This window comes from Sinorhizobium meliloti (assembly GCF_017876815.1).
GTDB classification, from domain to species: Bacteria; Pseudomonadota; Alphaproteobacteria; order Rhizobiales; family Rhizobiaceae; genus Sinorhizobium; species Sinorhizobium meliloti.
Window position 1 is genome coordinate 54233 of sequence record NZ_JAGIOS010000003.1, and the last position, 56198, is coordinate 110430.

Below are 56198 nucleotides of genomic sequence, written 5' to 3' on the forward strand. Positions count from 1 at the left end.
AGCGACCTCCCGACGAGGCACCCCTATGGGCTGGGGCTGTGGCAGAACCACATCGAGCGCATACTTGCCAGCAGGGCCGACGAGCTGGACGTCACGATATATCGCGGAAGTGCGGTATCGGACTTTGAACAGGACGACATCGGCGTAGACATGAAGTTGTCCAACGGTCAATCGCTTCGGGCCAAATATCTCGTCGGGTGCGATGGCGGTCGCAGCCTTGTTCGGAAGAAAGTAGGGATTGAATTCTCTGGATGGGAATCGACGACAAGCAGCCTTATCGCGGAGGTCGAAATGACCGAACAGCCGCCGATGGGCACCCATCACACCCCTCTTGGGATCCACTCTTTCGGCAGACTGGAATATGAGATCCGTGATGGCGAGGTTGTCTATAAGGACGAAGGGCCGGTACGCGTTCTGGTACCCGAACAGCATGTCCGCGGAGCGGCTGGGGAGCCCACCCTGCGCGAACTTAGCGCCGCGCTGATCGCCGCGTGCGGAACCGACTACGGCGTGCACAGCCCCACGTGGATTTCTCGATTCACCGACATGGCCAGACAAGCAGCATCCTACCGCAAGGGGCGGGTGCTGCTGGCAGGCGATGCCGCACACGTTCATTCCCCGGTTGGTGGACAAGGGCTCAATACCGGTGTGCAAGATGCCGTAAATTTGGGGTGGAAGCTGGCCCAAGTGGTCAGGGGAACATCACCGGATACCCTACTGGATACCTACCATTCAGAGCGCCACCCCGTAGCAGCCCGGGTGCTGCGCAACACGTTGGCGCAAGTCGCGCTGCTGCGCCCTGACGATCGCACCGAGGCCGCGCGGAGCGTCGTGGCAGAACTGCTGCAAATGGACGAGCCGCGCAAGCGGTTTGGAGCCATGATGTCAGGCTTGGATATCCACTACGATCTCGGCGAGGGACACCCGCTGCTCGGCCGCCGGATGCCCGACCTGAACCTGGTGACCGCCACCGGACAAGTACGGTTTTACACCTTGCTGCACTCGGCGCGGCCGATACTCCTCAACTTGGGCAAGCCCGGCGCGTTCGATATCAAACCATGGATTGATCGGGTCCAGCTCGTCGATGCGCAGTATGCCGGCGCGTGGGAGCTTCCAGTGCTCGGAAAGGTCACTGCTCCCGGCGCTGTGCTGGTCCGACCCGATGGCTATGTCGCCTGGGTCGGAGATTCAACCCGGCGTGGGTTGGTTGACGCATTGTGGACATGGTTCGGAGCGCCAGCGGACTAAAGACCAGTAGCTGATAACGAGGGCAAGCCGCTATAGGTCTACTGGAACAGCGCTGTTCGATTTTCAGTACGCGTGCCGGATCAACGGCGCTGCGCCCCAAGCGCATCAGGGGAACGGAGGACATGCGTCGCCGTCGCATCTTTATTTTTGCTCCGCACTCACCCAGCCGGTGAAACTGGCGGGAAGCGTTTGAGGGCGCAACACCGGGGTTCAGAATCGACCTCCTGCGCGCGTAAGTGGGCTTTGGCCGGAAGCGGCTTCAGTCAATTGCCTCCTGTTGAAGGGCAGCACAAGCAGCGCTGCCACGAAGGCGATCCCAACAATAGCGACGGAGACCATCGGCCAGCCGAATGCGCCGGCAAGGCCGCTGGCGGCGGCAGGACCGATGATGAGGCCGAGGTTATTGCCTTGCATGGCGAAGCCGATGGTCACGCCGACGAGTTCAGCCCCCGGGGCTTGACGCGGCGCGCTATCAAAAATGACGACGGGGATCAGCCCGCCGGCGAAAGAGAAGACGACACAGAGCGCATAGGAGGCGATGGCCCACAGGGTATGGCTGAAGATCCCGATCCCGCAAAGGGCCATGATGCCGAAGCTGAAGTTCAACAGGCGCGCCGGCTGGAAGCCGCGGGCGAGTAACTGTCCGCACACGAGGTTGCCGACGCCGCTCGCCGCTATGGCCAGCGCGCTCAACATGCTCGCCGTCTCATTGCTTATCCCGAGGCGTTGAGAAAGCAGCGGTGGCAGAAGGCCGAATACGGCAAAGAAGATCGCCGAGAACGCCGTGAACAGACCTCCCAGCACCCAGGGTCCGGGCGAAACAAGCGCCTCACCGATGTCTTGATGGATCTTGCGGTACGGTCGCGGGTGGTTGGGTGGCGGGTGCAGGCCCCACCTGAGAAGCATCGCGTAGCTGACGAGGATCGAGGCATTCAAGAACCAAAACCCGCGCCAAGTGACGATGCTCAGCAGCGGTGCGGCGAGCATGATCACTGTTAAGCCCACTGGCATGAAGCTTGCCCACAGTGCCATCGCCCGGTCGCGGATCTGGATCGGGGCTAATCCGGAGATCAGGGCGGGGGCGGCAACAACAAGGCAGAGAAAGCCGAGACCTTCGATCACCCTTGTCGCGAGAAGGGCAGTAAAGCCAGGCGATAGCGCGCCTAAGGCCGAACCAGCAGCCTGAAGAAGCAGGCCAAGGGCAGCCATTGTTCTGGCCCCGATGCGGTCGACAGCCAGTCCGATTGGAGCACCGGCCAGAGCGCCGAGGATGGCGAAAGCTGAGATGAGCCACGACGCTGCGGCGAGACTGAGCGCCAGATCCCCCTGTACCGCGGCAAGTGCGGCCGGCGCCTTACCCACCTGGAAGGCAGACACCACGCCCGCGCCCACGACGAGCGAAATCCGGGGCCATGCCGATCCGCCCGATGTGAATTGGGAGACAATCAACGGACCAGCTCCGGCTGAAGGTGACTGCGACCGAGGGCCATGGCAGCTGCGACCTCGGCGACGTGCCTGCCCTGAAACCGTGCGCCGTCCAGTTCATTGGCGCTCGGGCTGCGGTCGCGGTGGTTTTCGTCCTCAGCCAGCGTCGAGGCGCCGTATGGCGAACCGCCGGTGATCTCGTCCATACGCATCTGGCCTTTGAAGCTGTATGGCAAGCCCACAATCACCATGCCGAGGTGCAGCATGACGACGTGCGTGGAGAGGATCGTCGACTCCTGTCCGCCGTGTTGACTGCCCGTCGAGGTGAAGACGCTGCCAACCTTCCCGACCAGCTTGTTTTCGGCCCACAGGCCGCCGGTCTGGTCGAGAAAATTCTTCATTTGGCTCGCCATGTTGCCGAAGCGAGTCGGCGTGCCGATGACGATTGCATCATAGTCGGCAAGCTCGGCAACGGTTGCGATGGGCGCTTCCTGGCCGAGCCGGTATCCTGAACTCCTAGCGACCGCCTCCGGCACGAGTTCCGGCACGCGCTTGAGCGCCACGGTGGCGCCCGCCTGCTTGGCCCCACTTGCGACCGCTTTCGCCATTGCCTCGATGTGACCATACGAGGAATAGTAGAGCACGAGCATCTTGGTCATCTCTTCGTCCTGTCTTGTTGCGGGTGACCGGACGCGGACGAGGTTGCCTCCGTGCCGGTCAGCACCGGTTGCCTTCTGCCAACCAATAGATGACATGGGCGAGTGATCAGGGTAATTGTGAAAAAATCGGCCAAGTCGATCTATGGAATAGATCATGTTGGATGCCCTTACGCTCGACCAGATGCGCATCTTCGTCGCCATAGCGGAGACGGGGAGCTTCCGCGCGGCCGCTGCGCGCCTCTCCCGAGTTCAATCCGCACTCAGCCATGCGGTTGCCAATCTGGAGGCGGAGCTCGGGGTCAGCCTCTTCGACCGCTCCGGGCACCGGCCGGTGCTAACGCCGGCGGGCCGCTCGTTACTGAGCGATGCGCGCGCCATCCTTCTCAAGACAGACACAATGCGCGCGCGTGCTCGCGGACTTGGCGGGGGAGTCGAACTTGGGCTGACGATCGCGCTCGATCCGCAATTTCCGCCCGGTCTCGCCGGTGCTGCACTGGAGGAAATGCACCGGGACTATCCCTCGGTCGCCATACGGCTACTCACGGCATCTCTCGGAGAAGCAGTTCATGCGCTACGGGAGCGCCGCTGCGCTGTGGCCATCAGTGGCATCGATCTTCCCGATCCACATATTGAACGGCGGGCGCTCGCCCTTGTGCCGCGCGCCGCCGTCGTCGCTGCGAGCCACCCACTCGCTGTCTTGGCTGCAGCGGGAAATCCGGTCACAGCCGCGGATCTGGCGGACCATGTGCAGGTCGTTGCCGAGGATCCATCTCCGCTTACACGAGGCCGCGACTTTAACGTTCTGTCTCCTGGAACATGGCGGGTGGGTGACAACATGACAAAGCATGCGCTCATCCTCGCCGGAATCGGCTGGGGAAACTTGCCGCTCTGGCTGGTCGAGCGCGATTTGGCGGAAGGCCGGCTCGTGCGGGTTCCCGCCGCGGAATTCGGTCCGCAAGGCGAAACGCTGACAAATGCCTACCTGATGCATAGGACCGACGAGCATCTCGGCCCTGCCACACGTGCATTTTGCGACGCGTTGCTGCGCATGGCCGGCCACCGAACGGTGCCGTGATGCCACCTTCTCGCCTGTGGCCAGAATGTACTACGCAGCTCGACGACGATCTGCGGCGCCCACGCGATTTCCGAGGGCGGCCGGATGGTGCTTGGGGCGCAGGCCGGCAAAGTAGGCCCGACGGGGGTGTTCCGCAAAGCCGGAATCACCCATTTTCAGAGCGCGATAGAAACGCCGTCAACCTGATCCTCGAAGCACGGCTCAAATCTTTCGGCAGATCAACGACTACGTCCGCAGCGGCATCGTAGTAGTTCGCCAGATCGGTGCCACTGCCGCCGTCGAACCGGTCGGCGTACCGAAACCTTCCTTGCTCAAGTGAGTTCGTTGGTGAAGCGTCCGCACTAGAGTCTCTTCTCACCGGATTGAATGCCATGTAAACGGCGCCTATGGGAATTAAGAACTATCTGATCGAAGGCGGCTCCGGCACTGGAAAGACGTCTGTCGCTACCGAACTGGAGCGGCGGGGCTACCATGTCGTCCATGGTGACCGGGTCTTGGCCTATGTCGGCAATCCTGAGACAGGCCAGGCGCTCGCAGGACCACCCAAAGGCGCGGACCGCATCGTTTGGGGGTACGCGCACTGGATCTGGCCTGTCGACAAGGTCCGCGTTATTGCTGCCTACACCACCTATCCTGTCACCTTCTTCTGTGGTGGCTCGCGCAATTTCCACAAATTCCTCGACCTTTTCGACAAGGTTTTCGTGCTCGACACAGACGTCGAGACGTTGAACCGACGATTAGATGGGCGGCCAAATGAGCCGGGCTTCGAGCAGGCAGAGCGCGCGTTGGTACTCCGCTACCATGATACCCGGGAATACCTTCCAGCCGGCATCAATATCGACACGGCGGGCACCGTCCAAAGCGTCGTCGACGGTATCCTCGCTCAACTCACTTGAAGCCCGAAAAGTATTGTGAATGGATGGAAAGCACTCGAATATTGCAGGAAAGACCCTAGCCGCTTGGAATGGCTCACTGGCGGAGTAGCCAATGATGTTTGAAGCGCACAGGGGTGGCTTGCAGTCGCCTGCCTTGGTACGCCGAGCGACGCTGATCTGGCTTGGGCGACCGGCAGCTTTCGGAACGACGAACCGGCTTGCCAAACGGCCGGAATGAGGGCGCGAAGCGATCTTTCAGTAGATTGAACCTTTATGTCTGCAATTTGCCGAAGGGGCCGTACCTCACGAGCCCCGTGCACGGCTTGTTGCGAGGATGTTCACGTTCTAGGCTTTAAAAGATCGCGTAATGTATCGAGTGGAACGCCATCGTGAGCCTGCCGCACGCGGCAACACGGAAGTCTCACAATAGGCGCCCTGGTAGCACTGCCATCCTCCGATCACGACGCGGTGAACGATTACTGCTCACTGCACCGCAGCAGGCGGGCATTCTTCTGCTGGAAGCTCATTCGGTCCCCCGAGAAATAACTGAAGTTCGACATCCTTAGCTTTTCCGGCCGGGACGAATTGAGTCGGTAGGCGACAGCTGCAGATTAATCCATCTGGATGTTGGCGTCGCGGACAACCGGGATCCATTTGGCAAGCTCGGCTTTGACGTGGGCGGCGAGCTCCTCGGGCGTCGAACCCACGATCTTGGCGCTGAATTCCTCCATGCGTTTCTGCACCGCTGGATCGGCCATGGCCTTCTTCGCAGCTTCGTTAAGTCGGGCGATCACCGGCTGTGGCGTATTGGCCGGAGCGAAGAGCGCATTCCAGGTATAGGTCTCGTAACCGGGAATGCCCGACTCAGCGATGGTCGGAATGTCCGGAAAGGACGATGCGCGTTCTGCCGTCGTGACAGCGAGCGCGCGAAGGGTGCCAGCTTTGATGTGACCGGATGACGAGGGGAGGTTGTCGAACATGATCGGCACCTGATTGCCGAGAACGTCGTTCAGTGCCGGGCCGGAGCCCTTGTAGGGAATATGCTGCATCTCGACACCAGCCATCTTCTTGAAGAGCTCGCCGGAAAGATGTAGCGGCGTTCCATTGCCCGAGGAGGCGTAGGCGTACTTCTCGGGTTCAGCTTTCAAAAGCGCCAGCAATTCCTGGACGGTCTTGGCGGGCAGCTCCGGGTTGACCACCAGGACGTTCGGAACGACGACCAGGAGTGAAATCGGTGCGAAATCCTTCTCGGGATCGTAGGGCTTGGTCTTGAGGATCAGGGGGTTCAGCGCATGGGTCGCGACTGTCGCCATGAGGATCGTATAGCCATCCGGTTCGGCGCGCGCGACATTGGCTGCCCCGAGGTTACCGCCGGCGCCGGCGACGTTCTGAACGATGACCTGTTGGCCGAGATCCTCGGACATTTTCTGCGCAATGATCCGCGCGACAACGTCGGTCGAGCCGCCGGCAGCAAAGGGAACGACAAGCGTAACGGTCCGATCGGGAAAGTCCTGCGCTTTTGCGGGCGCGCCAAGCGCGAGCGCGGACCAGAAAGCAAATCCGGCGGCCATGGCGGCGCGGCGGGTCAAGCTTGGAAATATCATGCGAAAATCCTCCCGATCTTAAACACAAGGTGCTGGCGTGCTGCCGGCTGTTCTAACAATAGGGCCGACTTCCTGTCACGCAATGGGCGGATACGATTCGCCGTGATTGGCCGGTGAAATATGGGGTTCTTCAGTGTTCTCCCGTTGGCCCCTTGAAGCACGGCCGACGGCTTGCTAACCGAATCGGTCGCCGAAGGCACATGGCGATCATGGTTCTCTCTAAGATCCAGGCAAACCATAGCCACTGCGGCTGGCCGAAAGCCGTGATTTACGAACTTAACAAACTTGACGAACTGTCCCATCCTGCCTAAGTTATAGCGCAGGAGGCCGAAGACCATGCCCGCGACGAAGACTCTAGCCAACGAATCCCGAAACGATTCTTCGAACATTGCGCTCTCGATGAAGCTGCCACGGAAAGCCGATTTCGAGAAGGCGCTGATCAGGCAATACGCCAAGGCGGTCAAGCTGAGCCGAAAGGCCGGCCATCAGGTCAGTTTCCGCGTCGTCGTGGATCCGCTAGCCGGCGCGCAGACGATTTCAGTCGTTGAAGAAGAGCCGCTGTGTCATCAGGATGCGTTTCCGGTAGAAGAGGTGCCAGAACCGGATGATGAACTCCAGGCAGCGTTGGCTGCCGCACGGGAATGCGGCCGGCGTCGCGCGGCGGAAATTCTCGCGGAGGGCGATATGCTGAGCGCGGAAGCGTTCGCGGACCTGCTCGGCGTTTCGCGCGTCACCGTCAACACAAAGCGCCATAACGGGCAGGTTCTCGGTCTCGACGGCGCCAAGCGGGGCTTCCGTTTTCCGTTATGGCAACTCGATCGGGACGGTCGACCCTATGCTGCGCTTCCAAAGCTGCACGAGGTCCTGGGCGGTGCATGGGCGGTTTATCGCTTCCTTGTCACGCCGCACGGCGCTTTGAATGGCCGGACGGGCCTCGACGCATTGAAACGCGGTCAGGACGAAGATGTGGTTGCAGCGGCCGAGGGTGTCGCCCGCGGTGACTTTCGCTGAATGGCCGCATCAAGCCGCCCCCCGGTTTCGAGAATTCCCCGCTCGATATCGAGACCGTTCGTGCCGGTCGTCGATTTGGACGAATCTATGCGAGCGCCTTTCCCGATCCGTTAGGATATGGAAAGACGCCGAGCCGGTTCAGTGATCCCCGCCGGCGTGACCCGGCAAGGCGGTTTGGTGTTGTCTATTTGGGCGACACACTCAAGGTCTGCTTCCTGGAAGCGGTCTTGCGTGATCGGCGCGATGGCCTCATGGGCGATCTCCCGATCGATGAGAAGGAGATCTATGCGCGGCGCTACGCAGAGATTGAGACGATCGCGGATCTCCGTCTTGTTGATCTGCGCGAGGACACGCGATCAGGATGGGAGTGCCGACGGATGTCGCAAAATCCTCCCGCCAATCCCTCGGGCGGGCGTGGTCGCTTGCTTTCCATGAGCACCGGTCCGTGCCGGACGGCATCATCTATCCTTCCCGCCTGAACGGACATACGAATCTCGCGATCTTTGACCGCGCCATCTCAAAACTGTCGGCAGTACGCGTCGTGCCATTAATTGGAGCACCGGGCCTTGCCACCATCATCAACGATCTTCGTGTGAGCCTCGTCGACATCATTTAGACCAAGGCCATGAAACTCAAACCGGCCGCACTTGCCAGCGTTGGACCTCGCGGTGTCGAGCGCACGAGGCCGCCAATTCCGCGTTGGCCGCCTAAGTCGCGGAGTTCGCTTTCAGCGCGCGGTTCATCTCGGGCTCCGCTCGATAGTTGATCTGCGTCACAGCGCCCCCTCAGTCGAATAATCATGGCATTGGGTGGGCGGCTTCACCAGCCAAGACCACCCGTCGTTCAGTTCTTTTGAAGCTGGGCCGAGTTTGCCGGACCGCCAGCGACACCACGTCCAATCCCGAACGGACCAGCGTTGTCTCATCGGGAGTACGAAGCTGTTCAGGGCGAGTCAGGGGGAGCAGTCGGGCAATCCGGATTTCTCGGCCCACAGCTCTAGGAAGTCGTCTGGCGACAGCGCGCGGGGAAATAGCTACTAAGGTCCATGCGCTGAGCATGAGACGCGCGGGAATCCGTGAGACAAGATGCGAGACTTCCTCATCTGATTATCGAGTGCGGTCTTAATGTGATAGAAGGTGGCTGTAACGTGGTTCGTAGGCCAACGAGGAGGTCACCATGCCGCCGAGAAAAGGCACCAAGGATTACCAGAACGAAATTATCAGAGTGTACTACGGCATCAACAACCAAACGCTTGGAGTACAGTCAGTGTGGGAGACGCGCGGCGGTAAGCTGGCCTCGATGTCTGCCGGTCACCACTTTAGGCACCAATGTGTTGCTGGAAATATCGCTCACTCGCACGCGGTGTCCGTTGCCTTCGACCTTACAGGCGTTTTCACGCTGCCCGTGGATGTTGAGAACCATCCACTTGTAAACGAGCTTGAAGAGAAGGCCTCGATCATGCGTGCCCAACGAACCCACGACGCCTTCCGTGAGGTCCTCTCGATTGTCGGTGCCAAGTGAACCACCGCGCTGCTCTACGCTGAACGTCGTCGCGGCACCCGTTAGGGCGTCAAATTTGTCAGTTGGACGATATGCGCGAAGGGTGTCACCGGCCACTTGCCGTTTTCATCCTTTGCTGCTCTGTAAATCATGACGCCTCTATCCATGGTGAACGTGGCCTGTGCATACTTCCGTTTCAGGATCTCTGTAACGATCACGAGAGGTCGTCTTGGTGCCCGTATTCAATGGTCAGACGCTCTTCCTAAACAGAACGCGCGCGCTCCAGCGAGAAACGTGCGTGCTTTCGTCAGACGGGTGCCGTCGAAACTCGGCCATCAGAAAACTGCAACGTCTTGAGCACCTTTCCTCCGCGGAATCTCAAACTCGACGCAAACGGCCTCGTCTTCGCATCGAAGGACGCACTTCGGCCTTGCTCAACGCTGGGACGATCTCGTCGTGATAGTCGCGCATCGTTTTATCCGGCGCTTTTTGCAACGTATTGAGAACCCGTAGTGCCCGTGCGGCATTCGTGGGGTTAAGCTTCCTGCCATTGTCCAATGGCCTGTTCTTACTGTCTCCCCTGTGAAGAGGTGGTGGATCGTATAGGTACCGTCTCCTTCGAAACGGCGGTCATATTGATAGAATTGTCCAGATCTGTCAGGCGCCCCGCCTTCAGACTCCCATACGCTGAGGGCGAGCGCGTGCTCCTCGTGTTTGCTCTTCAACTTTTGGCCCTCCTCGGGCTTGCTCTTACCGCGAGCGGCAATCGTCAGTGAGGGGATGCCATGCCCCATTCAATCGGTTCGAGATTGTCTTCCCCGCTGACGCGTTCCTGGCCGAGTTCGTCATTGCGAATGCGATACTGGGGCCAGTTGGATGTCCACGGCAGTTTGGCCGTGATGCGATAGGTCTCTGCCGCGCCGGGCGAGATATACGTTCTGTCTTTGAGGCGCACGGACAGACCGATGGGGAAGGTATGGTCGCGCATTGAATTTGCCTTCACAGGTTGGATGACGCTGCCGCATCGCGCTGATCGAAGGCTATGAGGCCTTCGAGCTCCTCTGGATCGATCGGCACAAGGCGCATTCGGTACTTGTTCTCGGTTGTTGCCGGGAGCGTGATGAACGTTGCTACGCGACGATAGGCCGACCAGGAGAGACCTTCGATCAGCTCCTCTTCTTCATCGACTACGTAGTCGCCGGCAGTGACCATCTCAGATAGTCCTGATATCCAGAATGGCTTATCAAAATGAACCGTTCGGTGTTTTGTTCTGGCGAACATGATTTGTGTCCTCTGCGGGATTTAAAAGTGGGTCGGATCGGCAGTTTTTTTAGCTCGGGGAGTTTTCCGTCCCGACTCGCTTCTAGAAACAGAAACTCCCGCCGATATCAATGGTAAATAAATACACCGACATTGAGGCATTACTAAGTCACGAGACAAGAAGTTACAGAGAGGACGGAACAAGACGTTTATTTATTCCAAATTAAATGTGCGGGAAGAATTTGATTTTTCTCGGAATTGGCGGTGCGGTAGCGTAAAGATGGCATCGAAATAATAGTATTTTCACATTTTTATCTTTAGGGAGCAGATGAAAAATCTGGATTGCAACTGGCTTCGGGTTAAAGAACAGGCCCGAGTCGATCTCGATCGCCGGTTACAGGGATTAGAACAGGACATTCCAACAGAGCCTTGAACGGAGAAAACCCTATGCCATCGGCCTGGTGGTAGGAGGTTTTGCTGCACCCATCGTCGGGTTCAATGCGGGATGGATTACTACCACGACGGCCAGCGCGCAGGCGGCCGAGACACCCAGAGGGGATGCGCTCACGGGCATTTGCTCGAGTGCCGCAGGGCGAATGGTAACCGCCCGCAGCACAGGCATGGCCACCTTCAAGGGCTACGACAATCGTGCGAAACGCGACGAGCGCGTCGCCGTCATTATGACCGATATTCGGGTTCCGGCGGACATCCTCGACAAGATCAGCACGGGCTGTAGCCGCTCACTATCTTGAAGCAACGCGAAATGCCATGCTTTGGGCATCTCAGAATTCCGCAATCAGGAGGGCGAAATGAAGCTCGTTCACGCTCGCTTCTATACCTACGATTTCACGCGTTTGGTCGCGATGATTGCCTTTACTCTGGCGATTGCCGTAGATTGTCTATTCGGTCCTTTTCGGAAGCATTCTATAGGCGCCGATCATGCGTGCATCCGTTCAATGAAGCTGGAAAGCATCGTGGACCGGCGTTGGGAGTGCCGAGCCATTGAATGAAGCCGACAAGTTATCCCGACATTAGCTCTTCAGGCGAGTAAAATGGACTCGACATCGGAAGAGTTCGTCGGATACTAGAGATGACACAGCCTCAGGCTTTCGCATTCGCCATTCTGATCGGCCTGATGATCGCTTTCATATGGGGACGCCTTCGCTACGACCTCATCGCAGTTCTTGCGTTGCTCGCCGCAGTTTTCACCGGCATTGTGCCGCATAAGGTAGCGTTCTCCGGCTTCGGGGACGACATTGTCATTATCGTCGCCAGCGCACTCGTCGTAAGCGCCGCGTTTGAACGCAGTGGTGTCATAGAGGCATTCCTTCATCGCGTGGCGCCCCGCGTGACTTCTGTGCAGGGTCAGGTTGTTATTCTCGTGGCGGCGGTCACGGTTCTTTCCGTCTTCATCAAGAATATCGGGGCGTTGGCGATGATGATTCCGGTCGCGTTCCAGATGGCACGCCGCTCGAAAGCATCCCCTTCGTCATTTCTTATGCCGATGGCGTTCGGCTCCTTACTCGGTGGGCTCATCACCCTCGTCGGCACATCACCCAATATTGTCGTGTCACGGATGCGTGAGGAACTGACGGGCCAGCCTTTCAGCATGTTTGATTTTACGCCTGTCGGTATTGGTATTGCGGCAGCGGGAGTGGTTTTCCTGGCTTTCGGCTATCGGCTGCTTCCTCGAGACAGAGAGGCGGTGCCTACGATGGAGAAGGCTCTGAGTATCAAGGACTACATGACGGAAGCTCGCATTACCGGGAATTCGCAGGTCGTCGGCAAGTCGATCAGGCATTTGTCGGCTTTGCTGGATGACGAGGTCATGGTCACCGGGCTCGTGCGAAATCAGGCCGAGCGCCTTCTGCCACTGCCGGATCTCGTCCTCCAGGTGGACGATATCGTCTTGCTGGAAGGAGATCCTGAAGCACTGGAGCGAGGTATAAGGCGCGCGCGCCTGGAACTGGAAGGGCACAACCGCCCCACCGAAGCAAAAGGAGTCGACGAAGAGATTGCCGGAATTGAAGTGGTAGTCGGTCCGAGATCAGTCTTGATTGAGCAAACGGCCAAGCGCTTGGCGCTGCATAACCGATTCAACATCAATTTGCTCGCGGTAAGCCGGAGTAGCCAGCGCTTCACCGAACGTTTGCGCGACATCGTGTTGAGATCGGGTGACGTTCTCGTTTTAAAGGGCGATCTCGTGCTTCTCCCGACCAAGCTGATGGAACTCGGCCTTCTTCCTTTGGCCGAACGGGAGATCCGACTGGGCAATCCGCGAGAACGCCTGATGCCCATGCTGATCCTAGCCGGCGCAATGGCGTTCACCGCATTGGGTGTATTGCCCGTTGCCACCGCGTTCTTCGCCGCTGCTGTTCTGACGGTTTTGTGCGGTGCCCTTTCGCTCAGAGAAGCTTACGAGGCGGTCGACTGGCCTATTGTGATAATGCTCGGCGCTCTCATCCCAGTCAGCGAGTCCATCCGTACGACCGGTGGTGCCGATCTTATTGCCGGCGCCCTCGCTCAGCTTGCCGGCGCCTTGCCCGTCTTCGGCGCGCTTGCAATGATCATGGTGGTCGCAATGGCCGCGACGCCGTTTCTGAACAATGCCGCCACCGTTCTGGTCGTCGCCCCAATCGCGGTTACCCTTGCTCACCGCCTTGGCTACAACCCGGACGCCTTTCTGATGGCAGTCGCAGTAGGGGCAGCTTGCGATTTTCTCACGCCCGTCGGACACCAGTGCAATACTCTGGTTCTGGGACCTGGTGGTTATCGCTTCGGCGACTATTGGAAGTTGGGGCTGCCGCTCTCGTTTATTGTGGTCGTGCTGGGCGTGCCTTTGATACTGTTGTTTTGGCCGACAGTTTAGTGCGTCGCGCCGATGCAGCGCGTCTGTCGCGCGATAGAGATAGCCGGCGGGACTGGAGAAGCGGATCGGCATTCTGCGGCAGTGTCCTATCCCCTTCATAACGGTTCCGGGCGATGGACGCAGAATGCGGATGCGTCGCTAGGAACGCCGATGGGCGCCTTCACTATCGTCTGTTAGGAGACGTCAGTAAGGTCAGCGCCATAAAACCGAGTGCGGCCGATATGACGGAAGCGCCGAGCACACCGAGCTTGACGGGGATCAGAAGCTCGGGCTCGAAAGCAAGCTCGGCAATGAACAGAGCCATGGTGAAGCCGATCCCGGTCAGCAGACTGCCGGCCGCCAACAGGCTCCAGGATAGCTGTTCCGGACGACTCGCGAGGCGAAGTTTCACGGCGAGGAAACTGAAGAGCACAATGCCAGCCGGCTTGCCGACCACGAAGGCGACGACAATTGCGATCGTGAGGGGAACGTCGAAGTTTGCATCCTCTATCGGGACGCCCGCGTTGGAGACGGCAAAGAGCGGCATGATTGCGAATGCGACCCAGGGATGGAGGGCGATCTCGAGACGCTCGATCGGCGACACTGCTTCGCGGGTCGCGACGCCTGCCCGATGAAGGTCGCTGCGTGCCGCCGTGTCACGGCTGCGATGGTCGCCGGGGGGATGGGCGATCACCCGGTCGAGTATCGCGTGGAGGCGGATCTCGCTTACCCACCTTCGCGCCGGCGTCATCAAGCCAAGTATCACTCCGACGAGCGTCGCGTGAACGCCCGATGCGTCGAATGCCAGCCAGATGGCGCTACCCATCACGAAATAGACCGGAATGCTGCGGATGCCCAGAAGGGCAATTCCTGCGACGAAGGCAAATCCGAGTCCTCCGGTTCCGAGTGCCACCCAATTCAACGGTTCGCCATAGCCGACCGCCACGATCAATATGGCGCCGATGTCGTCGAAGATCGCAAGAGAGAGCAGGAACAGTCGCAAGCTACCAGGTACGCGCGAACCGAGCAAAGCAAGGCATCCGATGACGAACGCCGTGTCCGTGGACATAACGGTGCCCCAGCCGCTCGCACCCGGCCCTCCGCCGACAAGCAGCAAATAGATTCCGGCCGGTGCAGCCATCCCCCCGAGAGCGGCGGCGACGGGTAGAGCGGCCATGCGCGGATTGCGCAGCTCCCCCAGCACCAGCTCGCGCTTCAGCTCAAGGGCGATGACGAAGAAAAAAAACGTCATCAGCCCGTCGTTGATCCAGTGCTTCAGCGAACGATAGATCCCGATGTCGCCCAGTCTGACACCCGCGGGCATCTCCCAAAAGGCGAGAAACGACGACGACCACGCGGTATTTGCGAGGCCGAGCGCCAAGAGCGTGCTGAGCAAAAGGATAATGCCCGCGGTGGCCTCGATCCGGAGGAACCGCATAAACGGCTTGGTAAGCCGATCTGCCGGTTCCCTGGGAAGCCGTGAGAGACTGTCGTTCATGCCGTGAACCACTCCTGCGGTTTTGACCGCGACTGGCAAATGTCTCCAGCGGCTATTGCGACGCCTGCACCGCATTAAGTCCACACCCGGACGACTTCAGGTTGGGCGTCCCGAAAGACTTGATGAGGGTGACATCGGCCGCATCACGGCCTCACCAAACAGGGATCGTGCCGACCCGCAGCGTATCGTCGCTCGGATCGTATTTGTGCCATCCATCGTCACGAACACCTCCATTCAGGCATTGGAATCCATCGGGTCGACGACCGCCTTCGTCCTTGATTGTGGCATCGCCACGTATCGTCATTTCACCGCCGGTGCTACAAGCCGCCGGCACCGGTGACCCAAGAGATCGCTATTAGTGATGTCGGCACATCGGGGGCGGTCAATGTCGTTTCAGGAACGCGAATATAGGCCGCCGTCTCGTGGAGCGCAGCAGGCCTACGAGCGCGGATCAGCCTCTGGATCCATCCTAGCGGAAATGGGCGGCGGTCAGTGTGTAACAATCGCGACGGCCGCCCGAGTAGGCCTTCCGTGCGACATCATAGACGGACGAGCGCAATGCGTCGAAAGCAGAAAGGAGCTTCGATTCAGAGACTTTCGATCTGCCGAGTTCGGCATCGGCCACCACGAGCGCGTCAGCCTCGACGAAGAACCGCACCTCAAACATACCCTCGTGGCCAAGAAAACGGACGGCGTTTCTTTTTTCATCGAAGCTGCGGCTCGAATTTGGAAATATCAGCGTCATAATCAGCGTGCCTCTGTTTCGCACGACGCTGAAGGCGCGGGTGCAGATTAGGCTGCCCCGCCGCCTCCAGCGTTCCGTATGCGAAGGTTATGGTCGACAAGCGCCGGTGAAGTGGGCGGTGCCTACGTATAGCAGGTTTGAACGAAGCGACTCTCCACGCCCGCGCGGCGCGAGACCTCGCATCCTAATCGTGGTGAATAGAAGGTCCTTGAGGCGGCGAACCCAAACCTCAGCCAGATGAACGAGTTGTATATATGTGCCTGAATTGGGCTTTAAACAAGGCGCTCGGGTCTTCCGGACGCCGAATCCGCCTGATTGTTCCGCCTGTGTGAAGGTCGCCAAGACCAGAGACGGCGATAGCGCTCGCGAGGAACCAGGAACATCCAGACGCACGCAGCGTTTTGTTTCAGAGACTTGATGCACTGGGAGGTGATGATGAGAAAGCGCTCCCCCAAATTATCGCCTGAGGTGCGCGCGGCGATCAGCGCATTTTTGAACGGGTGTCAGAAAGAAGCCCGGCCATTTGCGACCTCTGAAGCCCTTGGCGCCGTGCGGCGCATGTTTCCTGACCTGGATATATCAGATACAGATCTCGTGGCCGCCATCAGCAGCGAAGCAGCTTCCGCGGGCTTCGACGTAGACACCCTAGAACCAAAGTCTGCGCCGCGCATGAGGGATTCGCTTGAAGAATGGGACAATGACGGCGGCGCAGTCGACAAATTGCCGCGCGGCGAAACTCAAGGCAGGCGTGGCAATGACACGGACGGCAAAGGGCGGCGGGCAAAAGCGACCAAGGATAGAAATGAGCTTCTCTAGCACGGCACAGCGAGAGGCTCAGAAGTTCGGTATCGACAATTCGCGAACTTCAACCCCGGCGCAAGCCGCTTTTTTGAGGCCTGTGCAAGGTGAGTCTCTGCGAAGGAATCCGCTCGCACCGCTGAATAGTCCTTCAGGAAAGCCGGTGAGGGAAGAAGCGCCCATGCCTTTCCTCATCGCGCTCATCTTGGTCCTTCGGCGGGACCCACCTGGTGCCTCCGGCACTCTTGACCCTCCGATCAATCGCGTCTTTACGAATGAAACGCAGACGATTGCTATTTGCATGGCCAAGGCGCAGTGTGCCGAACTTCGGTAGCAAATATTACGGGCGCTGCTGTTTGAGGGCTAGCAGGCCCTGGCCCCAAAGGAAAGGAGGACGTCATGTCTTCCATCGAAAACAATATCTCATCTGTCGATTTTGAGATGATCCGGTCCGTCTTGGACGATGCCGGCTACGATGCCAGCGTCCTTGTCGAGGATCAGTGTTTGTTCGACACGGCGGCGTTGCTCGTGACCAAGCTGTTCCTCGGTCGGCACTAGCCGCGAAGCTGGAGTGTCAACTGGGCAGAGCCGGCACGCACAGGCACAGGCTGTCGCTGTCGCTGTCGCGCTACACAATTCAAGGTTTTCCGCTTGAGTCACAGGCGAACAAGTCATAAGCGGTGGCTATTTTGAGGCTCTTCGACTGCCAACGAGTGTTAGCTTGCTTAATCGAGCCAAGGTTCATCGGCAGGCTCCGGAAGTGATTGCGAAGTTGCAAACCGTTGAATAAGGAGTGCACGCAATGGCACCAAGTAATGAACGAAGTAGAGAAGACCGGATCCGCGAACGTGCCCATGAAATCTGGGAGCGCGAGGGTCGCAAGGATGGTGATCACGAGCGCCATTGGGACGAGGCGGAAAAGGAAATGAGAAAGAAAGAATCCGGCATAGGTCCCTCCGCGAACCCATCGGGGCCGGGCGATCCCACCGGCGAATGAGTGTTCCGAAGAAACGACTACAATAGTCCGAAGAGCCCACATCAGCGCCGCTCGGAAGCTTGCGACGATTCTGTTTATATTCTGTGCCTTGCGTGGTTCAAATAAATCGCGCCAACTCTATCTCCACAGGGCGACATCCGGGGAAACGAACCCCAACCGCGAACTGGTGCACGCTCACGCCCCAAGGGGACCAAATCGCAGCGACATTATGTCTTGGTCACAAAGCAAGCGAGGTGCTCCATCGCCAGGGCGCACCGCTGTTGGCTGTGCGCCAGCGCCCTGAGTCGGTAGTCCAGGCAAACATTATTTTTCGCATAATCGACGCCGGCCGGAATAGGGCTGGTAAGTGCAATCCGAAGGGCGGAAGGAACGATAGCTGCGGGAGCAAGCTGTAATGTTGCAGGATTGCGGTACGCCGTGGCTGTCGACAATCGTGCCCTCCGGCCGCTCAGGAATTGGCGCAGGCGCGGCCATGGCCTCCCGCATGAAGTCCCGCCAAATATGCGCTGGCAGGTCACCACCGGTGACCCCCTTCATCGGCGTGTAGTCGTCATTGCCTACCCACACGGCGGCGATGAGCGGCTCCGTGAAGCCTACAAACCAAGCGTCGCGATTGTTTTGGCTGGTGCCGGTCTTGCCGGCCGCGAATGCGCCCGGATCGGCCTCGCGCCCGGTTCCGCGCTCGACTGCTAACTGCAGAAGCCCAATAAGGTCGGACTGGTAGGCCGATAGATCAATGGCGGGCGTGGTATGTGAGCCAACCCGAAACGCCCTCGGCTGCCCGGCCGCCTGAAAGTGGACAATGCCCCAAGGCTCTACGGGTGCCTTGCCGAAGCGGACCGACGCATAGGCGCTCGTAAGTTCAAGTAAGCTTACTTCCGACGTGCCGAGGGCCAGAGACGGTGTACTAACAAGGGGTGCATCGATTCCGAGCTCGCGCGCAGCGGCGATCACATTGTCGAGCCCGACTTCTTGGGCAAGCGCCACTGTCGGTGCATTCAGCGACCGCGCGAAGGCCTCGGCAATGGAAACCCAGCCGCGATATCGGCCGCTAGAGTTCTCCGGCGACCAGCCATTGACGTCGATCGGCGCGTCGAGGACCCGGTCAGTTGGAGTGAACCCGGCCTTCAGCGCTGCATAGTAGACGAACAGCTTGAAGGTGGAGCCAGGTTGCCGCATCGCGGTGACCGCACGGTTAAACTGGCTTTGCTTGTAGTCGCGGCCGCCGACCATGGCAACTACCGCTCCATCCGGCGTCATGGCAACCAACGCGGCCTGGGATGCGCCGACAGCCCGTCCTTCAGTATCCAAGGCATTTCTTACCACTCTTTCAGCGATCTGTTGCAGGTGCGGAACGAGCGTCGTGCGTACCGTGGTGGTACCCGGTGAGGGACCGGCAATCTCGCTCGCCCGTGGCGAGATCCAATCGGCGAACCAGCTTCCGGAGCGTGGCGTCGGCATCGTCGGATTTAGCGTGGCGAAGCTTTCCTTGACTCGTTCTGCGTCGGGCGCGGTGATTTTGCCGTTGGCCACCATTGTGTCGAGAACGACGGCGGTGCGTTGCCGGGCGCCTTCCAAATTGTCGATCGGATTCCATTGGCTTGGGGCCCGCAACAACCCCGCTAACATCGCGGATTCCGGCAGGTTTAGCACGTCAATGTTCTTGTTGAAGTAGACGCGCGCGGCTGCAGGCATGCCTGTCGCGCCGGCGCCGAGATAGGCGCTGTTGAGATAGCGCGTCAGGATTTCCTTTTTGCCGAGTTTCAACTCCAGCCAAAGGGCGATAACAAACTCCTGTATTTTTCGTTTTATCGTGCGGTCGCTGTCGAGGTATTGCAGCTTGATGAGCTGCTGGGTGATCGTGCTGCCGCCCTCTATAACCGAACCAGCTTCGAAGTTTCGAACGAGCGCCCTTCCGATGCCTCGGACATCGATACCGAAATGATCCATGAACCGCCGATCCTCAATTGACAGCACGGCATCGATCAGATGTGGCGGGAATTGGTTATATTGCGCGTAGGGGCCTTGATAGGGGCCCTGCCTTACCAGCGGTTCTCCGTCCGCTGTTTCGAGCACCACGACGGGTTTCAGGGTTCCGTTGCGAATCTCGTTCCAGGGCACGTCCTTCAGCGCCCATACCATTACAGCTCCAATAAGCACGATGCAGGTCACGAAGGTCAATCCGACAGTGACTTTCCACCCGCTGGTATTTTGCCATGCGTATCGGCTGAACTTCAGAGGCCTTGTCAGATAACGAACACCTCGTCCTGTGTTGGCCACAGCAGTCGCAGACCATTGGCTGATATTGTGAATGGTTGGTAAATCAGCCTGTCGGCTCGATTTGTTGAACTTTGCCTTTAAAGAGGAAGCGGCCGCCTTGGCACTAACCTTCGTCGAGATGGAGATTGCATGCAAATCATGGCGCAACGCCTGCAGTAACTTGTGCGCTGCCAGTCTGCTCTGCTCAAATGGTCTAGGGGGCTGTTGCGGCTGGTCAGCTTGGATGAATGCGCTGGCTTCTCCTTCGGAGGTCGAAACGGATTCCGCCCCTGCGTGGTCACCCGCGAAATTCGGCGTTGCTTCCGCTACGCCGCTACCTTTATCGGAGCCACTGGCACTTCGACATTGGGTTTTAGAAGGGCGTGGCATTGGTTACCGTAAAAGGCTCCAGAGCGACTTGGAAAGCTTGCAGCGTAGCACAGCGACGCGGCGGCTGCCGGGTGGCCCGTCCCAGCCACGACGAGATCCAAGGTGACGCGGGACTTGGGGCAAAGCGGTAAAATCAGTGAAGGGCTTCTTCGTATGGTTTAATTGACGTCTGCTCATTCCCGGCCCGCTCGCGTTCCAGTGGGCTCGATCGGAGAGATTTGTCCCTTTGCCCATTCGGAGACGGCAATGGCAGAACCAAGCAACAGCACGGGCAGTGCCAGTGCGACAAGGAACCTGAGCACCTGAAGCCGTCGGATGCGTCTTCCCTCCCAATCGTAATCCATCGTCTCTCCGCCTGGCGTGTGCGCATCGCAGAGTAGCCAGTAAGACAGGAAACCAGGGAGGGGTCGACCGGTCGAGTCTTTTCAACGTGTTCAGGCCGGGAATCCATTTCCCCTCGCTGAATTTTTCGCGCTCGTCGTATGGTCATAGGACCTTAGTCCGTCAAAAAAACGGGCAAAGGTCCTACACCGTTCCGAGATTACAAGGCCGGGCACACACCAACTGCCCGAGGGAACGACGCTGATCATTCATCCAGACGTTTCTTTGGAGTTTTTCGCTGTGCCTTCTCGCAAACGATGGAGACATAGGGCAGCCGCGTTCGCTTGGCGGACGATTCGCCGCTATCAGGGCTCGGGCACATCTCCTGCGATGCAGAAGATCAACTGTACTGTCCGCAATGTGGCGCACTATGTCCGAGTTTGCAGCCCCCGTCGCGCAGGTATGGTGACCTGCTCCACCTCCGGCATGTCTCTTATGGCTGAGAGGCAATCAGGTACGATTGACCCTTCACTCAAACGAGCGAAATGTATTCGCCTCAAGTTAGCGCTGCTACTGTCGCGTTTGACCGGAGCCGTCAGCTCAACACCCGGGAGAGCCTGAATCCTATTCAACAGGCGCTCGCGTTCGTCGACACTCATGCCGATGCGGATCGTGAATATGATGTCAGTCATTGGTGCCTATGCCGGCAATCAATCGTTCCAGGTTTAAACGACCATACCCGAAATCGGGGGTAAAGTCTTGTTCGCCCATCGCGGGCACCTTGTCAGCACTGGCCGTAAGGGCGCTTCGGATCGCCGCGGGGTCTCTCTTGCCTCCATTTGCGATGTAGAGTGCCGCAGCCGCTGCAACGTGCGGGGCGGCCATCGAAGTACCGGGCCAGGCGTCGTAGTCCGTTTCGCGGATAGCGGCCTTTCCTTGCCACCAATGGCCATCCGGGCCCCTTTCTGCCCTCCAACCTATTTGGCCCGGGTAGGTCGGGAGCGTTGACCAGATAGCATCGCCCGGCGCTGCGATCGTTATGTGGTTGCCCCTGTTGGAAAAATTCGTGATGCGGTCCTGGAGGTTTGTCGCTCCCACAGCGATAACGCCTGGCATTGCGGCAGGGTATGAGATTGGGCTACCGTCGCGTCGTTCGTTCCCCATTGCCGCAACAATGGTGCTTCCGTTGGCCAGCAAAGCCTCAAAGGCCGCACTTTCTGTCGGATCCGGCGCCCCTCCGCCACCGATCGAGAGATTGATGACATCGATGCCCTGATCCACGCAGTCGAGCAGCGCACGTAGATACATCACCGGATCGACAAAGTATGCAAATTCCGCTGTTCCATCGGGATGCGTCAGCAAGTCAGGGCGATCGTCGAAAATCTTCCACGCATGGATCCTCGCTCGCGAAATGCCGTTGATGCCTACGTCGTTGTTGATCGTCGCAGCAATCGTACCTGCCACATGAGTACCGTGTCCTATCAGATCTTGATCTGAACTCGCCCCCGGGAGGTCCGGGTGCTCATATATGTATCCGGCGACCTGGTCTTTGAGGTCAGGGTGACCAGCATCAATTCCCGTATCGAGGACCCCGACCTTGATCTCGCTCGCGTCGTTGAAACCATTCAGGTCCCGCGCTTCTTGCCAATTGATTTTGCGGAGATTCCACATTGTGTGCGACGGTGGCGGCGCCGCGGCGCTTCGCTCCCGGCCGACGGCTGATGCTTTGGACGGGTTTCGCGGCTTTTTCGCTGTCAAATAGCGCAGCGGAACCCGTGAAACGGACGCGACGCTTGGATCACCAGCAAGCGCGAGCTGAAGCTGTCGCACGTCGGCAGCGCTTGCCAACTCGAGGAGACTCGCTGCGCCGCCCGGGGTCCGTTCGTCCATCGCAGCACTTAAATTGAGGGCAGACGCAGACCATCCCTCCGCTTCGTTTCCCGGAGCCCCAAGAAGCTCCGGCATGACACGGGCGTTGCGAACGGAACTGACGAGCATTCGGCTGGCATAGTGCGGTGCCTCCTTCGAGAGAGGTGTCACGCGTTTCACCAATCCGGCCCGTTCATAGTAGGCCAACGCCTGGAGACCACTGCTCAACGCAGAACGCGCTGCGGTAAATGTCGCCTCGAAACTTGCTTGGCGTTGCTGGGGCCGCATCCGCACGAACAACATCGCCTCGTGGTAAAGGGGAAACCCCGAATTCCTAAACAATGGCCCCATAGGCACATCCTCCGCCTCGTCTTACCTCCGACGATACTGGCAACTGAACTGGCCGACAATTTGGGTTTATTCGGTGTCGGTCACATCCTTGCTGCGTCCCTCTGGAGAGTGGCGCAGGCAAGCCGCCATGCCCGCGGAGACATCCCCTTCCAGGCCATGAAAGCTCGAGTGAAGTGCGCAGGGTCGGTTTATCCGAGTTGACAGGCAATCTGCGAAATCGAGGAATCCGGTGTAGCGAGCATGCATCTCCGCCTGACGCTCGAGGACCGCCTTTAGTGTAGCCTCAAAGCTCATGCCCTGCTCGGCCAACCTGCGCTGTAAGGTACGTCTCGACATCCCGAGCCGACGACCCATCCGGTCAATTGTGGGGCGATCGTCCAACAAATCGAGCAGGATCAGGTGTTCGATACAAGACAGGAGGTCATCTCCAATTTGCCGAGTGCAGCTAACGGCGGACGAAGGTTGTGCCGACCTCATCGGCCTCGACGTGTCAAGCTGGTGGCGTGGAAAATAGAGAGCAGCCTCCGTGCTGAGCGACAGATCAGTGCCCAGGATGAGCTCGGCTTCCGATTTTGCTTCTATCTGCGATCCTGAAACCATAGCGCGGAGCGGTGCCCAGGTCGGCCCCATGAAAGAACGCACCAGGTCCATCATATAGCCAACGCCAGGAATTCATTCTTCTGCCGCCCGACCTCGCAAGGATCGGTTATCTGTGCGCGAACCACGGGTCTCCGGTTCGAATCTGCTCAAGGCGAGGGATAGGAATCCCGGACTGGGAGCATCTCGCCAACTTCCGATCGTCTCAGTCGCAGCGTGAGCGGAAGCGGTGGGGACTTGCTGAGTGACAGCAATGGGCCCCAGAAGCCGAGTCTTCGAAGGAGCGGAACGCAAAAATCCCAAAGAGGAGCCGTTTTGGCTTTGCATCGTTGTCGAGACCCGCGCGACATGCTCGGCCTAGAGATCCAGTTGGTGTTATTGCCCTGTCACTTGGGCACTTTCACTTCACGACCGTTTTTATCTTCGCCACTGTTTCGAGCGTGCGATGGACCGGGCACTTGCCGGCGATTTCGACGATCTTCTCGCGAAGCTCTTCCGAGACCTCACCTTCGATGGAAATGACTCGTTCGAAGCGGTCGATTTTGCGGCTATCGCCACGTTCCGTCTCGGTGCACTCCTCGCAGTCCTTAGCATGGATTTTGGTATGCGAGACGTCGACGCCGATGCGCCCGAGCTTCAGCTGCTTGTGGCCGGCATAAAGGCGCAGCGTCATCGAGGTGCAGGCGCCAAGTGCGATCGCCAGGAAGTCGTAGGGCGATGGTCCGGAATCGAATCCGCCTACGCTTTCGGGTTCATCGGCGAACAGCCGATGCCCGCCAGCCTGAATCGCGTTCTGAAACTTGCCTTCGCCGGTTTCCCTCACGTGGACATGTTCGATCGGGCCCGCGCCTTGCGGCGTGTCGGCGGCAAGATAGCGTGTCAGCCATTCCGAAATGATCCGTCCGGCAAAGGCCGCGTCCTCAGGGTCGGTGAGCAGGTGGTCGGCCTTGTCCAGCGAGATGAAGCTTTTCGGATGCCTGGCCGCGACGAAGATTTCGGTGGCGTTCTCGATCCCGACCGTATGGTCCAGCGGCGCATGAAGGATGAGGATTGGCTTCTTCAGCCTCCCAACAGCATCCTTAATGCGGTGCGCACGCGTGTCCTCGACAAATTGCTTTCTGATAAGGAACGTGCGCCCTGCGAGATCGACGTCGGCCTCACCGTTCTTGTCGATCTCCTCGAGGCTCGCTCCGAAGTTCTTCAACACGTGGCCGACATCAGCCGGCGCGCCGACGGTGGCTACGGCGCGCACTTCCGGAATTTCCCCGGCGACGGCGAGGACCGCTGCGCCGCCGAGCGAGTGGCCGATCAGCACCGCGGGTGCCTGATAGTGGTGGCGTAAATAGTTCGCGGCTGAAAGAAGGTCGGCAACGTTGGAGGAGAAATTCGTCGAAGCGAATTCGCCTTCGCTCGATCCCAGCCCCGTGAAATCAAAACGCAGGACAGCGATGCCTTCACGCGCAAGCTCCGCCCCAATCTGGCGTGCCGCCGCCAGATCCTTGGAACAGGTGAAGCAATGGGCAAAAAGCGCGTAGGCGCGCAATGGCCTATTTGGCAGATCGAGGCGGGCGCTAAGCGTCGCGCCGGAATGCCCGGAAAATTGGAGCCGTTGCGTATTGAATGCCATGGTAACGACCCTCCGCTGCAGATAAGTATTTTACATCTGCAACGCCTACCGCCTAGGCGGAAGTCGTCATCGTTCGAATTCCTGGTCAGCGTAGCTCGCGGAGCGCAGCCGGTAGCGAGGGAAACTGCCCGAGTGTTTCCGAGGAGCCCGGCGTATCCGCAAGGCACCTCGGAGTTGCTTTAGGTCGCGAAAGTCTCCGGCCGTTTACTCGGCCGCGGACCGCCGGGGTAGGACCCAGTTGGGGCGCGGGAAGTGGCAGGTGTAGCCGTTGGGGTAGCGCTCCAGGTAATCCTGGTGCTCCGGCTCCGCCTCCCAGAAGTCTCCCACCGGCTCGACTTCGGTCACGACCTTGCCCGGCCATAGGCCAGAGGCCTCGACGTCTACAATCGTCTCCTGGGCAATCCGCTTCTGCTCGTCGTCGACATAGTAGATCGCCGAGCGGTAGGAGGTCCCGATGTCGTTTCCCTGTTGGTTCTTCGTAGTCGGATCGTGGATCTGGAAGAACAGCTCCAGGATCTGCCTGTAGCTGATCCTCTCGGGATCGAAGATGATCTCGATGCCTTCGGCGTGCGTGCCGTGATTGCGGTAGGTCGCATTCGGCACGTCGCCGCCAGTGTAGCCCACGCGGGTCTCGATGACGCCGGGGAGCTTGCGGATCAGGTCCTGCATCCCCCAGAAGCACCCACCAGCCAAAACAGCTCTCTTGGTCATTCAGATATCCTCCACCTGGTTGAAATAGCCGCCGTAGCCCTCGGCCTCCATTTCCTCGCGCGGAATGAACCGCAGTGCGGCGGAATTGATGCAGTAACGCAGGCCGCCCCGATCCTGAGGGCCGTCGGGAAACACATGGCCGAGATGGCTGTCACCATGAGCCGAGCGGACCTCGGTGCGGATCATGCCATGCGAGTTGTCCCTGAGTTCGTTGACGTTTGCCGGTACGATCGGCTTGGTGAAGCTCGGCCAGCCGCAGCCCGAATCGAACTTGTCGGCCGAGGCGAACAGCGGTTCGCCTGAAACGATGTCGACATAGATTCCCGGTCTCTTGTTGTCGGTGTACTCCCCGGTGAAGGGGCGTTCGGTGCCATTCTGCTGGGTCACCCGATACTGTTCGGGCGTAAGCTTGCTGACCGCTTCGTCGGTCTTTCTATAGGTCATTGCCCTTGTCTCCGTTGCTGGACTTGTTGCCTGAATATGGCGAGCGGTCCTGAGGATTCCCAATATCGGATGTGCATAGATTCCATAGCCGCACTACGCTCGCACCGGCTCACGACCAGTTGCGCCGAGCCGCCAGCTGCGCGATCTTGCGGATCTCGAGCGGCGTGCCGGAGCCGGAGACCGTCACGAATACGAGTTCGCGCGCCAGGGAAATCCCTTCCACCGGGCGGGTAACGATGCCCTGCACGACGATGGACCGCTCGGGCATGATGCAGATCGCACGGCCCTCGGCGACGACCTGCTGGACCCAGTCCTCGCGGTCGGCACTGAAGCGCGGCTGCATGACCGCGTCATGGTCCATCAGGTGCTCGGTGATCTCGGTGTGAAACTCGCAGGCCAGCCGGTCGACATAGGGATAGGCGGCGATCGCCTCGGTGCTGACGACATCCTTGCCTGCCAGTGGATGGCTCTCCGCGCAGGCGAGGAGGAACGGCTCGCGAAAGAGCGGCACGACGTTGAGCTTGGGGTTGGAGCGGGGAGCCCGCGGTAGGATACAGGCGTGGTACTTGCCCGAAAGCACTTCGTTCGCGCCTTCGCCGGCCAATAGCTGATGCATGTTGATCTTCACCGAAGGAAGCTCGCCAAGCGCGTCGTCAAAGAATGCGGCAAATGCGGCAGGGCCGATGGTTGGAGCGACAGCGATATCGAGAATACGACGCCGGCCGAGCACCGTGCTTTCGGAATGCTCGCGCACGTTTCTAAGCGCGAGCTCAATGCGCATGAACTCGGCCTGAACGTCCCGGCCGAGCGCGGTCAGACGGCTGTCCTTGCCGTCGCGATAGATCAGCGGACTGCCCAAGTCTTCCTCGAGGCGCTGGATTGCCCGCGTGAGACTGGGCTGCGAAACCCCGCTTCGACGCGCGGCTTCGGTGAAATTCAATGTTTCGGCCAGATTGAGAAAGTACCTGACCTGATTGATGTCCATGGATTGGTCTCGCTTGGCTTGGGTTGAGCGGCCATGAAGATCTCGGCAAGCGAGACACTGGCAGCTGCCGGACACCGGTTGTCACTCCGGCGCCGTTTGAATGCAAGGGCAGCCGGAAGGCGTGGGAAAGCGCGGGCCTTCGCAGATGAACTGCGGGTGGGCCGGTCCGCGCTTCCTCAGGGGGCCGGCGCGTGGTCGGGTGATTCCCCACACTTACGCTCCAACCATCTCCGTTTCATGCGGCACGATCGGCCGGACGGCCGGATCGGGTGAATGCTCGGCCAGGGATTTCTCGGCTTCCAGGGCCGCCATGCTTCCCATGCCTGCAGCGGTGATTGCCTGACGGAATACCGAGTCGATGACATCGCCCGCAGCCAGCACCCCGGGAACGGTAGTTTTCGTCGACCAGGAGCCGACCTTGATGTAGCCGGCGTCATCCATGTCGAGCTGGCCGCGAAACAAAGCGGTCGCTGGATCGTGTCCGATCGCGACGAAAAGGCCGTGCGTGGTTAGCTCCTTCACGTCGTCTGTGTTCACCTCACGGATCCGCATGCCCGTCACCGACTTCCTCGGCTCCTGCTCGCCTATAACCTCGTCGATGACGTGGTTCCAGATAACCTCGACGTTCGGTTTTGCCAGCAGGCGGTCCTGTAGGATTGGCTCCGCACGGAAACGATCACGGCGATGGACGACTGTGACCTTGGAGGCAAGATTCGATAGGTAAAGCGCTTCCTGTACCGCTGTGTTGCCGCCGCCGCCGACGACCACCTCCTTGTTGCGATAGAAAAATCCGTCACAGGTCGCGCAGGCCGAGACACCGAATCCATTGAATGTCCGTTCCGAGGGAAGGCCAAGCCAGCGGGCCTGGGCTCCCGTTGCGATGATGAGCGCATCGGCGATGTACGCGTCGCCGGAGTCACCCTCGAGACGGAACGGGCGGTCGGAGAGGTCGACGGAGGTGATGATATCGTACACCACCTCGGTGCCGACATTCTCCGCCTGCTCTCGCATCTGCTCCATGAGCCAGGGTCCCTGAACGGGTTCGGCGAAGCCCGGATAGTTCTCGACATCCGTGGTGATGGTGAGCTGGCCGCCTGCCTGCAGGCCGGTTACGAGGAGCGGCTTTAGGTTTGCACGAGCAGCGTAGATGGCGGCCGTGTAGCCAGCCGGTCCGGCCCCAATGATCAGGACCCTAGTGCGATGCGTGTTCATAAGGCGCTCTCCTTCTGCGTCACGGTCCGTAAGGCGGCCGTCGCGCTGACGCTTGGTTCATTAGTCGTACTGCCGTCGCGCGATGACGTCGATCTCGTTGCGGGAAATGCCGACATCCTCGAGCAGGTGATTGTTCAATTGCGTAAACGTCCGGAGGGTCCGGCGATAGCGTTGGTGGGCGCGAATTTTCGAAAGTATATGGATCAAATACATGGTGCGTCCTCATGTTGCGCTTTTTGTGCTGTTACGAAATCAATACAGATCGGTCTTGTTCCGTTAACAAGTATACAGATCTGTATCGTTCTTCAATGGCGTGCGGGAAAATCTCCGCCGCCGTGTCTGATTTGCGAAGTTTCGGGGACTCGCTTGTTCTCATAACCTTTTGTTTCTTATAGCGTAATATTCTTGAAGGCGGATGACCGGAGTTCTTCACAATCTCGTGCGCGGAGATCGCGGCATAACATCCTCAGTCTTGCATCAGGTCTTGAGTGTCGCTATTTATCGAAACTGATCTGTTTCAAACGATTTGAGGATGCGATGCGTCGTTCAGAAATCCGCGGCCATTTGCTCGACACAGCCCTCCGGCTTTTCAACCAGCACGGCTATAAAGCGACGGGCATCGATCTGATCATCGCCGAGGCGGGCGTGGCCAAGACGACGCTGTACCGGCACTTTGAGACCAAGGAAGACCTGATTCTGGCCGCGCTCGAGAGGCGCGACGAGGAAGATCGCCTTGCCATGCGTGCCTTTGTCGAGCAGCGTACGAGCGACCCCGTCGAACGCCTTCTGGCGACGTTCGATTTCCTCGAAACCACGGTCCGGGACAAGCAGTTCCGCGGCTGCATGTTCATGAGCGCGGCGGGAGAGCACAAGGACACGGTCGATCCCGTGTTTCGCGCTTCCTTGATGCACAAGCGCTTGGCGCTCGCCTATTTGGAGGAACTCGCCCATGCGGCGCGGTTTGCCGAGCCGAAGCGGATCGCGGCCGAGATTAACCTCCTACACGAGGGGGCGGTCGCCGTTGCGCAAATCACCCGCGTCGCCGAGCCCACGCGGCAAGCCAAATGTATTGCGCAGCAATTGCTCGCGGCGGCAGAACGGTTGACGCCGCCGACCCGGGGAGGGGATGGCGGTAATCGAATGCACGGTGAAACTTGATCCCCGAACGCCCGCCGCGCCGTCGCCGATGGTGCACGGCTCACGCGGATCTCTTCCTGGGCGACCGGTCTGGCCCGGGCCCGCTCCGGTCTTCCGCGAAGGTTCACCGGCCTCACCCTGAGAGCGATCTCGAGTATTGGCTGCTACCGATCTCGAGTATAGCCGTAGGGGACAACAAACTTATCGCGGCAGCGTCGACTCAGAACAGCGCATAGTCCGACAGCTCGATTGTGACGGCGTTAAAATCGCGGTCGATGGGTGCCATCCGGCTTGAGTGCGTACACGCCACGGCGACTCGAGTATTTCAGCCCGTCTACGTCGACGTAATCAGAAATGAAGTGCGCGGCGGGCGTGTCCGCCCACACATCAACCGTATAATCGTGACGGCGCAGCAATCCAGCGCCGCGATCAAAGCCATACTCGCCCAGATCTCCGAGCCGGCGGCGACGCGGACAATGCCCGATATCCTCGTGAGAAACTCGCTCATTCAGCAAACGGCCTCGCGTACTGCTCCAGCCTATCCTGACTTCATTTTCCTGTCGGCCTGGAATTCTTGATCCCCAGCGCGGTCGGCCGGTAACTGTTCATTCTTGCCGAAATTCGGTGGCAGAAGTCCGTGCCTGGCTGCCTCTCTTTGATAGTTCATTTTTTTGGAAGCGGCGGCAGCCCGCGCTTTCGACGAAACAGCCAGAAAGCGCGGGGCGACATCATCCGGTTGTCCCTGTCAGCGATCAAGCATCCTTCCATAGAAGCGGTCGAGGCGCGAACCCGAGTTCAGCCTTCGCCCGGCCATTGGAGGCACCGGTCAGGCGGGTGTGGTAGTAGACCGCTTCCTCTCCCGCCGTCCTCAGCGCGTCCTCCGCGCTCACGCGCTGAGGCTCCGGCGCATCGACCCACCGGGCGAAGGCCGGCAGCCATTCGGCGACGGGGAGGGGATCGTCATCGACGACATTGTAGGTACCCGGCTCGGCCGTCACCGAGGCGACCGTAGCGGCGATAGCGTCGTCGATGTGCACGAAGGACCAGACGCCATTACCGTCGCCGACGATCGCCGATTTGCCCTTGCGTGCCTGATCCGCAATGGCGCCGTCCGGCCGGTACCAGGTGCCGGGACCGTAGAAGAAGCCGTAACGGAGGACGACGCCATCGAGAGGCGAGGCGAGCACCCGGTCCTCATAGGCGCCGATCGTGCGCGTGCTCTCGCCGATCTCGCCGGGTGCGTCGTATCTCAGCCTCGCGGTCTCGTCCGCGAGCCCTCCTGCGAGCGTCTCGAGGTAGAAGCCGCGAGACTGCATGATGTAGCGGCGGACTCCCAGCTTTTCTGCCGCGGCGAGGAGATTGGTGCCTCCCTCGCGGTGAAGGCGCGTATCGTTGGGCATCGCCTTGATTATGTCGGCAGGGTTGGCCGGAAGCCAGGTGAGCTGATCGATCACCACGTCCGGCGCTGCCGCCTCGATCGCGCGATGGACCGCCTCACGGTCAAAGGCATCGGCGAAGGACACCTCGGCCCCGAGCTCGCGCAGACGATCCGGCCCCTGACCCGGACGCGTCATGCCGATGACCTGATGGCCAAGCGTCGCGAGCGCCCGTACAAGCGGCAGGCCGACGGCGCCAGTGGCACCTGCGATAAAGATCTTCATAGCGGACTCCCTGGTTCGGCGCTTTGCCCGTCCTAGTTTTCGAGCGCAGCCTGCGGCGTCCTGCGGAAACTGATCGCCAGGCGATTGTAGGTGTTCATCAGGCCGATCGCGATCGTCAGATCGACCAGTTCGCGCTCCTCGAACACGGCATGCGCGGCCTTGTAAGCTTCGTCCGGCACGTTGGTCTCGGCCACGCGTGTCACCGTTTCGGCCCAGGCGAGGGCTGCCCGCTCACGCTCGTCGAAGAGATTTCCGGCTTCCGCCCATGCCTGCACCAGCGCGATTTTCTCGACCTTCTGCCCTTTTTTCAGAAGGTCGCGGGTGTGCATGTCGAGGCAGTAGGCGCAGTTGTTGATCTGCGAGATCCGAAGATAGACCAGATCGACCAGCTCCGAGGGGAGGCTGCTCTGCATGATGTAGCCGTAGACTCCGCCAAGCGCTTTGACGCCGGCTGGCGCGATCTGGTTGTAGTCGAGACGTTTGCTCACTTGGTTGATTCCTTAAAGTTGTTTGTCGACGAACGTCGGTTCACTCGATGTTGGTGGTCAGTTCCTTTTCGTCGCTGTCGGCGACGAAGACTGCGAGCAGCTTTGCGGGCTTGGTCTTGCTCGCGTTGCGGCTGATGAGGTGGTTGGCCGCCGGCGGCTCGTACCAGCTCTCGCCGGCTCGGTAGATCTGCGTCGGGCCGTCATTCACCTTCGACTCGATTTCTCCGGAGAGGACGTAGGCGAAGATGAAGGAAGAATCCGCGTGCCTGTGCGGGGCGGAGGTTCCGCCCGGCGGGTAATCGACGATGAGCGCGGTTAGCGTTTTGCCCGGAATGTTGGGTATCGCCCGCTCGAAATGGGGCGTGACAACGTCGCCGGGGTCATGCGCCGCGGCAGGCATCGCGCTGGCGATTGCGAGGGCGGCGCAGGTCGCGCTAATCAAAGATCGTATGGTCATGTGACGGTTCTCCTTTGCGTGTCGTCATGATGACGTTTCTTCCTTGCCCCCTAGAAATGACGGCTTTCTCGTTCTAGAAAAAGCTCCAAGAACCAGCAAAAATCGTGTACCAAGAGAGCATGAGCGAGCCGCTGAAACTGGAACTCGACCGGTCCGCGAAGACGCCGCTGACCGAGCAGATCCGCAAGGGCATCAGTACCGCGATCGAAAGCGGGGTGCTCGCTCCGGGCGCGCGGCTACCCTCCTGGCTGGACCTCGCGGCCCAGCTCGGCGTTGCCCGCGGCACAGTGCGTACGGCCTACGAGAAGCTCTCCGCCGGCCAGCTCATCGTCGCATCGCGCGCGGGCGGAACCCGCGTTGCGGATCGGCCGGCCGCCATCGCCCGGGTCGAGCAGCCACCCGATCCCGGCTCGTTCCTAGAGCGGTATCTGGAGATGACGGCGGGGCCGGCAATCTTTCAGATGGGTGTGCCGGCGCTGGAAACCTTTCCTGCGACACTCTTTGCCAGGATCCGCTCACAGGCAGTCCGCGCGGAATCGAGTGCTCCGGCGATCTATCCCGACCCGCGCGGCGAATTGGAGCTGCGGCGGGAGATCGCCGGCTATCTTGCCGTCGCGCGGGGCATCGAGTGTTCCCCATCCGAGGTCATCATCACCGGCGGATTCGCCAGCGGACTCAGACTGGCACTGCGCGTGCTCGCCCTCGAGGGGCGGAAAGCCTGGATGGAGGATCCCGGCTTCCCGTTCACCCGGCGCGGCCTGGAGCTCGCGCGATTGTCGCTCGCGTCGATTCCCACCGACGCCGATGGAATCGATGTCAGCCATGGCTTCCACCATGCCCCGGATGCAGGGCTGGTCGTCGTGACAGCGGGGCAGCAGGCGCCGCTGGGGCCCACCCTGTCGTTGGTACGCAGACTGCGCCTGCTCGACTGGGCGGCCCAGACGCACGCCTGGGTAATAGAGGACGACTATCTTAGTGAATTGCAGCTCAATGGCCGCGCGGCACCAGCGCTTGCCTCGCTTGATCGCGCCGGGCGCGTTGTCCACATTGGCTCCTTCAGCAAGACCATCAGCCCGGCGCTGCGGCTCGGCTTTCTCGTCGCGCCGCCTGCGCTGGCATCGCGTTTTGCGGAGGTCGCGGCCTGTCTTGCGCCGCCTCCTGGGCCGGCGGTACAGCTCGCAACCGCGGAATTCATACGCGATGGCCACTACATGCGGCATTTGAGGCGCACGAAGCGCGTCTACTCCGCCCAACGCGACGCCTTGCTGAAATGCCTTCCGTCGAATGCCGGGGAGGCGGTTGTCGCCGGTTTGGCCGTGCTGGTGCGCCTGCCAGACGGCGCGCCGGACGTTGCCATCGCACGGGAGACGCTGGCATTCGGGATGGCCCCGGCACCGCTCTCGGTCTGGTATACGTCACCGAATTCCGCTAAATCCGGCTTGCTTTTAGGGCTCGCCACAGCGCCGCAAAGGCAACTCGAGAGATCCTGCGATCGCCTTCTTGGGATCATAGAAGCTTCACGCGAGGGCTGGGGAGCAGCGTGAAGGCGCCGACTCTGAGCCCTTGTGATGGGATAGGTTGCCTCGCGCGCCTTCGTCACGTCGCGCAGGCGAACTCTCGACGCCTCGCGCTGGAGTGCTTTCGTAGTGGCACGTTCGCGCCGAGGCCTTCTGTTGGTGCGATAAGACGATTAACGAGCGGTGCAGGCTCTTTAGGCCGGGCGCGGCTCGGGCGTGGCCAGGAGCCCGACCTTGCTTTCTTCCGGTGGCAGCAAGGTGACTGGGCGAGTTTCCGCCATCGGTGGCCGGCGCATGCTCCCGTCCACCAGTTTCGCAGCGAGCTCCAGCCCGGAGCAGCCCCTGGTCGGCGACTGAAACAGTTGCGCCGCGCGCTTCGGCTGGAAGCATCGTCATTGGCGCGCTCCCGGCTCTGCATCGCCCGCAGACGCCTTCAGCACGCTCTCGGCGGCCGTCTTCAGGAACCGCTTTGACATCTGCTCGTCGTTGACAGCGCGCGAGAGGAGCACTGCGCCGACCATCGTCGACAGAATGGCCATGGCCTTGCCGTCCGGTTCCTCGCCGTCGGCCGCCCCAATCCACTCACTGAGCACCTCAAGATATTCCCTGATCCCGGCTTCGAAGGACGCCTTCACGTCGACGCCTTGCCTGGCAGCATCCGAGCCGAGCGCAACGACCGGGCAGCCGTCCATCTTCTCTTCTCGATGTGCCATGCTGAGATAGAACGCTACCACCGCGCCAAACGGGTCCTGCGGATTGGCCGCCGCGGCAGCGGACCATCGACGAAGGGCGCTCTCCAGGGCGCGCCTGGACGCCTGCGCCGCCAGATCGTCCTTGGAGTCGAACTGCTTGTAGAATCCACCTTGGGTCAGGCCGGCTCCCTTCATCAGATCCTTGAGCCCGATGCCATCGAAGCCGTGCTTTCGAAAAAGCCGGCTCGCCACATCGATGACCGCTTCGCGATTTGCCTCCGCCTGGGCTCGACTAACCCTCATGATCGACCTCCGATTAGATTTCACTTGACATCTATACCACGATTAGATTTAGATCGCAATCTAAATTCTTGAGGCGGCACCCGTCAACAAGGGTCATCTGACATGAAGCGCAAATTTCTTCCCGCATCGATCGGCCTCGTGGCTGCAGCCGGGGGCGCGGCGTTCGCGTTCGTTTTCGAGACGCCTGCAAGGGACGCGGAGTCCGCCGATCCGCGCCTCGCGCCACCGCTTGTAAGGGTGGCGGAAGCGACGAGACCGGAAAGAGCCGAGCGGGCCTTTACAGGTACGATCGCCGCCCGAGTGCAGAGCAATCTTGGTTTTCGCGTACCCGGCAAGATCGTTGAGCGACTGGTCGACGTCGGTCAGCAGGTCAAGGCAGGTCAAGTTCTGATGCGCATCGATGAAACCGATTTGCGTCTTGCGCTGACTGCCAAGCGTAACGCGGTTGCCGCGGCCCGCGCGGTCCTCGTTCAGGCAATCGCGGACGAGAGACGCTATGCCACTCTTGTCAAAGGCGGGGTGGCCGCTACTCCCCAACGTTACGAGCAGGCCAAGGCGGCGCTTGACACCGCCGCGGCACAACTAGCCGCCGCGGAAGCGGAAGCCAGAGTCGCAGAAAACGAAACGACCTACTCGCTGCTCGTTGCCGGTGCGGACGGAACGGTGGTCGCGACGCTCGGCGAAGCTGGACAGGTCGTCGCGGCGGGACAGGCGGTGGTTCAACTCGCGCATGCAGGCCCGCGCGAGGCCCTGGTAGCGCTTCCCGAAACCGTTCGTCCGGCGATCGGATCGGAAGCCGAAGCAAGTGTCTACGGAAGTGACGGGCGGCGCGGAAGAGCGCGCATGCGACAGATCTCAGATGCCGCCGATCCTCAGACCCGCACATACGAAGCTCGTTACGTGCTCGATGGCGACGCCGCCTCGGCACCGCTTGGTGCGACGGTCACGATCAGCATCCGCAACGGAGAAGGGCAGTCGGAGGTCGCCGTGCCGGTCGGCGCCGTGTTGAACGATGGCAGCCGCACCGGGGTTTGGGTTGTTGACCAAGCCTCTACCACCGCGCGCTTTGTTCCGATCGAGATCAAAAGGCTTGGTGAAGAAACTGCGTCTGTCACCGGGATCGAGCTCGGCGAGCAGGTCGTCGCCCTCGGGGCGCATCTCCTCAAAGATGGCGCGCCCGTCAGGACCGAGCTTCAGGCAGAGGTGTCCAACCGATGAGCTTCAATCTTTCCGCGCTCGCGGTTCGCGAACGAGCCGTCACGTTGTTCTTCATTGTTCTGCTGGCCGCCGCCGGCGTCTACGCCTTCATGAGTCTTGGGCGCGCGGAGGACCCCTCCTTTACCATCAAGACCCTGACGGTCACTACGGTATGGCCAGGCGCTACCGCGCGCGAAATGCAGGATCTTGTCGCGGAGCCGCTCGAAAAGCGCATCCAGGAACTGACCTGGTACGATCGCGTCGAGACGACGACAAGGCCGGGCTACGCCTTTCTGACCGTCACGCTGAAAGACAGCACGCCGCCCACGGCTGTCGAAGAGGAGTTCTATCAGGCGCGCAAGAAGTTGGGGGATGAAGCCCGCAACCTGCCTTCTGGTGTCTTCGGTCCCTTCGTCAACGACGAATATTCGGACGTGAGCTTCGCCCTTTATGCGCTAAAGGCCAAGGGTATGCCCATGCGCGAGCTTGTGCGGCAGGCGGAGGTGATCCGACAGGATCTTCTGCACGTGCCGGGCGTCAAAAAGATCAACATTCTGGGGGAGCGGCCGGAACAGATCTTTGTCGAGTTCTCCTATGCCAAGCTCGCAACCCTTGGCATTTCAGCGCAGGACATCGCTGCGGCTTTGCAAAGGCAAAACACCGTCACACCGGCAGGCTCGATCGACACGCGCGGGCCGCAGGTCTTTATCCGTTTCGATGGCGCCTACAACAGTGTGCAGGCAATTGCCGACACGCCAATCGTTGCTGCCGGACGCACGTTGAAACTGTCAGATTTCGCGGAGGTGCGGCGCGGTTATGAAGACCCCGCGACCTACATCATCCGCCATGAAGGCGAGCCCGCCATCATGCTGGGCGCAGTGATGCAGCAAGGCTGGAATGGGCTGGAACTCGGAAAGGCGCTCGAAGAAAGATCTGCCGCGATCGCACGGACGCTGCCGCTCGGTATGACGCTCGCCAAGGTCAGCGACCAAGCTGTCAACATCGACGCTGCGGTCGGCGAGTTCATGCTGAAATTCGCCATGGCGCTCGGGGTTGTGTTGCTCGTGAGCCTGCTCAGCCTCGGTTGGCGTGTCGGGATCGTCGTGGCGCTGGCCGTTCCGCTCACCCTTGCCGTAGTGTTCCTCATCATGTTGGAAACCGGCCGGTTCTTCGATCGCATCACGCTCGGCGCGTTGATCCTTGCGCTGGGCCTTCTTGTTGATGACGCCATCATCGCCATTGAGGTGATGGTGGTAAAGATGGAAGAGGGCATGGATCGCATCAAGGCGGCCGCCTATGCCTGGAGCCATACGGCAGCGCCCATGCTGTCCGGTACACTCGTGACCATCATCGGGCTGATGCCGGTTGGCTTTGCCAGATCAACCGCGGGCGAGTACGCCGGCAATATCTTCTGGGTCGTGGGCTTTGCGCTAATCGTTTCCTGGTTCGTCGCAGTCATCTTCACGCCCTACCTCGGCGTCAAGATGCTGCCGGCGATCAAGCCAGTCGAGGGCGGCCACCACGCCATCTACGACACCCCGAATTACCGGCGCCTGCGGAGTTTCATCAAGTTCGCCGTGCGCCACAAGTTCATCACATGTGCGGTCGTCGGCGTCGTCATGGCTCTTTCCGTCGTTGGCATGGGAGGGGTGAAACAGCAGTTCTTCCCGACGTCGGATCGTCCCGAGGTGCTGGTCGAAGTCCGCATGCCCGAAGGTACGAGTATCGAGACGACGACGGCCGCGGTCGAGAAGGTTGAAAGCTGGCTGCAGAACCAGCCCGAGGCAAAGATCGTCACCAGCTATATTGGGCAGGGCGCTCCCCGCTTCTTCTTCGCCATGGCGCCGGAATTGCCGAACCCCGCTTTCGCCAAGATCGTTGTGCTCACCCCTGACTCTCACGCGCGCGAGGCTTTGAAGCTGCGCCTTCGGGCTGCCGTCTCAGACGGGCTGGTTCCCGAAGCCTACGTCCGTGTCACGCAGCTTGTGTTCGGCCCGTATACCCCGTTTCCGGTCGAGTTTCGCATCATGGGGCCGGATCCTGCGCAATTGTACCAGATCTCCGAGAAAGCCCTCGAGATCATGAAAGGCGTCCCGGACGTCCGTCAGGCAAACCGCGACTGGGGCAATCGTACGCCTGTGCTTCGCTTTGTCCCCGACCAGGACCGGCTCAATCTGATTGGCCTTTCGCCGGCTGAGGCAGCCCAGCAGATGCAGTTGCTGCTGAGTGGCATTCGGCTGACGCAAGTGCGCGAGAACATCCGCAACGTGCCCGTCGTCGCACGCAGTGCTGGCGAGAGCCGCCTCGATCCGGCGAGGCTCGCCGACTTCTCGCTGATGAGCAGGGACGGCCGTCAGGTTCCGCTCGATCAGATCGGCCATTCCGAAATCCGGTTCGAGGAACCCATCCTGAAACGTCGCGATCGAACGCCAGTCATCACGATCCGATCGGACATCAACGAGGCGACGCAGCCCCCGGAGGTCTCGCAGCAGATCATGACGGCACTTCAGCCGTTGATAGCCTCGCTTCCCGTCGGATATCGCATCGAAATGGGGGGAAACATTGAGGAATCTCTCAAGGCCAATGTCGCGCTGGTCAAAATCTTCCCGGCCATGATTGCCGCCATGCTGATCGTCATCATCCTCCAGGTCCGCAGCCTGTCAACGATGACGATGGTCATGTTGACCGCGCCGCTCGGTCTTGCCGGGGTGGTTCCGGTGTTGCTCCTCTTCAATCAGCCCTTCGGCTTCAATGCCATTCTCGGATTGATAGGACTGGCGGGAATCCTGATGCGCAACACTTTGATTCTGACCGAACAGATCAAGGAGAACAAGGCGGCCGGCCTCCACGATTATCACGCCGTTATCGAGGCGACGGTGCAGCGGACTCGCCCGGTTATCCTGACCGCACTTGCCGCCGTCCTTGCCTTCGTTCCGCTTACCCATTCGGTGTTCTGGGGATCGATGGCCTATACGCTGATCGGCGGCACGGCGGTTGGCACGGTGATGATCCTACTTTTTCTTCCGGCACTGTACGCGGCATGGTTCAGGATCAAGCCGACTGCAGATGACACCCATGAGGAGCCGACCGAGGGGCCGGAATTGCGAATAGCAATGGCTGCCGAGTAGCGTCTGCCGCGGGCTTGCCGGCCTTGCCTGCGCGCGAGCTTGGCCAGCCTTACGACTTGCCGCTCGCAAATGCTTCACGGCGGGCCGTTCCGTTCATCCATTCTGGGGGCATCCATGGATTATCCGGTCCGACCGGGGGCAGATAGCGAAAACATGCGTGCACGCATCCAGGAGGTGGCGGAGGAGCACTTCCGTCGTGTAGGTCATCACAAGACGTCCGTAGCCGACATAGCCTCTGAACTCGGCATGAGCCGGGCGAACGTCTACCGTTTCTTCCCCTCCAGGGATGCAATCAAGGAATCCATCTGCAGGCGGGTCTTGGACAGTACCGCCGAGCTCGCCCTTACGATCGCACGCAGGAGCACGCCGCCCTCGGAGAAACTCGAGGAACTCCTGACCGCCGTTCACCATCACAACAAGACGAAACTGCTCCACGACAGGCAGATGCACGACCTGATCGTAGCCGCCATGCAGGAGAACCGGCCGGTCATCAAGGTGCATGCTGAGCAGATGATGACGATTCTCGAGGCAATCATCCGCGAGGGCTCGAAACGGGCCAGTTCGAGGTCGAAGATCCCGCCGAAGCGGGCTTGCCTGAGCAAATTCGTCCTAAAGTCTCTCGAAAGGTCGGGCTATGCCCGCTGACCAGCCGGATGCGGACCTAGCCGCCTCAGCATCTGACAGTCGGCTTAGGGTGGTGAACAGACGTCCAGAAGAAGATCCCCCGGCGTCCGCTAGGCGGGACGAAGCCGCCGTTCATTAGTGACGCCTGGTCAAGTCGATAGCCAGCATGTGAGGCATGCTTCCGTTTAATGCGACGACAAACACTGGGATCGTTCGCAATTTACGGGGCAGGGGACAAGGTGTATTCTTTCGCAGAACCGCGGTGGCGACGTTTGAGAAGGCACGAAATTCCTTTATGACTGCGTGCAAGCCGTCCCGGAGATACAGCGATGAGCCTGACGCGACGTCATATGCTGACCAGCACAATAGGAACAGTGGCATGTGCGGTTGCCCTGCTGACGCCGAAGCATACCCGGGGGACGGATGAGGTTGAGGACTTTCTCTTCCGTATAACTGGGCGGAAGGCAACCCCCTCGAATCGGCTTCGCCTCGTGATGCCGGCGGAATTCTCGACCGGGTATACGGTGCCCATGAGCATCTCGGTAGATAGTCCGATGACCGAGGCCGACCACGTCAAATCCGTCCGTGTATTCGCTCCGAAGAACCCGCTCGTCGAAGTGGCACAGTTCCATTTCGTCCCGGGGCGCAGCCTCCCCCGCGTCTCGACGCGCGTCCGGCTTGCTGCCCCGCAACATGTGGTGGCACTCGCTGAGATGAGCAACGGTAACCTGCTGACGGCGAAGGCCTGGGTGGCTGTCGCCACCAATGGCTGTCTCTGAAAGTTACGCAAGGAGGTAGGCGTGACCACTCCCATACCGCGTGTGATGGTTCCGGGCTCGGCGACAAAAAACGAAGTGTTCACGGTCAAGGCCATCATCCAGCACCAGATGGAGACGGGGCTGCGCACCGATTCCACGGGCAAGACGATCCCGCGGAAGATCATCAATCAGTTCGTCTGCCGTTACGGCGGAGTCGAGGTCTTCCGTACCGATCTGCACGAAGCCGTCTCGGCCAATCCGTTCCTTGAGTTCCAGTTGCTCGCGACGGGAAACGGTCTTCTTGAGTTCTCCTGGCGGGAGGACGGCGGCGCGACCTATTCGCTGTATCACGACATAGTGGTCACCTGACATGAAGCGGGAACGGGCGGCCGCGACCGTCTCGCGTGCGAAGGGCCTCGCAGCCGAAATCCGGTGGTTGCTCGGTATTTCGCTTTGCGCGATCCTCCTGTTTCCCGAAAGGTCCGCTCCTGCGGAAGTGAGCCAAGGCGCGCAGATCGCCGCGACCTGCGCGTCCTGTCACGACCCGACTGGCGGCGGGCTGGCCATCCCGCCGATTGCGGCATTGGACGAACGGGCTATCGTGAAAGCCATGCTCGCCTTTCGTGCAAGTGAAAGCCCCAGCCATGTGATGCATGCGGTCGCATTGTCGCTCAGTGACGACGAGCTGGCCGCGACAGCGCGCTATCTCGCTGACAGAGCCAAAGCCGGGAGGCAGCCGTGACGGATTGGACGCGTCGCCAGATCGGCGCCCTGGCCGGAGGAGCGCTGCTGGCGGTGGCTGCACCACACACTGTTCGCGGTCAGGGACGGGCTAAGGTTGTAGTGATCGGCGGCGGCATCGGCGGCGCAACGGTTGCCCGATACCTCGGCGACATGAAGTCAATTGACGTCACACTGATCGAACCGAACTCCACCCACGTCACCTGCTTCTTCAGCAGCCACTACCTTGCCGGTCTTCGCTCGCTCGCCTCCCTGACTTTCGGCCTGGAGACGCTGGCCGAAGGCCACGACATAACGATCATCCGCGACAGCGCCGTGGCGATCGACCCCGCCGGAAGGGCTGTCGAGCTTCGCGGCGGCACAAAGCTCTCCTATGACCGCCTCGTCGTCGCCCCGGGGATCGCCTTCAAGTTCGGCGAGATCGAGGGCTATGATGAGGACGCGGCAAAGATCATGCCGCATGCCTGGATTGCCGGACCCCAGAGTGAACTGCTGCGCCGGCAGCTCGAAAGCATGGACGACGGCGGTGTGTTCGTTATCGCTGCGCCTCCAAACCCGTTCCGCTGCCCGCCAGCCCCATATGAGCGGGCCTCGCTGGTCGCTTACTATTTCAAACAGTTCAAACCGAAATCGAAGATACTCATTCTCGACGCGAAGGATCAGTTTTCGGGTCAGGAACTGTTCCAGGATGCGTGGTCGCGTCACTATCCGGGCATAATTGAATGGCTACCTTCTCAGTTCACCGGGGCCATCAAAGCCGTAAATGTCGCGGCGCGATCGGTGGTCACAGAAGGCGAGACGTTCAGGGCGGCAGTCGCCAATATTATTCCTGCCCAGAAGGCGGGCCTCATCGGCGAGAAGGCAGGTCTTACGGACGCATCCGGCTGGTGCCCGGTCGATCCAGTGACGTTCGAGTCGACGTTGCAGCCCGGCATCCATGTCGTAGGCGACTCAATTATCGGCGGCGACATGCCGAAGTCTGCCTTTTCTGCCAACAGCCAGGCCAAAGCATGCGCTTTTGGCATTGCGGCTTCCCTCACGGGTTCGCCTCAGTTTCCGCCGCACCTGTTCAACTCGTGCTACACGTTTCTAGCGCCCGACGACGCTTTCACCAATGCCCTTACCTTCGCACCCGAGGGCGGAAGGATAAAAACCGTGAAAATGTTCATCAGCAAGGTGGGCGAGAGCGCTGAGGTCCGCCGCCGCACCGCCCTTCACGCCGTGGGCTGGTATTCCGCCTTCACTGCAGACGTGTTCGGCGGTGGCCCCTGATGGAATGCCTGGGGCTGCCGTTGGCCGCCGGGAGGATCGGCTGCGGGAATAGCACTGCGGCGGCAACCGACGAGATTGGAGCGGAACGCCAGAGGAGATTGGTGAGGATCGTCCGGCGAACCGCGCGGGCCACGTCGACGTCCAAGGCAACATCCAAACCCGCTGTCGGTAAGACGAGTGCGGTCTCTGCTAAAACATGCCGCCCCCTGCCAGTGCCAGTTCGGGTTCACGCAAGGATCGCCGTCGCCGCTCAATCGAGACAGCGGCCGTACTAGTACTTGCCCGGCTGCAGCACTGAACCGCTGTTGGACCAGGTAATGTATGCTTCGAGCGCCTTCATTGCCTCGGATTCGGGATCGATCTTCGCCCCTTGGTTCGGCTTCTCGATGCACCAGTTGATCATGTCGCGGAGGGTCGCGAACTTGGCCATCTGCGCCTGGAACTTCGGGAAGGATTGCGGGTGGGTGTCCGATGCCATCGGATGACACATCGCGCAAGCCATGCCGGTTTTCGAGAGGTCGTCGGCAACGCCCATCGCTTCGGCCGTTGCGGCGTCGCCATGAAAGAGGAGGTCTCCTTTTCTTACCTCCTCCATGAATGCTTCCTGGTAGAGCTTCAATTGCTCCGGCTTTACCGGATCTTTATGGGCGCTGCTCGGCCCCGCGAAAACGGCGGCAATGGCAATTCCCCCCACCAGGCTGAAGCGCCGCAGTGAACAGCGGATTTTCGAGTGGGTTGTCATGACCCTTCCTCCGCTAGTATGGCCACATGTTGTCGGCGATCCTTGGGCGAATAACCTCCGAAACATGCTTGTCATGGTCTTCGGGGGACTGCACGAAGACTTCCTTGCGCCCCCACATGATATATTCCGTTTCCAACTGGTCGTTGGCCGCCACGTCGATCTTGCTCCAGCCGACTCCATCATAGGGATCGCCGGGGTCGACACGGATCATCGGCTTGGTGAGCTTCGGCAAGCCTTCCGGCGCATAGGGCCACGGCCAGGACGTGGCTAGCATGCCGATCGAACGCAATGTGCCGATCTCGTTGTAGAGGACCTGGTGCACGTGACCATGAATGTTCGTGACCTTGGCATAGGGTTTCAGCACCTCATGGACTTCGCGCCAGTCACGCACCCAGAAGTTCCACGGTGGATAATATTCGTAGAGCGGATTGTGACTGAAGATGACCACGGGTCTTGCCTTATCCCAGTCGGCCAAGGTCTTTTCCATCCAGTCGAGCTGGTCCCGACCGACACCGGCCCATGGCCCGGCGACTGTACCGTCCAGCGTGGCCATGTGGCCCATGCGCTCCTCGGGCGTCATATTCTTTGCAGTCCAGTAGTCCGGTCCGCGGCTGACGGTATCGAGGCCGATGAAGCGCACGCCCTTGTGGTCGAAGGTCCAGTTGGGCTGCCCAAACAGTTCGCCCCATTTCTTGCCCATATCGAGATACCAGTCGTGCTCGCCTGGGATGTAGTGTTTCGGGATCGTGATCACCTTGAGTAGATCTACGCCGAGTTCAAGCTCTTCGATCTTTCCGAGCTGGGCGAGGTCACCACCGAAGATCAGGAAATCTGCAGGGGGATCCATCGCTTGGACTTCCTGCGCCGCACGCACGACTTTGTCGACGAAGCGTGTGTTAAGGGATCTGGGATAGAGATGGGTGTCGGAGATCCAGGCAAACTTGAACGGCGCCTCGGCGGCATTCGCGATATCGAGCGTGTTCAGCAGAGGCCACCATGCAAAGGCCTGGCCCACAGTTGCTGCGCCAAATACCAATGACCCGTGAATGAATGTGCGGCGGGTAATTTTCAATGAGTCGTCGGGCCGAACCCCTTCGGGTTGCAGCACGGAATGCATTTCGCGGCGAATGCGGTCAAGTTCGTCAGACATGACGGTTCTCCTCCCAGGAGGCCCGAAAGAAAAACTCGGCCCCACAGAGGCAGACATGGTGCGTAGGCCACGTCAGTTCTTTTCTTGTTTTTGTTGCGTAACTTTATCACACTACTTTTTCTTAAGCTCGATATCGAGCGTCGTGGCTTTTCCGCCTTCAACGCTGACGGACATTTCCGTTGGCCCGATGAAGGGCTGCACCGCAACGAGTTTATACTGTCCGGGAGGAACATCCGTTATCGAGTACTTTCCGTCGGGCCCGGTCACCGCGTAGTAGGGATTATCCACGACGAAAATCCATCCCTCCATCCAACCATGCGCGTCGCAGTCGATGCGCACTGTACCCGTCCGGGGTAATTCGACCGGTATGCGCTGCCCCTTGTTTGGAAGGGCCAGGTTAAAGGCGGTACGCTTGCCGTAATAGCCGTGCGTGTTATGAAGCACCGGGTCCGAGTTGACGACGTCGAGCGGTCCTGCGGCGATCACCTGCACCTGAGGTTCAAAACGGCATTTCTCGTTGTCGAGTTCAGGGGTCTTGCCAGGCGTCGGCCATTCTTTTCCGGATGCCACCTCGACAAGATAAATGACCGCACTCTCGACCGCTTGATTGGCACCCACGCGGATCAGCGGCTCATCCCGCGGCTCTCCGCAAACCTCAACATCTTTGGTCGGGATGATCTTCTTCATCGGGACATTGTCACGAAAGACGACGGTGCCCTCGATGGACCCGCCTCCGGTGACAGCGCTTACCTCATAGGAAAGCGCAGGGGGCGCGGTCATGATAACTGCAGCAGTAATCAGAAACTCAGAGAAGAAGCGGTGCTTTACCACAGCGAACCTCCCTTCCCTTGAAGGAAACGTTGTATTTTCCTTCAGAATGATTCTAATATCAAGGTCAAATCGCGATATCGGTAGGCTGGGCGGCAAGTTTGGAGACACGCCAGTGGGAAGCATCCGACCGCACCCTTTCCCTCGTATCCATTCCAAGGCTGAGACCAGCCCTCCGACGTCGCAAGACATCGGTTTGTAGCTCGCGCACAGCGACAATGTCGGCTCGCGGTAAGGAGGCACGACATGGAGGGGCGGAACGATCCGCATCGGGCTGCGACTTTCCACCGGGCGTTTTTTTATGGCCTCGTTTGCGCTGCGGTATTCGTCACCATGCCGGCTTTCGCTGCTTCGCCGGCGACTGTTGGTGGCCCATTCAATCTCATCGCACCCGATGGGGCCGTGGTGACCGATGCGAGGTTTCGCGGTAAATGGATGCTGGTCTTCTTCGGCTACACCTATTGTCCCGATCTCTGTCCGACGACGCTGAGCGAGATCGCTATCGCACTCGACAGGCTTGGCCCCGAGGCGGCGAAGGTGCAGCCGATCTTCATCACCGTCGATCCCGAACGTGATACGCCTGAGGTAATGGGGCAATATACTGGCGCCATCGACCGGCGAATCTTGGGATTGACTGGCGATAAGCAGCAGATCGCCGCGGTGTCGCACAAATACGGCGCTTATAGCGAACGCCATCCACCGGATCCGGGCACCGGCGACTATGTCGTCGATCATAGTACTTACATCTACATCATGAATCCCAGCGGCAAGTTCGTTCGCGGCCTGCAGGCCGGCACGCCCGGTGATGCTATGGCCGACGCGCTGCGGCGTCTGATGCGGCAGAACGGCGAGTGATGGCCACGCTGACGGTGCGTGCGGATACGGGGAAGGCCATGCCTGAACATTTGTCGCATTCCAAAAGGTTCGGGACGGCGCAATATGATCACTTCTTCGCCGACGCTATGGCGCAAATCCATGCCGAGCAGCGCTATCGTGTGTTCGCAGACCTCGAACGGATGGCCGGCGATTTTCCCCGCGCACTCTGGCATGGACCGAGCGGGTCGCAGGAAGTTATCATTTGGTGTTCGAACGACTATCTGGGCATGGGGCAGCACCCCAGCGTGATCGCCGCCATGACTGAAGCCGCGAAGCGTCTGGGAACAGGCGCGGGGGGCACGCGCAATATATCCGGAACCACTCATCCGCTGCTCGAGTTGGAGATCGAACTCGCGGATCTTCATCACAAGGAAGCGGCGCTGGTTTTCACCTCAGGATATGTCTCAAACCAGACAGGCATCTCCACGATTGCAAAGCTGGTCCCCGATTGTGTCATCCTCTCGGATGCGCTCAACCATAATTCGATGATCGAGGGTATTCGGCAGTCGGGCTGCGAAAAGCGGATCTTCCGTCACAATGATCACCGCCACCTCGAGGAATTGCTGAGGACGGTGGGGCGGGGGCGGCCGAAATTGATCGTATTCGAAAGCCTCTATTCGATGGATGGCGATATCGCTCCGATTCGCCGCATCTGCGATCTTGCCAAATATTACGGGGCCATGACTTACCTCGATGAGGTCCATGCCGTCGGCATGTACGGCCCGCGCGGTGGCGGCATCGCTGAACGAGACCGTGTCATGCACCGGATCGATGTTATCGAAGGAACGCTTGCCAAGGCCTTCGGCTGCCTTGGTGGCTACATAGCGGGAACCGTCACCCTCATCGATGCGGTTCGCTCCTACGCGCCGGGGTTCATATTCACCACGGCTTTACCGCCACCAATTTGTGCCGCGGCCACCGCCGCGATCCGCCATCTGAAGGTGTCTCACTCTGAGCGATGCGCTCATCAGGACCGCGTTCAGCGGGTAAAGGCAGAGCTAAACGGGGCGAGGCTGCCGGTCATGGCCAGTGGCAGTCACATTGTTCCCCTGCGCGTCGGCGATCCCGCGAAGTGCAAGGCAGCGAGCGATATGCTGCTCGAGGCTCATCGTATCTACATCCAGCCGATCAACTATCCTACCGTGGCGAGGGGAACCGAGCGGCTGCGCATCACGCCCTCTCCGTGCCACGACGACATCATGATCAGTCAACTCGTGGCCGCGCTCAGCGAGGTCTGGGATGAACTCGGGCTGCCACGCGGAAGTGCCGCCTAGCGGCGGAAATAAGAGACACCGCGTGAGCCTTAAAACAACGACTGCGTCAATTGCAAAGCGTTATTGCGTCCTTTGGTCATCCGCTCAGATGCGCGACGCAAAATAGGGAGGGAGATATGACGGCCAAGGAGATCAGGCTCGCTTTCCGGGCGCGCGATAGCATGCTGCATGGGATCGAGACGCTTGCACGCGCCGTCGCTGTCACGCTTGGCCCCCGGGGTCGAAACGTCGCCATCAACCGCTCCTTCGGCACAAAAATAACTAAGGACGGCGTGACGGTAGCAAGAGAAATCGAACTCGAGGACAAGTTCGAGGACATGGGCGTTCAGTTGCTCAGGCAGGTCGCCATCAAAACCTCGTATCAGGCGGGCGACGGAACGACCACCGCGGTGGTCCTCGCCGACGCAATTCTCAGGGGCGGTGTCCGAGCGGTCACTGCTGGCATGAACCCGATGGACCTGAAGCGCGGGGTTGATCGTGCCGTCGAGGCAGTCGTCGCGGAGTTGAAACAAAATGCTAGATCTGTCGCTTCAAATGTCGAGATCGCGCAGGTCGCCACGATTTCGGCCAACGGAGATCGGGAGATCGGCCAGATCATCGCCGATGCGATGGCGGAGGTCGGCAAAAACGGCGTGATCATGATCGAGGAAGGGAGATCGCTCGAAACTGAAAGCGAAGTCATCACCGGGATCCAGTTCGACCGCAGCTACATCTCTCCCTATTTCGTCACCAACCGAGACAAAATGCGGGTGGAAATGGAAGAGGCACTCATTCTCGTTTGCGAGACGAAGCTGTCGAGCCTTAGCCAAATTTTGCCGCTTCTGGAAAAGGTCGTAGAGGCTGACAAGCCGCTTCTCATCATCGCCGAGGACTTCGAGGCTGAAGTCAGGGCGGCGCTTGTTGTCAACAGGCTCCGTGGCGGCCTCAAAGTGGCTGCTGTCAAGGCGCCGGCCTATGGCGAGCTCCGCAAGGCGATCCTGCAAGACATAGCACTGCTCACCGGCGGAACGGTTATCTCGGAGGAGCTAGGTCTTAAGCTCGAGAGCATATCGCTCGACCGCCTCGGACGGGCCCGGAAGGTTAGAGTCGACAAACAAAATACCACGATCGCGGAAGGAGGCGGGTCAAGCGTGGAAATCGCTGGGCGGATCGCTGCGATCGGGGCGCAGCTCGAGCTAACTACGTCCGACTTTGATCGGGAAAAACTTCAGGAGCGGCTGGCACGGCTCTCCGCCGGGATTGCTGTGATCCGCGTCGGCGGCGCGACCGAGTCGGCGGTCAGGGAGAAGAAGGACCGCATCCGCAACGCCATGCACGCCACCCGTGCCGCCGTAGAGGAGGGCATCCTGCCGGGCGGTGGGGTCGCGCTGCTGCGCGCAAGCAAGGCGATCCGGACTTTGAAGGTCGGGAACCTCGACCAGCAGGCCGGCATCAATATCGTCAAGGAAGCCGTAATGTGGCCGGCGAAGCAGATTGCGTCCAATGCGGGCGAGGAGGGCTCGGTCGTGGCCGCTAGAATTCTCCAAAACGATGACTACGGCTGGGGTTACGATGCGCAGGCTGGAACCTTTCGCGATCTTTTGGCGGCAGGTATTGTCGATCCCGCCAAAGTCGTGCGCACGGCGCTCCAAGGTGCCGCCTCCGTGGCCGGCCTCATGATCATGACGGAAGCGATGTTAGCCGAGGTGCCCGGCCCGCCGCCGCCTGAGCTTCCCGGCCATCATGACCATGAGGATAATCTCGACATTGATTTCTAGCTCATCCCGCCGGTTCAGAGTGGTAGAGCTCTTCCGTGACAAATAGGAGGCGAGAGACGTTCTCGGCGCCCGCCATGGAGTAAGCTCGATGGCTAAACCGGTCCAGTCTGCAGTCCTCTCGCGACGCGCCCTGCAACGGCGCGACATTTCCAACCAGACGATGGCTGCTAGATGTAGCTGTACTCGACCGGCCGTGGCAGAGAAGCTGGATGCGGTGGCGGATGATCGGGATCATCTCGCGGCGACAGCCCTAGAGGGGCCAATGGGCGACGCCGCTATGCGCAGCAATATCGGCCGCATCACCGGTTATCGGCGGTCCAAATCGTTATGGCGAAGCGCGATGCGCGCCGATCCCGCTCGCATCGTTCTCACGGCTCGCGTTCAGGAAGGTCGAAGTTGAGCTGCAACATTCGCGCTATGTTTATCAGAATCGTCTCACAGACTTTCTCTTGATTAGGATCGAGATATTTGACAGTCCAGTTTGCCCCGTTCTCCTTGGTTTCGAGCCGCTGAATCACAAAATCGGTGACGTGCTCGCAGCCCGGTTCCTTATGAAGATCCGCGAGGATCAATTCCTTAAGCTCCGAAGCTTCCTTTGTATGTCTTTGCATGGCCGCTCTCCTTCCGGATGACAACTTTCGACGCATCGCTCAACTCCATAGTCGCGATCTACGTCATGGCTAGACATGGTACTGTTTTGGCTTTATTTTTAAAAGTTGCCCCTCGTTCTCATCAGGTGGCTTCTATGACGATGCGCGAGTTGATGAGCGGGTTACTGGCGCATCGAGAAGTCGAACCAGGGCGAAAAGATCGATCCCGTGATGGAGGCGATGAAGGCGCTCGAGACGTACATCACCTGATCGAACACCGGCTCGGAGTTGGTGCCACGCAAATACCAGCGTAGGGGGCACCGCCTGCAGGGAGCGCGCCGCGAGTCCGCGATCGGGATGCCGGAGGATGGGGCTGAAGCAGTCGTGCGGCCGAGGAACCGCGCGGGGAGGTCTATGCGTTGGCAGAGACTGGGATGGAGCTGCGCGGCAACTTTGCGAACGTTGACCTGGATGCGCTGGTCGACCACCGGGTCGTGCGGACCTGGCTCTATTTCGGCATGTTCTGGCTGATGGTGACGCCATCCGTTGGCGTTTTGATATCGAGCACCTTCAACTATCCCGACTATCTCGGCTCGGGGAACCTCGAGCTCACCTTCGGCCGGCTGCGCCCGGTCCACGTCAACGGTGTTATCTTCGGCGCCTTCTCGACGCTTTTCATAGGCCTTTGCTACTATCTCGTGCCGCGTCTGTCGGGGGTGCGGGTGATATGGTCAGAGTGGTCGGTTCTTCTCGCATGGGTCTGGAACATCGCAACACTTGCCGGTTTGGTCGGCTTGCTGATCGGCGACAGTGACGGTTTGGAAGCCGGAGAGCTTCCGCTATACGCTAAAGTCGCATTCTTCATCGTGGTGGGTGTTGCTACCGCGCAGTTCCTGATCACGATCAGTCGAAGGCTCGAGCCAGCGATCTATGTCGCGCTGTGGTACCTGATCGCCACTTTCGTGTGGACGACGATGAACTTCGTGCTTGGAAGCTTCATCCTGCCATACACGATCTCGGGCATCAACAGCGCCGCCTTCCATGGCCTCTATCTCCACTACATCGTTGGGCTGTGGCTAACGCCCGCAGGCTACGTGATCATCTACTATTTCCTGCCGGTCAGCGCGCGAAATCCGCTCTATGCCCATAAGCTCTCGCTGGTAGGCTTCTGGTCCCTGGCATTGTTCTACCCGTTCGTCGGCATCCACCATTACCTCTACAGCCCGATCGCCGACTGGGCCGAGACCTTGGCCGTCGTCACGTCGATGCTGCTGATCATTCCGGTGTGGACGGTGCTGGTGAACTTCTTCGGCACCATGATGGGCAAGTGGCATGAGTTCGGCAGAAACCTGCCGGCGAAGTTCCTGATCATGGGCTCGCTCATGTATCTCGTCGGCTGCTTCCAAGGCTCGACCGAGGCGCTGCGGCAGGTGCAGCAGCCGACCCATTTCACCGATTTCGTCATCTCGCATTCGCATCTTACCGTATTCGGCACCTTCGTCGTCTGGGCGATGGGGGGCCTCGTCTATACTTGGCCGCGGCTGTTCGGGCGCGAACTCTGGTCATTCAAGCTCGGCAACTGGTCGTTCTGGCTGATCACAGTCGGCATTGCGACCATGGGCCTGGTTCTCACAGCGGGCGGCCTGCAGCAGGGTTACCAATGGATGAATGGCGTCGAATGGCTCGACTCCCTCGTCTGGGTGAAGCCCTACTGGCTGGCGCGGACCCTGGCAGGTATCAGCATGGATATCGGCATTTCGCTGCTGGTGGTGAATCTGATGTTGACTGCGCTGACCAGCCCGGCGGCTGAGGCGCGACGCGTCGGCAGGCCGGAGGGGCCTATCCAGGCCCCGGCGGGAGGGCTCGCACGGTGAACGTTCGCTTCTTCGCGCTGTTCGCCGGCGTCTTCTGCATCACCCTTGCGGTGATCACGCAGGGCGTGCTGCCCTTCGTGGAGCCGTCCTCGCGAACTACGCGCGTGACCTCGGTGGTGCGCACGGATTTCGGCCAGCTGAAATGGATGGTTTCAGAGGCGACGGACTACACCGAGCAGCAGCTTCGCGGCCGCAATATCTATCTGCGCGAAGGCTGCTGGTACTGCCATTCCCAATTCGTGCGGCCAGTGACCGGCGAGATCCGCCGCTGGGGACCGGTGAGCGAGGCCGGCGAATACGCCTATGACGTGCCGCACCTGTTTGGCACACGCCGGATCGGACCAGACCTGACGCGCGTCGGCCTGAAATACAGCGACGAATGGCACCTGGCGCACTTCTACGATCCGCGGATGCTGGTGCCGGACTCGATAATGGCGCCGTATCGCGGCCTCTTCCACGAGCCCGATGCAGCTGTCCGTATCGTTGACGACGGCGCTGGCAATCGGACCCTGGAAAGGACAGAGGTCACCGAGGGCATGTTCGACTTCGACAGCCAGCAGGCGATCCAGCTGACGCCGAATGCATCCGGGTTGCTGTTCGTGCCGCTGAAGGCGCGCGATAGAAAGCCGATCATCCTGACGCCGAACGACGAATACGCAGGCGAAACCGTCAGCATCGCGACGGAAACGGAATCGGTGGCGGCGCTCATTTCTTACCTCCAGAAGCTCGGCACGAACCGAGGTAAATGGCGCGATCTTTTCGAGCCGCAAAGCCTGGAGGTCATGGATGCGACGATGCCGCGCTCCGAGGAATGGATTGCTTATGGCAAGGAAGTCTATGAGCGCCGCTGCATCGGTTGCCACGGTGCCAAGGGCGACGGCAATGGGCCGGCCGCCACCTTCATGTATAACCAGCGGCCTAGGGATTTCACGTCCGCAGTCTTCAAGTTCAGGTTGACAAAGGAGCCCCTGCCCACGGACGGCGACATGCTGCGCACCATTACTCGCGGCATCCGCGGCACGGCAATGCCCCCTTGGTACGACCTGCCGCTCAACGATCGGCTGGCGGTGATCCAGTACATCAAGTATGAGCTAGCGGTTGACCGTTCCAATCCCGCCAATCCTTACGCTTTCTTCGTCGAGGAACCGCCTGGCCCACCCTTGTATATCGGGCGGCCGCCGATCCCGTCCCAGACGATGCTGGACCGTGGCAAGGAGATTTGGCAGGTGGCGAAATGCTGGGAGTGCCATGGCCAAGGCGGCAAGGGAGACGGCGAGAAGGCTGCCGGCCTCAAGGATGATCTCGGGTTCGTCAGCGTGCCGGCCGACCTCACCAGCGGCCAATTCAAGTCTGGCCCGGCCGTCGAAGACATCTTCCGGACGATAACTACGGGCCTTAGCGGCACGCCGATGCCGTCCTACCGGAATGCATTTCCGGACGAGGACCGGTGGGCGCTTTCCTATTTCGTGGTAGCGCTTTCCGCCTATAAAGACCCGCTCTCGCTGCAGCCGCTCCCGATCGATAAGGAGGCCCGCGCGGCGCTGAACGATCTGGAACTGGTCGCTGACAAGCCTGAGCGAGCGTATGTACCCGATCCGTCGGTGCCAGCGTCCGGCCCGCCAGCGCCGCCTGCCGAAGAACAGGCACCCGCCGGAGGTTAGCGCATGCTCGGTTTTGAAGTTACCGGACCCTATGTGGGCGCCATGCTGATGAGCCTGGCGGCCCTGTTCTTGTTCATCTGGGGCGTCCTGTCAGGCGCGTTGAGCGGCACCGACAAAGCCGCCAACGGGTTTTTTGAAAGGGAAATGGAAAATGAGCGATCTGCAGAGCAGCGATCCGGAGAGCCCGAGGCATCCGGAACTGGAGGTGCGTCAAAGCTCGCACCCTGAACTGGAGGACTATGCCGGCGGCCTGATACAGGCGCGTGTGGGGTTCATTCCGCTATGGCTTCTCGTCGTCTACATGCTGCTGTTCGGCTGGGGCCTGTATTACATGTATGTCTATTGGGGCGGGCTCGGCCCCGGCCGTCTGTTCTAGAAGACTGTCGCAAGGACCGTTAAGGCAGGAGTGATGGAGATGTTGGTAGCCAAAATTCTCCTTGGGGTCGCCGCATTGAACCTCCTTTTCCTGGCCTTCGAGGTGGCGATAAACGTGCTTCGTCTTTATTTCGGCTGACATAGGAGCAGCGGATGCTACAGGACACCGTCTTCAAGCTCGCTGACGCCGGCTTGCCGCAGATGCTTGGGTTCCTCATCTATGGCGGCTGCACCGTCGGCTTTATCATCTATCTTTTCTATCTTGTGCGGCAATAGCGGCGCAGCGAAAACGCCAATGTTCTACTACCTCGTGATCTTCGCCGCTGGATTTGCAGGCAGCTTTCATTGCATCGGCATGTGCGGCGGCTTTGCCTGCGCGTTGGGCCGCGATCAGCGAGGCGGAGGCGCAACCCTCCTTCGCCACCTGCTCTATAATACCGGCCGATTGACAACCTATTGCTTTCTGGGCGGGCTCGCCGGTGCGGTCGGTCAGGTCATCTGCACCACGCAAGGTGTAGCGGCGGCGCCGCTCTTTAACGGCTCCCTCGACATCGCCCAACGAATTCTCGCGATCGTCGCTGGCCTGCTCATGATTGCCATGGCGTTGCAGTTCTTCGGCTTGTTGCAGGTCTTTCATCGCCTTGCGATCGGATTTGGCGGCAGCACATTTGCTTTGTCCCTGCGCAGTCTGGTGACGGCCCGGAGTAGCGCCGCGCCGCTCGCCTTTGGCGTTTTCAACGGCTTCCTGCCATGTCCCCTGGTTTATGCCTTCGCCGCCCAGGCGGCGAGCACCGCCGGAGCGCTTCCCGGGTTCCTCGTCATGGCTTGGTTCGGATTGGGAACCTTCCCCGCGATGCTGATGATGGGCGGCGTTGGCCGGATACTCGGGCCAGCCGGGCGGCGGCGCGGCGTGCGGCTGGCTGGTGGCTTTATTCTTTTTCTCGGTCTCATCACGCTCGGCCGTGGTCTCCTGCCTTCTCACGCGCATATCGGCCTTGCCTGGCTGGGCGGACATTCCACATGACTGCGCATGATCATATCCTCTGTAGCCATTGTTCGCTGCCCGTTGGCGTGCGCCCAATGGAGCGCAGGCTCGACGGTGAGGCTTGCACGTTCTGCTGCTACGGCTGTTGCATCGCCTTTCAGGTGAAGAGCGGCAGACACGAAGAATGGGAAGCCGCCTGGCTTCTGATCCAGCTTGGCGTGGGTGGCTTTCTCTCCATGAACATCATGATGTTCAGCCTCCTCCTCTATTCGGACGCATTCACCGGGGTCGATGCGGGCGTGCTGCCGTGGATTCACTTTTTGCTCTGGATCTTCGCGACGCCGGCGGTGGTGCTTCTCGGCGGACCCTATCTGCGCGAAATGTGGCTCAATGGCATGCAGGGACGAGTGACATCGTCGGCACTCATCGTGCTTGGCGTCGCTGCCGCTTACCTCTACTCGGCGTTTGCCGTGTTCGAGGGCAGCACGCATGTCTATTTCGACACCGCCGTGATGGTGCTGATGCTATTTACCGTTGGCCGCTATCTCGAGGCTGTTGGCCGCGCAAGGGCGGCGCGCGACCTCGAACCTCTTCTGGCCGCAGAAAGCGAGAGCGCGACCGTGGTCGATGGCGCGGCAGAGATCCGCGGTCCGGTGCGGGAGGTGTCGGCCGGCATGCTGGTGCGGGTTCGGCCAGGCGAGCGCATTCCGGTCGACGGCGTGGTTGTCGAGGGGGAATCGAACACCGATGAAGCCGTGATTACCGGAGAAAGCCGGCAAGTGACAAAGGGCGCCGGCTCCAAGGTGATTGCCGGCAGCATCAATATCGACGGCCCGCTTCTGATCCAAAGCAGCGCTGACGGAACCGCAACCCGCTGGGCGAGGATTTGCCGGTCGGTGCGCGAAGCGCTCGGCCGTCGCAGCCCAACCCAGCGCCTTGCCGATCGCGTCGTCGGCGTGTCCGTGCCGCTCGTCCTTGCCCTCGGCGGTCTGACGATCGTTTACTGGGCGCAGTCATTGCCGTTCGATCGGGCGTTGCTAATTGGCCTCTCGGTACTGGTGGTTGCCTGTCCTTGTGCCGTCGGCCTCGCTGCTCCGATGGCGACATCACTCGGCATCGGCCGGCTGGCGCGGCACGGCTGCCTCGTCCGCGATCCCGGCGTACTCGAGACCCTCGCACGTGTACGGTTACTCGCCTTCGACAAGACCGGCACTCTGACGGCGGGCAAAGCACGTCTAGTCGGCGTCTACGGCGAGGAGGTCGGCTTTGACCAAGTGCTGGCGCGCGCCGCCGGTCTGGAGCGCCTTTCCGAGCATGGTCTGGCGCAGGCCATCACGGCAGCCGCCGCTCAGCGGGACATCACGCCGCTCGTCACCAGCGATGTTCGGACGGTTCCCGGCCGTGGCATCCGCGGCAGCGCCGAAGGCCGGCCCGTGGCGGCAGGGAACGGCAGATTGATGAATGATCTGGGCTGGCCGCTTCCCCCGTCGCTGGCCGAGCGTGCGCGGTCGTTGGAGGCGAGCGGTCATTCGGTGGTCTATGTGGGTTGGGGCGAGCGGGTTCACGCCGTGCTGTCGCTCGACGACTCACCGCTTCCCGAGGCGCAGGCCGCGATCGCGGCGCTGCGCAAGCGCGGGCTCGACGCCACGCTGTTGACCGGCGACCTGGCGCAAGCGGCGGAGCGGATCGCGGCCTTGGTTGGGATCAAGGACGTCCAAGCCGGCCTTTCGCCGGAGGCCAAACGGCTGGCGCTGGATCGGCTCCGCCATGACCACGTTTCGGTGGCGATGGTCGGCGATGGG

At 60.2% G+C, this 56198-nt stretch carries 55 protein-coding genes and 1 pseudogene (2 of these 56 running past the window's edge); 31 read left to right on the top strand and 25 right to left on the bottom strand.

The features are described from left to right. On the top strand, nt 1-1248 hold the 3' portion of the coding sequence (locus tag JOH52_RS26840) for an FAD-dependent monooxygenase (protein WP_014531305.1). Its footprint begins 252 nt before the window's first position; only the last 1248 of its 1500 coding nucleotides appear in the window; the start codon falls outside the window, past its left edge; it ends in the stop codon at nt 1246-1248. Nucleotides 1249-1458: 210 nt separating this feature from the next. Here JOH52_RS26840 and JOH52_RS26845 read toward each other — a convergent pair whose 3' ends face one another. Continuing rightward, nucleotides 1459-2697 (bottom strand): MFS transporter, encoded by a 1239-nt coding sequence (locus JOH52_RS26845; protein WP_014531306.1) that lies wholly within the window; start codon nt 2695-2697, stop codon nt 1459-1461. Continuing rightward, on the bottom strand, nt 2694-3332 hold the full coding sequence (gene wrbA, locus JOH52_RS26850; RefSeq protein ID WP_017265582.1) for an NAD(P)H:quinone oxidoreductase: 639 nt from the start codon (nt 3330-3332) through the stop codon (nt 2694-2696). Before wrbA ends, JOH52_RS26845 begins: the two co-directional genes overlap by 4 nt. 154 nt (nt 3333-3486) lie before the next feature. On the opposite strand from wrbA, the gene JOH52_RS26855 reads away from it, so the two are divergent. Both JOH52_RS26855 and JOH52_RS26860 read left to right on the top strand, forming a co-directional pair. Next, complete coding sequence (locus tag JOH52_RS26855; RefSeq protein WP_014527976.1) at nt 3487-4407, top strand: LysR family transcriptional regulator; 921 nt, start codon at nt 3487-3489, stop codon at nt 4405-4407. Between the two features lie 386 nt (nt 4408-4793). Next, nucleotides 4794-5303, top strand: coding sequence for a DEAD/DEAH box helicase family protein (locus JOH52_RS26860; protein WP_014531309.1), 510 nt, complete (start codon nt 4794-4796; stop codon nt 5301-5303). A gap of 590 nt (nt 5304-5893) precedes the next feature. On the opposite strand, the gene JOH52_RS26865 is transcribed toward JOH52_RS26860, so the two are convergent. Next, a complete protein-coding gene (locus JOH52_RS26865) occupies nt 5894-6886 on the bottom strand; it encodes a Bug family tripartite tricarboxylate transporter substrate binding protein (RefSeq protein WP_003526811.1) in 993 nt (330 codons plus the stop codon). Nucleotides 6887-7222: 336 nt separating this feature from the next. Between JOH52_RS26865 and JOH52_RS26870 the strand changes: the two genes are divergently transcribed. From JOH52_RS26870 to JOH52_RS26885, 4 genes are all read left to right on the top strand, one after another. Beyond that, nucleotides 7223-7897, top strand: a complete 675-nt coding sequence (locus JOH52_RS26870) for an XRE family transcriptional regulator (protein WP_014531310.1) — start codon at nt 7223-7225, stop codon at nt 7895-7897. An 83-nt stretch (nt 7898-7980) separates the two neighbouring features. Further along, nucleotides 7981-8376 (top strand): RES domain-containing protein, encoded by a 396-nt coding sequence (locus JOH52_RS26875; protein WP_267880237.1) that lies wholly within the window; start codon nt 7981-7983, stop codon nt 8374-8376. Continuing rightward, nucleotides 8259-8513, top strand: coding sequence for an RES domain-containing protein (locus JOH52_RS35985; RefSeq protein WP_017265580.1), 255 nt, complete (start codon nt 8259-8261; stop codon nt 8511-8513). The genes JOH52_RS26875 and JOH52_RS35985 overlap by 118 nt, the downstream gene beginning before the upstream one ends. A gap of 560 nt (nt 8514-9073) precedes the next feature. Then, nucleotides 9074-9418 carry a hypothetical protein gene (locus tag JOH52_RS26885; RefSeq protein ID WP_010968013.1) on the top strand — a complete coding sequence of 115 codons (345 nt, stop codon included), beginning with the start codon at nt 9074-9076 and terminating at the stop codon, nt 9416-9418. 748 nt (nt 9419-10166) lie between these two features. On the opposite strand, the gene JOH52_RS26890 is transcribed toward JOH52_RS26885, so the two are convergent. Then, a complete protein-coding gene (locus tag JOH52_RS26890) occupies nt 10167-10385 on the bottom strand; it encodes a hypothetical protein (protein WP_014527965.1) in 219 nt (72 codons plus the stop codon). Between the two features lie 11 nt (nt 10386-10396). Beyond that, nucleotides 10397-10678: a hypothetical protein gene (locus JOH52_RS26895; RefSeq protein ID WP_010968011.1), complete on the bottom strand. Its 282-nt coding sequence runs from the start codon at nt 10676-10678 to the stop codon at nt 10397-10399. Between the two features lie 440 nt (nt 10679-11118). Between JOH52_RS26895 and JOH52_RS26900 the strand changes: the two genes are divergently transcribed. From JOH52_RS26900 to JOH52_RS26910, 3 genes are all read left to right on the top strand, one after another. Next, on the top strand, nt 11119-11409 hold the full coding sequence (locus tag JOH52_RS26900) for a hypothetical protein (protein WP_014531313.1): 291 nt from the start codon (nt 11119-11121) through the stop codon (nt 11407-11409). Between the two features lie 57 nt (nt 11410-11466). Next, nucleotides 11467-11667, top strand: coding sequence for a hypothetical protein (locus JOH52_RS26905; protein WP_026030398.1), 201 nt, complete (start codon nt 11467-11469; stop codon nt 11665-11667). An 80-nt stretch (nt 11668-11747) separates the two neighbouring features. Further along, nucleotides 11748-13526, top strand: coding sequence for an SLC13 family permease (locus JOH52_RS26910; RefSeq protein WP_014531314.1), 1779 nt, complete (start codon nt 11748-11750; stop codon nt 13524-13526). A gap of 163 nt (nt 13527-13689) precedes the next feature. Here the strand turns inward: JOH52_RS26910 and nhaA are convergent, their stop codons facing one another. Beyond that, the gene (nhaA, locus tag JOH52_RS26915) at nt 13690-15003 is read right to left on the bottom strand and encodes a Na+/H+ antiporter NhaA (RefSeq protein ID WP_017265578.1); all 1314 of its coding nucleotides are present in this window, start codon (nt 15001-15003) and stop codon (nt 13690-13692) included. A gap of 469 nt (nt 15004-15472) precedes the next feature. Beyond that, nucleotides 15473-15748 (bottom strand): DUF1488 family protein, encoded by a 276-nt coding sequence (locus JOH52_RS26920; protein ID WP_010968007.1) that lies wholly within the window; start codon nt 15746-15748, stop codon nt 15473-15475. Between the two features lie 435 nt (nt 15749-16183). Between JOH52_RS26920 and JOH52_RS26925 the strand changes: the two genes are divergently transcribed. The 3 genes and pseudogenes from JOH52_RS26925 (at nt 16184) to JOH52_RS26935 (ending at nt 17543) form a co-directional block, all read left to right on the top strand. Next, nucleotides 16184-16564, top strand: coding sequence for a hypothetical protein (locus JOH52_RS26925; RefSeq protein WP_026029853.1), 381 nt, complete (start codon nt 16184-16186; stop codon nt 16562-16564). Nucleotides 16565-16945: 381 nt separating this feature from the next. After that, nucleotides 16946-17223 (top strand): annotated as a pseudogene (locus tag JOH52_RS26930) (hypothetical protein). 125 nt (nt 17224-17348) lie between these two features. After that, nucleotides 17349-17543, top strand: coding sequence for a DUF2934 domain-containing protein (locus JOH52_RS26935; protein WP_013845703.1), 195 nt, complete (start codon nt 17349-17351; stop codon nt 17541-17543). A 303-nt stretch (nt 17544-17846) separates the two neighbouring features. On the opposite strand, the gene JOH52_RS26940 is transcribed toward JOH52_RS26935, so the two are convergent. From JOH52_RS26940 to JOH52_RS26980, 10 genes are all read right to left on the bottom strand, one after another. Then, entirely contained in the window at nt 17847-20192 is a 2346-nt protein-coding gene (locus tag JOH52_RS26940) for a PBP1A family penicillin-binding protein (protein WP_017265575.1), read from the bottom strand. Nucleotides 20193-20941: 749 nt separating this feature from the next. After that, nucleotides 20942-21205: a hypothetical protein gene (locus JOH52_RS35360; RefSeq protein WP_014990261.1), complete on the bottom strand. Its 264-nt coding sequence runs from the start codon at nt 21203-21205 to the stop codon at nt 20942-20944. Next, nucleotides 21198-22733: a S8 family peptidase gene (locus JOH52_RS26945; RefSeq protein ID WP_014531322.1), complete on the bottom strand. Its 1536-nt coding sequence runs from the start codon at nt 22731-22733 to the stop codon at nt 21198-21200. Before JOH52_RS26945 ends, JOH52_RS35360 begins: the two co-directional genes overlap by 8 nt. A 66-nt stretch (nt 22734-22799) precedes the next feature. Continuing rightward, entirely contained in the window at nt 22800-23387 is a 588-nt protein-coding gene (locus JOH52_RS26950; protein WP_013845699.1) for a helix-turn-helix transcriptional regulator, read from the bottom strand. 343 nt (nt 23388-23730) lie between these two features. After that, a complete protein-coding gene (locus JOH52_RS26955) occupies nt 23731-24957 on the bottom strand; it encodes a bifunctional alpha/beta hydrolase/OsmC family protein (RefSeq protein WP_014531323.1) in 1227 nt (408 codons plus the stop codon). Between the two features lie 204 nt (nt 24958-25161). Beyond that, nucleotides 25162-25668 (bottom strand): peptide-methionine (S)-S-oxide reductase MsrA, encoded by a 507-nt coding sequence (gene msrA / locus JOH52_RS26960; RefSeq protein WP_014531324.1) that lies wholly within the window; start codon nt 25666-25668, stop codon nt 25162-25164. Continuing rightward, nucleotides 25669-26112: a peptide-methionine (R)-S-oxide reductase MsrB gene (gene msrB, locus JOH52_RS26965; protein ID WP_014531325.1), complete on the bottom strand. Its 444-nt coding sequence runs from the start codon at nt 26110-26112 to the stop codon at nt 25669-25671. 109 nt (nt 26113-26221) lie between these two features. Next, nucleotides 26222-27097 carry a LysR family transcriptional regulator gene (locus tag JOH52_RS26970; RefSeq protein ID WP_014531326.1) on the bottom strand — a complete coding sequence of 292 codons (876 nt, stop codon included), beginning with the start codon at nt 27095-27097 and terminating at the stop codon, nt 26222-26224. A gap of 213 nt (nt 27098-27310) precedes the next feature. After that, nucleotides 27311-28309, bottom strand: a complete 999-nt coding sequence (gene trxB / locus JOH52_RS26975) for a thioredoxin-disulfide reductase (protein WP_014531327.1) — start codon at nt 28307-28309, stop codon at nt 27311-27313. 60 nt (nt 28310-28369) lie between these two features. Next, nucleotides 28370-28522 (bottom strand): DUF1127 domain-containing protein, encoded by a 153-nt coding sequence (locus JOH52_RS26980; protein WP_017265574.1) that lies wholly within the window; start codon nt 28520-28522, stop codon nt 28370-28372. A 324-nt stretch (nt 28523-28846) separates the two neighbouring features. On the opposite strand from JOH52_RS26980, the gene JOH52_RS26985 reads away from it, so the two are divergent. Then, complete coding sequence (locus JOH52_RS26985) at nt 28847-29467, top strand: TetR/AcrR family transcriptional regulator (protein ID WP_014531329.1); 621 nt, start codon at nt 28847-28849, stop codon at nt 29465-29467. A gap of 731 nt (nt 29468-30198) precedes the next feature. On the opposite strand, the gene JOH52_RS26990 is transcribed toward JOH52_RS26985, so the two are convergent. The 3 genes from JOH52_RS26990 to JOH52_RS27000 are packed head-to-tail and all read right to left on the bottom strand — an operon-like array spanning nt 30199 to nt 32052. After that, nucleotides 30199-31107, bottom strand: coding sequence for an NAD-dependent epimerase/dehydratase family protein (locus JOH52_RS26990; protein WP_014531331.1), 909 nt, complete (start codon nt 31105-31107; stop codon nt 30199-30201). A 32-nt stretch (nt 31108-31139) separates the two neighbouring features. Then, nucleotides 31140-31595 (bottom strand): carboxymuconolactone decarboxylase family protein, encoded by a 456-nt coding sequence (locus JOH52_RS26995; RefSeq protein WP_014531332.1) that lies wholly within the window; start codon nt 31593-31595, stop codon nt 31140-31142. A 40-nt stretch (nt 31596-31635) separates the two neighbouring features. Continuing rightward, the gene (locus tag JOH52_RS27000) at nt 31636-32052 is read right to left on the bottom strand and encodes a cupin domain-containing protein (protein WP_014531333.1); all 417 of its coding nucleotides are present in this window, start codon (nt 32050-32052) and stop codon (nt 31636-31638) included. Between the two features lie 119 nt (nt 32053-32171). Between JOH52_RS27000 and pdxR the strand changes: the two genes are divergently transcribed. Beyond that, nucleotides 32172-33596: a MocR-like pyridoxine biosynthesis transcription factor PdxR gene (pdxR, locus tag JOH52_RS27005; protein ID WP_014531334.1), complete on the top strand. Its 1425-nt coding sequence runs from the start codon at nt 32172-32174 to the stop codon at nt 33594-33596. Nucleotides 33597-33961: 365 nt separating this feature from the next. Here pdxR and JOH52_RS27010 read toward each other — a convergent pair whose 3' ends face one another. Then, a complete protein-coding gene (locus JOH52_RS27010) occupies nt 33962-34564 on the bottom strand; it encodes a TetR/AcrR family transcriptional regulator (RefSeq protein WP_014531335.1) in 603 nt (200 codons plus the stop codon). Between the two features lie 102 nt (nt 34565-34666). Between JOH52_RS27010 and JOH52_RS27015 the strand changes: the two genes are divergently transcribed. From JOH52_RS27015 to JOH52_RS27045, 7 genes are all read left to right on the top strand, one after another. Then, nucleotides 34667-35782, top strand: a complete 1116-nt coding sequence (locus tag JOH52_RS27015; protein ID WP_017265632.1) for an efflux RND transporter periplasmic adaptor subunit — start codon at nt 34667-34669, stop codon at nt 35780-35782. After that, the gene (locus JOH52_RS27020; protein ID WP_014531337.1) at nt 35779-38889 is read left to right on the top strand and encodes an efflux RND transporter permease subunit; all 3111 of its coding nucleotides are present in this window, start codon (nt 35779-35781) and stop codon (nt 38887-38889) included. Before JOH52_RS27015 ends, JOH52_RS27020 begins: the two co-directional genes overlap by 4 nt. 114 nt (nt 38890-39003) lie before the next feature. Further along, nucleotides 39004-39534: a TetR/AcrR family transcriptional regulator gene (locus JOH52_RS27025; RefSeq protein ID WP_014531338.1), complete on the top strand. Its 531-nt coding sequence runs from the start codon at nt 39004-39006 to the stop codon at nt 39532-39534. 308 nt (nt 39535-39842) lie between these two features. Continuing rightward, nucleotides 39843-40292, top strand: coding sequence for a thiosulfate oxidation carrier protein SoxY (locus JOH52_RS35365; protein WP_014531339.1), 450 nt, complete (start codon nt 39843-39845; stop codon nt 40290-40292). Between the two features lie 45 nt (nt 40293-40337). After that, nucleotides 40338-40640 (top strand): thiosulfate oxidation carrier complex protein SoxZ, encoded by a 303-nt coding sequence (gene soxZ, locus JOH52_RS27035; protein ID WP_017265633.1) that lies wholly within the window; start codon nt 40338-40340, stop codon nt 40638-40640. Between the two features lies 1 nt (nt 40641). Beyond that, nucleotides 40642-41013, top strand: coding sequence for a c-type cytochrome (locus JOH52_RS27040; protein ID WP_013845690.1), 372 nt, complete (start codon nt 40642-40644; stop codon nt 41011-41013). Beyond that, a complete protein-coding gene (locus JOH52_RS27045) occupies nt 41010-42284 on the top strand; it encodes an NAD(P)/FAD-dependent oxidoreductase (RefSeq protein ID WP_014531340.1) in 1275 nt (424 codons plus the stop codon). The genes JOH52_RS27040 and JOH52_RS27045 overlap by 4 nt, the downstream gene beginning before the upstream one ends. 271 nt (nt 42285-42555) lie before the next feature. Here the strand turns inward: JOH52_RS27045 and JOH52_RS27050 are convergent, their stop codons facing one another. The 3 genes from JOH52_RS27050 to JOH52_RS27060 all read right to left on the bottom strand — a co-directional run bounded on the left by JOH52_RS27050 (nt 42556) and on the right by JOH52_RS27060 (nt 45007). Next, on the bottom strand, nt 42556-43026 hold the full coding sequence (locus JOH52_RS27050) for a hypothetical protein (RefSeq protein WP_013845688.1): 471 nt from the start codon (nt 43024-43026) through the stop codon (nt 42556-42558). A 13-nt stretch (nt 43027-43039) separates the two neighbouring features. Further along, a complete protein-coding gene (locus JOH52_RS27055) occupies nt 43040-44176 on the bottom strand; it encodes a metallophosphoesterase family protein (protein WP_013845687.1) in 1137 nt (378 codons plus the stop codon). A gap of 111 nt (nt 44177-44287) precedes the next feature. Further along, the gene (locus JOH52_RS27060) at nt 44288-45007 is read right to left on the bottom strand and encodes a carboxypeptidase regulatory-like domain-containing protein (RefSeq protein ID WP_017265634.1); all 720 of its coding nucleotides are present in this window, start codon (nt 45005-45007) and stop codon (nt 44288-44290) included. A gap of 243 nt (nt 45008-45250) precedes the next feature. On the opposite strand from JOH52_RS27060, the gene JOH52_RS27065 reads away from it, so the two are divergent. The 3 genes from JOH52_RS27065 to groL all read left to right on the top strand — a co-directional run bounded on the left by JOH52_RS27065 (nt 45251) and on the right by groL (nt 48911). Continuing rightward, nucleotides 45251-45859, top strand: a complete 609-nt coding sequence (locus JOH52_RS27065; protein ID WP_014531343.1) for an SCO family protein — start codon at nt 45251-45253, stop codon at nt 45857-45859. Between the two features lie 38 nt (nt 45860-45897). Then, nucleotides 45898-47154, top strand: a complete 1257-nt coding sequence (gene hemA, locus JOH52_RS27070; protein WP_014531344.1) for a 5-aminolevulinate synthase — start codon at nt 45898-45900, stop codon at nt 47152-47154. Nucleotides 47155-47270: 116 nt separating this feature from the next. Then, complete coding sequence (gene groL, locus JOH52_RS27075) at nt 47271-48911, top strand: chaperonin GroEL (protein ID WP_014531345.1); 1641 nt, start codon at nt 47271-47273, stop codon at nt 48909-48911. A 368-nt stretch (nt 48912-49279) separates the two neighbouring features. Here the strand turns inward: groL and JOH52_RS27080 are convergent, their stop codons facing one another. Then, complete coding sequence (locus JOH52_RS27080) at nt 49280-49522, bottom strand: hypothetical protein (RefSeq protein ID WP_017265636.1); 243 nt, start codon at nt 49520-49522, stop codon at nt 49280-49282. Between the two features lie 413 nt (nt 49523-49935). Here JOH52_RS27080 and JOH52_RS27085 point away from each other — a divergent pair, with 413 nt between their 5' ends. From JOH52_RS27085 to JOH52_RS27105, 6 genes are all read left to right on the top strand, one after another. Beyond that, nucleotides 49936-51375: a cbb3-type cytochrome c oxidase subunit I gene (locus JOH52_RS27085; RefSeq protein ID WP_017265637.1), complete on the top strand. Its 1440-nt coding sequence runs from the start codon at nt 49936-49938 to the stop codon at nt 51373-51375. Then, nucleotides 51372-53036, top strand: coding sequence for a cbb3-type cytochrome c oxidase subunit II (locus JOH52_RS27090; RefSeq protein ID WP_014531350.1), 1665 nt, complete (start codon nt 51372-51374; stop codon nt 53034-53036). The genes JOH52_RS27085 and JOH52_RS27090 overlap by 4 nt, the downstream gene beginning before the upstream one ends. A gap of 151 nt (nt 53037-53187) precedes the next feature. Further along, nucleotides 53188-53412, top strand: a complete 225-nt coding sequence (locus JOH52_RS27095; RefSeq protein ID WP_013845679.1) for a hypothetical protein — start codon at nt 53188-53190, stop codon at nt 53410-53412. Between the two features lie 152 nt (nt 53413-53564). Then, nucleotides 53565-53687: a hypothetical protein gene (locus JOH52_RS35990; protein ID WP_013845677.1), complete on the top strand. Its 123-nt coding sequence runs from the start codon at nt 53565-53567 to the stop codon at nt 53685-53687. A gap of 19 nt (nt 53688-53706) precedes the next feature. After that, nucleotides 53707-54435: a sulfite exporter TauE/SafE family protein gene (locus JOH52_RS27100; protein WP_017265639.1), complete on the top strand. Its 729-nt coding sequence runs from the start codon at nt 53707-53709 to the stop codon at nt 54433-54435. Between the two features lie 56 nt (nt 54436-54491). Then, nucleotides 54492-56198 carry the 5' portion of a heavy metal translocating P-type ATPase gene (locus JOH52_RS27105; RefSeq protein ID WP_017272291.1) on the top strand. It continues 447 nt past the right edge of the window, so only the first 1707 of its 2154 coding nucleotides appear in the window; it begins with the start codon at nt 54492-54494; its stop codon lies beyond the right edge, outside the window.

What these genes read in the sequence shown, in the direction of transcription:
- wrbA (WP_017265582.1), bottom strand. Translation starts at nt 3,332, where the DNA reads ATGACCAAGATGCTCGTGCTCTACTATTCCTCGTATGGTCACATCGAG.
- JOH52_RS26855 (WP_014527976.1), top strand. Translation starts at nt 3,487, where the DNA reads ATGTTGGATGCCCTTACGCTCGACCAGATGCGCATCTTCGTCGCCATA.
- JOH52_RS26860 (WP_014531309.1), top strand. Translation starts at nt 4,794, where the DNA reads ATGGGAATTAAGAACTATCTGATCGAAGGCGGCTCCGGCACTGGAAAG.
- JOH52_RS26865 (WP_003526811.1), bottom strand. Translation starts at nt 6,886, where the DNA reads ATGATATTTCCAAGCTTGACCCGCCGCGCCGCCATGGCCGCCGGATTT.
- JOH52_RS26870 (WP_014531310.1), top strand. Translation starts at nt 7,223, where the DNA reads ATGCCCGCGACGAAGACTCTAGCCAACGAATCCCGAAACGATTCTTCG.
- JOH52_RS35985 (WP_017265580.1), top strand. Translation starts at nt 8,259, where the DNA reads ATGGGAGTGCCGACGGATGTCGCAAAATCCTCCCGCCAATCCCTCGGG.
- JOH52_RS26885 (WP_010968013.1), top strand. Translation starts at nt 9,074, where the DNA reads ATGCCGCCGAGAAAAGGCACCAAGGATTACCAGAACGAAATTATCAGA.
- JOH52_RS26890 (WP_014527965.1), bottom strand. Translation starts at nt 10,385, where the DNA reads ATGCGCGACCATACCTTCCCCATCGGTCTGTCCGTGCGCCTCAAAGAC.
- JOH52_RS26895 (WP_010968011.1), bottom strand. Translation starts at nt 10,678, where the DNA reads ATGTTCGCCAGAACAAAACACCGAACGGTTCATTTTGATAAGCCATTC.
- JOH52_RS26905 (WP_026030398.1), top strand. Translation starts at nt 11,467, where the DNA reads ATGAAGCTCGTTCACGCTCGCTTCTATACCTACGATTTCACGCGTTTG.
- JOH52_RS26910 (WP_014531314.1), top strand. Translation starts at nt 11,748, where the DNA reads ATGACACAGCCTCAGGCTTTCGCATTCGCCATTCTGATCGGCCTGATG.
- nhaA (WP_017265578.1), bottom strand. Translation starts at nt 15,003, where the DNA reads ATGAACGACAGTCTCTCACGGCTTCCCAGGGAACCGGCAGATCGGCTT.
- JOH52_RS26920 (WP_010968007.1), bottom strand. Translation starts at nt 15,748, where the DNA reads ATGACGCTGATATTTCCAAATTCGAGCCGCAGCTTCGATGAAAAAAGA.
- JOH52_RS26925 (WP_026029853.1), top strand. Translation starts at nt 16,184, where the DNA reads ATGAGAAAGCGCTCCCCCAAATTATCGCCTGAGGTGCGCGCGGCGATC.
- JOH52_RS26935 (WP_013845703.1), top strand. Translation starts at nt 17,349, where the DNA reads ATGGCACCAAGTAATGAACGAAGTAGAGAAGACCGGATCCGCGAACGT.
- JOH52_RS26940 (WP_017265575.1), bottom strand. Translation starts at nt 20,192, where the DNA reads ATGCCACGCCCTTCTAAAACCCAATGTCGAAGTGCCAGTGGCTCCGAT.
- JOH52_RS35360 (WP_014990261.1), bottom strand. Translation starts at nt 21,205, where the DNA reads ATGACTGACATCATATTCACGATCCGCATCGGCATGAGTGTCGACGAA.
- JOH52_RS26945 (WP_014531322.1), bottom strand. Translation starts at nt 22,733, where the DNA reads ATGGGGCCATTGTTTAGGAATTCGGGGTTTCCCCTTTACCACGAGGCG.
- JOH52_RS26950 (WP_013845699.1), bottom strand. Translation starts at nt 23,387, where the DNA reads ATGATGGACCTGGTGCGTTCTTTCATGGGGCCGACCTGGGCACCGCTC.
- JOH52_RS26955 (WP_014531323.1), bottom strand. Translation starts at nt 24,957, where the DNA reads ATGGCATTCAATACGCAACGGCTCCAATTTTCCGGGCATTCCGGCGCG.
- msrA (WP_014531324.1), bottom strand. Translation starts at nt 25,668, where the DNA reads ATGACCAAGAGAGCTGTTTTGGCTGGTGGGTGCTTCTGGGGGATGCAG.
- msrB (WP_014531325.1), bottom strand. Translation starts at nt 26,112, where the DNA reads ATGACCTATAGAAAGACCGACGAAGCGGTCAGCAAGCTTACGCCCGAA.
- JOH52_RS26970 (WP_014531326.1), bottom strand. Translation starts at nt 27,097, where the DNA reads ATGGACATCAATCAGGTCAGGTACTTTCTCAATCTGGCCGAAACATTG.
- trxB (WP_014531327.1), bottom strand. Translation starts at nt 28,309, where the DNA reads ATGAACACGCATCGCACTAGGGTCCTGATCATTGGGGCCGGACCGGCT.
- JOH52_RS26980 (WP_017265574.1), bottom strand. Translation starts at nt 28,522, where the DNA reads ATGTATTTGATCCATATACTTTCGAAAATTCGCGCCCACCAACGCTAT.
- JOH52_RS26985 (WP_014531329.1), top strand. Translation starts at nt 28,847, where the DNA reads ATGCGTCGTTCAGAAATCCGCGGCCATTTGCTCGACACAGCCCTCCGG.
- JOH52_RS26990 (WP_014531331.1), bottom strand. Translation starts at nt 31,107, where the DNA reads ATGAAGATCTTTATCGCAGGTGCCACTGGCGCCGTCGGCCTGCCGCTT.
- JOH52_RS27000 (WP_014531333.1), bottom strand. Translation starts at nt 32,052, where the DNA reads ATGACCATACGATCTTTGATTAGCGCGACCTGCGCCGCCCTCGCAATC.
- pdxR (WP_014531334.1), top strand. Translation starts at nt 32,172, where the DNA reads ATGAGCGAGCCGCTGAAACTGGAACTCGACCGGTCCGCGAAGACGCCG.
- JOH52_RS27010 (WP_014531335.1), bottom strand. Translation starts at nt 34,564, where the DNA reads ATGAGGGTTAGTCGAGCCCAGGCGGAGGCAAATCGCGAAGCGGTCATC.
- JOH52_RS27015 (WP_017265632.1), top strand. Translation starts at nt 34,667, where the DNA reads ATGAAGCGCAAATTTCTTCCCGCATCGATCGGCCTCGTGGCTGCAGCC.
- JOH52_RS27020 (WP_014531337.1), top strand. Translation starts at nt 35,779, where the DNA reads ATGAGCTTCAATCTTTCCGCGCTCGCGGTTCGCGAACGAGCCGTCACG.
- JOH52_RS27025 (WP_014531338.1), top strand. Translation starts at nt 39,004, where the DNA reads ATGGATTATCCGGTCCGACCGGGGGCAGATAGCGAAAACATGCGTGCA.
- JOH52_RS35365 (WP_014531339.1), top strand. Translation starts at nt 39,843, where the DNA reads ATGAGCCTGACGCGACGTCATATGCTGACCAGCACAATAGGAACAGTG.
- soxZ (WP_017265633.1), top strand. Translation starts at nt 40,338, where the DNA reads ATGGTTCCGGGCTCGGCGACAAAAAACGAAGTGTTCACGGTCAAGGCC.
- JOH52_RS27040 (WP_013845690.1), top strand. Translation starts at nt 40,642, where the DNA reads ATGAAGCGGGAACGGGCGGCCGCGACCGTCTCGCGTGCGAAGGGCCTC.
- JOH52_RS27050 (WP_013845688.1), bottom strand. Translation starts at nt 43,026, where the DNA reads ATGACAACCCACTCGAAAATCCGCTGTTCACTGCGGCGCTTCAGCCTG.
- JOH52_RS27055 (WP_013845687.1), bottom strand. Translation starts at nt 44,176, where the DNA reads ATGTCTGACGAACTTGACCGCATTCGCCGCGAAATGCATTCCGTGCTG.
- JOH52_RS27065 (WP_014531343.1), top strand. Translation starts at nt 45,251, where the DNA reads ATGGAGGGGCGGAACGATCCGCATCGGGCTGCGACTTTCCACCGGGCG.
- hemA (WP_014531344.1), top strand. Translation starts at nt 45,898, where the DNA reads ATGCCTGAACATTTGTCGCATTCCAAAAGGTTCGGGACGGCGCAATAT.
- groL (WP_014531345.1), top strand. Translation starts at nt 47,271, where the DNA reads ATGACGGCCAAGGAGATCAGGCTCGCTTTCCGGGCGCGCGATAGCATG.
- JOH52_RS27080 (WP_017265636.1), bottom strand. Translation starts at nt 49,522, where the DNA reads ATGCAAAGACATACAAAGGAAGCTTCGGAGCTTAAGGAATTGATCCTC.
- JOH52_RS27085 (WP_017265637.1), top strand. Translation starts at nt 49,936, where the DNA reads ATGGAGCTGCGCGGCAACTTTGCGAACGTTGACCTGGATGCGCTGGTC.
- JOH52_RS27095 (WP_013845679.1), top strand. Translation starts at nt 53,188, where the DNA reads ATGAGCGATCTGCAGAGCAGCGATCCGGAGAGCCCGAGGCATCCGGAA.
- JOH52_RS35990 (WP_013845677.1), top strand. Translation starts at nt 53,565, where the DNA reads ATGCTACAGGACACCGTCTTCAAGCTCGCTGACGCCGGCTTGCCGCAG.
- JOH52_RS27100 (WP_017265639.1), top strand. Translation starts at nt 53,707, where the DNA reads ATGTTCTACTACCTCGTGATCTTCGCCGCTGGATTTGCAGGCAGCTTT.